The organism is Micromonospora sp. NPDC085948 (genome assembly GCF_040686315.1).
In the GTDB taxonomy this organism is placed as follows: domain Bacteria; phylum Actinomycetota; class Actinomycetes; order Mycobacteriales; family Micromonosporaceae; genus Micromonospora.
Genome location: NZ_JBFBJW010000005.1, coordinates 54,441 through 111,074, shown reverse-complemented (window position 1 = coordinate 111,074; position 56,634 = coordinate 54,441). Strand labels below are relative to the sequence as shown.

Here is a 56,634-nt window from a genome sequence, read left to right as displayed (position 1 = left end):
CTGATCAGGTTGGCGCCCCGGTCGTCCTCCATCACGATGAGGTCGGGTTGGAGGGCGACGATCGAGTCGACGCTGGGCTCACCGCGAGTGCCGACGTCCTTGACGCTCGGGTCGAGCTTCGCGGCGGTGACCCAGGTGCCGTACCCCTTCGGGTCGGCGACGCCGACGGGCATGACGCCGAGGCTGACCAGCATCTCGACCTCGCCCCACTCCAGCCCGACGACCTTGGTCGCCGGGGCCTTGAGGGTGATCTCCTTGCCGCGGCTGTCGGTGAGGGTGACCGGGCCGCCGGCCGCCGAGGAGGAGGTCTCGGGGGCCGCGGCCTTCTCGGTGGTGCCGCAGGCGCCGAGCGTCAGCGCGGCCACGACGGCGAGGAGGGCGGTGAAACGGGTACGGGTCATGACGGTCTTTCTCTGCTGAGGATGAGGGGTGTTCAGACCAGGGCGCGGATCGGGTGCCGCCCGACCGGGCGGGTGGTGACCAGTCCGCTGACCGGATCGGTGGTCACCTCGATGCGGATCCCGTAGGTCTCGGTGAGGGCGTCCTCGGTGAAGACCGTGGCCGGGGTGCCGGTGGCGCGCACCCGGCCCTGGTGCAACAGGACGATCTCGTCCGCCACGGCGGCTGCCTGGTTGAGGTCGTGCAGCACGACGCCGACGGCGACGTCGTGGTCGTTCGCGAGGTCCCGGACCAGGTCGAGGATCTCCACCTGGTAACGCAGGTCGAGGAACGTGGTGGGCTCGTCGAGAAGCAGCACCGGGGTGTCCTGGGCCAGGCAGGTGGCCAGCCACACGCGCTGCAACTCGCCTCCGGAGAGTTCGTCCACGGGGCGATCGGCCATCGTCGCGACGCCGGTGACGTCCATGGCGCGGGCGATCGCGGCGGGACCGTGCGGGTCCTCCGCCCGCCAGCGCCCCCGGTAGGGGTGGCGGCCGTACCCGACGACGTCGCGGACGGTGACACCGCTGGGCACCGGCCTGCTCTGGGCCAGCAGGGTGACCCGACGAGCGAACTCGCGGGCCGGGAGGCTGGCGGCCGTGACGCCGTCGGCGAGGTGCACGGTTCCGGCCTCGATCGGGTGTAGCCGGGCCAGCGCCCGCAGCAGCGTGGACTTCCCGCTGCCGTTGGGCCCCACCAGTGCGGTCACGGCGCCCGCGCGGAGGTTGATCACGGCACCGTGCACCACCGGCACACCGTGGTAGCCCAGACGGAGGTCGACGCCGGACAGGCTGCGACCCCCGTTGGCCGACGCCAACTCGTTCTGCATGAGGTTAGGCTAACCTAACCTCGTTGTGGCCTGTCAAGCCGGTCACGCTCCCGTCGACAGCCGGGCGGACCGGTGGTCGTCGGTCCCGTGGGCGCGTGAGGGATGCTGGGTCCGTGCACATCGCGACCCTCGGCCCACTCGCCGTCGACGGCCGGCCCGTTCGGGGTGAACGGCTCGTGGCGGTGCTCCGCGCGCTCGTCGACGCGCGTGGGCGAGCGGTCTCCGTGAACCTGCTCGTGGACGCCGTCTGGGACGGCACGCCACCCGACGACGCGACAGGCGCCGTCCAGGCGCTCGTGTCCCGGGTTCGTCGTCTCGGGCTGCCCGTGGTCGCGGTGCCGGGCGGATACCGGCTGCCCGCCGAGGAGGTCACCGTCGACGCGGTCGAGGCGCGCGCGCTCGTCGACCGTGCGCGGACCGTGTTCCACTGCGGCGACGTCCGGTCCGCCCGCGGCCTGGCCGATCAGGCGCGTGCCCTGTTCCCCGAGGTCCCGGAGCTGGTCACCAGCGAGGACACGCGCCTCTTCGCGGATGTCACGGCGCTGCGCGCCCAGGCGGCACTCGCCGGTGTGGGTTCGTTCGACGAGGTCGACCTGGGCCGGCTCGTCGCGCGTACGCCCCCGGACGAGCCGTCGGCAGCCCTGCTCGTCCGGGGGCTCGCCGCCCAGGGGCGGGAGGCGGAGGCGCTGGAGGTGGTCGAGCGGCTGCGCGCCGAGCTGGCCGACCGGTACGGCACCGACCCGTCGCCCGTGATCACGAGCGTCCACCTGGCGTTGCTGCGCGGTGAACTCACCGCAGCGCCCGTCGCGGCGCCGCCCCGGCAACCGGCGCGGATCACGCTGCCCACCGCGTGGCGCCGTCCCATGGCCCCTCTGGTCGGGCGGGAGCGGGACCTGAGGGCCGTCACCGACGCGCTCGCCGAGACACCTGTCGTGACGATCGTGGCGACCGGCGGGGCGGGCAAGACCCGGCTCGCCGCCGAGGTGGCGAGACGCGCCGCCGCGGCCGGGCGCTCGGTGCGCGTCATCGAACTCGCTGGCCTGCGCTCGCCCGACGAGGTGCTGCCCACGGTGCTCGCCGCGCTCGGCGGTGCGGACACCACGGCGACCGGCGGCAATCTGGGTCTGGAGCGGCGGGTGCTCAACCCCGAGGAGCGGCTGCGCGCGGTGGCGCCGGACCTGGACGGGCTGGTGGTGCTGGACAACTGCGAGCACGTGCTCGACGCGGTGGCGGCCGTCGTCGCGGACCTCGTCGCGGTGACGTCCCCCGAGGTCGCGGTGCTCGCGACGAGCCGCGCCCCACTGGGCCTGGTCGGCGAGGTGGTGCACCGGCTGACCGCGTTGCCGGACAGCGACGCGCTCGCGCTCGTCGAGTCCCGGGCCCGGGCTGGTGGCGCCGTGCCGACCTGGGACGCCGAGCGGGTGCTGGCCCTGTGTCACCGCCTCGACAACCTGCCGCTGGCACTCGAGTTGGCCGCCGCGCGACTGCGGCACATGCCGATCGACGACGTGCTCGCCGGCCTGTCCGACCGGTTCGCGCTGCTCGACGACGCCCTGCGCGGCCTGCCGGAGCGGCACGCGAGCCTGTGGGCGTTGGTCGACTGGAGCAGGGAACTGCTCGCCGCGGACGACCGCCACCTGCTCCAGCGGGTCGCGGTCATCCCCGCGCCGTTCACCGCGGACCTCGCCGCCGCCGTCGCGCAGACCCCGGACGTCCGTCGCGGCCTGGCGACCCTCGTCGAACAGTCCCTGCTGACCCTGGTCGAGGGGGACGGTCCGCCGCGCTACCGGATGCTCGAAACGGTCCGTGAGTACGGCGAGGCCCGGCTGGACGCGGCAGGTGACCGGGACCAGGCGATGGCCGGCCTGGTCAGCTGGGCACGGGAGCAGGCCGTCGCACTGGCCGGCCACTTCATCGGCCCCGGCCAGGTCGAGGCACTGCACCGGTGCGCCGCCGAGCAGGACAACCTGGTCGCGGGCCTGCGGTGGGCGATGGGAGCGGACGACGAGCCCGCCGCCGTCGACGTCGCCACCGCGCTGTTCCACCTCTGGTCGGTGCGGGGCCTGCACCTGGAGGTGCTGGCCTGGGCGCGCGGGCTGCTGCACATCGACGACCCGCAGCGACGGACGCGCTCGGCGATCCTGCGCGGCACGGCCAGCGGCCGGCCACTGCCCAACGCCGAGCGGCTGGCCTGGATGTGCGTGGTGATCAGCGTCAACGCCGGCGTCAGCGCCGACCTGCGGCCCGCCGTGCTCGCCCGCCGGGCGCTGCGGACGCTGCTGGCCGAACGTCCCGCCGAGGTGTCGTCGCGACTGACCGCCCTCGCGTCGGCGCTGCCCGGCTTCGACGCGTCCGATGTGGAGCAGAGCCTGAAGAGCGCGACCGAGATGGTCGCGCACCCGGACCCGTACGTGCAGGGGCTCGGGCTGTTCGCGCGCGCGGCGGTACGGGAGAACGGCGGCCTGCCGGAGGCGTCGATCGGCGACGCCGAGCAGGCGTACCACCGCTTCGAGGCCGCCGGCGACCACTGGGGCATGGCGATGGCGGCCGGTGCCGTCGGGCAGTTCCTCGTCCCGAGCGGGGATGCCCGTTCGGCCGAGTGGCTGACCCGCAGCGTGCACCACATGGAGTTGGTCGGCGCCACGCAGGACGCGCGGTCGATCCGGGTCCGGCTGGACGTGCAGCTGGCCCTGACCGGCGACGCGGACGCGGAGCGGCGACTGGGCGAGACGGCCGCGCTGGGTCAGGCCGAGCAGATCGACGCCGCGCAGGCGTTGCTCGGCCTGGCGCATCTCGCCTGGCAACGCCAGCGTTACGACGAGACGCTCGCCCACGCCGACGAGGTGATGCGCGTCCTCGCCGGCTGGGTCGGGCCGCACCCGCAGCCGCGCGTGATGCTCCGGGCCACGGCGGCGATCATCTACCTGCGGGTGGCCCAGGCCGGGCGGGTGTCGGGCACCGACGTCACCGTCCAGGCGGCCGCGATGCTGTCGCTCGCCCGCGACGACGCGCTGACCTCGCGGGACCTGCCGGTGATCGGGGCGTGGGCGTCGGGCGGCGCGGAACTCGCGGCGTACCGGGGTGACGCCGACACCGCCCGCGAACTGGCCGTGCTCGCGAAGCGGATCGGCACCCAGATCGAGATGTTCTTCCCCTTTGAGAACGGCGAACGGCTCAACGCCATCCTCGGGAACGAGGAGCAGCGTGAGCCGTTGCTGGCCGCGTGGCGCGAGCGGCCACCCGTCGCGGCCGTCAACCGGATCCGCGAGCTGATGGACGACCTGCTCGCGTAGGTCAGATCTTCTTGCGGTACGCGCGCAGCGCCAGCGGCATGAACACCGCCACGAAGCCGGCGCACCAGGCGAGCGTCCACCAGACGTGGTTGCCGAGTGGGGTGCCGAGGAACAGTCCGCGTACCGATGCCACCAGGTGGGTCATCGGGTTGACGTCCACGAACGCCTGCATCCAGCCGGGCAGGGTGTCCGCGCCGACGAACACGTTCGACGCGAAGCTCAGCGGCATGATCAGCGCGAACATCACGCCCTGCACGGCACCCGCGGTCCGCACCTTCATCGACACCAGCACCGGCAGCCAGCTCAGGCAGAGCGCGAACAGCACCGCGAGCAGGCACCCGGCGACCGCCCGGAACAGGTCGGTCTCGATCCGGAAACCCATCACGTAACCGATCGCGAGAGTCGACACCGTGACGATGACGTACCGGACGACATCGCCGAGAACCGCCCCGACGAGTGGTGCGGAGCGGGGGATCGGCAACGACCGGAACCTGTCGAAGATGCCCTTGGCGATGTCGGTGTTCAGGTTGACGCCGATCGCGATGGCGCCGGTGGCGATGGTCTGCGCCAGGATGCCGGGCAGCAGGAACTGCAGGTAGTCGTGGGTCGATCCGGCGACCGCGCCACCGAAGACGTACACGAAGATGATGAGGAACAGCACCGGTTGCAGGGTGACGTCGATGAGCGCTTCGGGCGTACGCCAGGTCTTGATCAGGCTGCGTTTGGCGAGCGCCAACGAGTGCCGGACCAGCCGGAACGGCCGCGGGTTCGGGGCCGTCGTCGACAGTGCGCGGCTCTTCGTGGGTGCCGTGTCGATCAGAGTGCTCATGCCGCGACCTCCGTGGGGCGGGTGGTGTCGTCGTCGGATGCCGTACGCCCGGTGAGGGTGAAGAACACCTCGTCGAGGCTCGGCAGGTGCAGGGAGAGTTCGGTGACCGCGATGCCGGCGGCGGCGAACCGCGCGACGCTCTCGGTCAGGGCCGCGTCGTCGCTGACCGGCACCGCGAGCACGCCCTTCCGGATCTCGTCGGCGGTCGCGCCGGAGCCGACCTGGGTCAGGATCTCCGCAGTACGGGGCAGGTGCGCCGCGTCGGTCGGCCGGACCTCGAGGGTCTGCCCGCCGACCACCCGCTTGAGCCCGTCCGGCGTGTCGTGGGCGATGACCCGGCCGTGGTCGATCACCGTGATCGCGTCGGCGAGCGCGTCGGCCTCCTCCAGGTACTGCGTGGTGAGCAGCACCGTCGAGCCGTTGCCGACAAGCGAGCGGACCACGTTCCACATGTCCTCGCGCTTGGCCGGGTCGAGTCCGGTGGTCGGCTCGTCCAGGAAGATCACGTCGGGGGAGCCGACGAGGCTGGCGGCCAGGTCCAGTCGTCTCCGCATGCCGCCGGAGTAGGTCTTCGCCGGGCGGTTCGCGGCGTCGGTCAGGTCGAACCAGTCGAGCAGTTCGGCGGCCCGCCGCCGGGCACCGGTGCGCCCCAGTTCCAGCAGGGTGCCGAACAGCTCCAGGTTCTGCCGCCCGGTCAGGTCCTCGTCGACCGAGGCGTACTGGCCGGTGAGGCCGATGCTCTGCCGAACGCGCTCGGCGTCCCGTACCACGTCGAAACCGCCGATCCGGGCGGTTCCGCCGTCCGGGGCCAGCAGGGTGGAGAGGATGCGTACGGCGGTGGTCTTACCGGCGCCGTTGGGGCCGAGCACCCCGAGCACCGTCCCGCGAGGAACCGCGAGGTCCACGCCCTGTAGCGCCCTCGTCTTCCCGAACGTCTTCACGAGGCCCTCGGCCTCGATCACCAGGTCAGCTGTCATGCGCCCAGCCTGCACGGCGCGGCTGACACCGCCCCGACACGCCACCGACACCGGCTGACACCGGCTGACACCGGCGGTTCCGGCCCCGGCGCGGTGATCGACTCGACTTCCCGAAAGACGCGGTATCCACCCGCCCGCGACACCGCGACTTTAAGAAGACCGAGTCGATCAAGCCGCGTGCGCACGTACCAGGTCAGATCGCCGGACCGTCCGTGTTCCGGATCATCTGCCGGAGCACCTTCAGGGCCGTCACGTAGTCGGCGTCGGCGATCCCCTGGTGGATGCGGGCACGGATCGCCGGAGCGTGCTGCTTGAGGTCGAGGCGAGCCGCCTCGCCCGCGTCGGTGATCCAGAGTCGCTGCTGGTCGTCGCGCGTGAGCCAACCCCGATCCAGCAGAACGCCGGCCTCGGCCTCCAGATCGTCCTCGGACCTCAGGTAGGTGCTCATCGCCATCTCGAGTTCCGGAATGGTCATGCCGTGACCGTCCGGCGAGATGTCGTTGCCGGACAGGTTGCGAAGCAACCAGAACTGGGGCTGGGTGAAACCGAACTCGGCGTGCCGGGCCCGCGTGAAGGCGATGAGTGCCTCGTAGGCCACGCCGGTCCAGTACGCGGCGGGCTGGGTCGCGAGTTCGACGTCGGACAGGGGCTGGGTTGCCACGGGTGGCCTCCTGGGAGTGCTCGACTGAACGCGACCCTAGAACCTCAAGTCAGGACGAGGTCAATGCGGCGACCCGGCCGTTCCCGTACACGAGCGCTACGGCGTAGGTTGCGGAAGTGACAAGAAGTGAGCGAATCGCGGACCAGTTGGACCGGCACTGGCAGAAGAACCTGCGGCCCCGGCTGGACGGTCTTGCCGACGAGGAGTACTTCTGGGAGCCGGTGCGCGGCTGCTGGAGCATCCGTCCACGTGGCACGTCGTCCGCGCCGATGTCGACAGGTCCAGGGGAGTGGACGATGGACTCCGCGTCCCCCGACCCGGTGCCCGCGCCGGTGACCACCATTGCCTGGCGGCTGGCGCACATCATCGTCTCCTGCCTGGCCTACCGGGTCGAATGGCACTTCGACGGCCAGGAGGCCGACTCGCTCGCCTACGCGGGGACCGCCGACGAGGCGCTGAAACAGCTCGACGAGATGTACGGAAGATGGGACGCGGGGGTCCGCGAGCTCTCGGACGGTGACCTGGAGAACCCGCCCACCGCGGGTCCCGAACGGTTCCCCATGGAGGGCATCGTCCTGCACGTCAACAGGGAGCTGATCCATCACGGCGCCGAGATTTCCCTGCTACGCGACCTCTACCGCTGGCAGGACGGAGCGTGACGCTCCGCTGGGCGATTGTCTACGGGTAAAGGAGGGCCCGATGGGCCGCACGGTGTTGAGCATGAGCGTGTCGTTGGACGGCTTCGCCGCCGGCCCTGACGTCACCCGCGAACAACCGATGGGCAGGGGCGGCGAGCGGCTGCACGAGTGGCTGTTCCAGGCTGACGGGGATCGTGCTGTGGCCGCAGACGGCGTCACCCCGGTCGGGGTCGACGCCGCGCAGGTACGAGAGCGTCATGCCACGACCGGCGCCGTGGTGATCGGCAAACGGACGTTCGACGTCGGTGTGGACCTGTGGGAGGACACCCCGTTCCCGGTGCCGTGCTTCGTGGTCACTCGCGAGTCACGCGACCCGTTGCGGATGAAGAGCGACGTCTTCACGTTCGTCGACGACGGACTCCACAGCACGCTGCGCCAGGCGCGACAGGCAGCGGGCGACCGGAACGTCCTCATCATGGGTGGACCCACCACCGGACGAGAGTTCGTCAAGGCCGGGCTGGTGGACGAGATCCACCTCCAACTCGTACCGGTGTTGCTCGGTGCCGGCACACGCCTGTTCGACCACCTCGGCACCGACCACATCGAACTCCTACGCACCGCGGTGATCGAATCGCCACACGTCACGCACCTGCGTTTCCACGTCCCGAGGTGACCGCTCGGCGTCGGCCGGCCGCAGGGTGGACTCGACGTCCGCCGTGCAGACCGGCCGGCGCTCGGACGGCCGCGCCGATTGTCGAAGTCGGGATATGCTGGCGGCGGCAGAGCGCCTGCCCGTGCCCGATGTGGTGGCCCACGCCCGACCGCATGCTTGGGGCCAAGAGTCTCCGACTCCGCGCCGCTGTGTCGACTCCCGGCGTGCCAGTCACGCCGCCTGCTCGGTGGAGTGCGTGGGGCTGCACCGGAGGCATCATGTCCGATCACCAACCACGGCGGACCCCAACCCCGGGCCGTGCCCGCAAGCGCGCCATCCGGGAACACGCCGCCCAGGCCGGTGTCGCCTACTCGGTGGCTGCCCGTCACCTTGCGTCGGTGGGTCTGCGCCCCGGCGAAACCCTCGCCACGTACGGGCGGACGATCTATCCGATCGGGTTCGACCCGCATCGCCAACTGCTCGTCGAACGCCGTGAGCGGCGGTCGTTGGAAGAGCGGGTGTCGGACACCCGGCTGGGCGCCACCCTGCCGCATGGTCGCGCGCAGCACCTCGCCGAGCGCTTCCCGCCCAGCCGTGGGCGGACGGGCAGTGGGGTGGGATCGCTCTACCACGGCGAGGGCCGGGTGGAACTGCTCGCGATGCTGTACATCGTGATCGCGGCCGAGTCGCCGGGGCTGCTGCCCGAGGTGGGGGACCTCGCCTGGATCGCGGAGCTGGGCGAGGACACCGCGCTCGACACGGCCTGCGCCGAAGTGGATCGCGAGGCCCGCCGGCTACTCGATCGGGAGCCCCTGGCGCTCTGGCCGATCATCGAGGCGGCGCTGACCGTCTGCGAACACAGCACGGACTGGCAGGTCCGCCAGGAGGCGATCCGGCAGGGCGCGCTCCTCCGCACGATGATGACGCCGCGGGTCGGGTACGCCGGTGAGCCGTACGTGCCGGGGCTGCCCGTCGCCGGTGTCCGGCAGGTCCTCGACGCGCTGCTCATCGTCGCCGACGACGGACACGCGCCGGGCACCCGGGTACGCCTGCGCAGGTCGCCGGACGGCGCGGGGTTGGCCACGATCATCGGGGCCACGTGGGGGTCGTCGGGTCCGCCGGTGGGTTATCTCGTGTGGCCCGACGCGGCGACGGCACCGCTGGCGGCCCGCGCCGACGACCTGATCGTCCTGCCCGACCAGGAGTCGACGCCTCGCTGAGCCTGGGCCGGCTCGGTGGTGGGCCGGGTGGTGAGGGTCGACGCGGCGTTCCAACGGTCGTCCTCATCGTCCCCTGCGGGACGGTTCGCACCTGTCCGCGCGGGTGCCTGTCCACACGTCGTTGCCTGGGCCGCCCTTGGGTGATCAGGTCACGGTCAGGCGAAAGCCCTGCCGGGAACCGCCCTGCGGACCGGGACCGACGACTTCGGCGGGGGCGGAACGAAGGCGTTCGTAGAAGGCGCGCCGCGAACAGCACCCCACCGATTGGGAGGCAGCATTATTCGGTCTATGCGCTCCCTAATGCGGCGGGTCTCGCTGATCGGTCCGGGACCGGTGCGGGGGCATGCTCCACGCTGAGTTCAGGACCTGTGAAAAGCTCTCAGTATGAGTGAGTCGGCGTGGCCCGAGGTGGTCGCAGCGGTGGCAGTGGCGCCTTATCCCGTCGAGGTGTTGCCTACGAACCCGGGCAAGGCTGAGCGCTGCTTGACAGCGCTTGGGATGTCGGCGCGCTCATGGCTAGGTGCCGTCACGGAGCATTCAGGCGGCTTGTTGGTTGACCACGGCTGGCTGCGGGTGTTGGGAAGTGGTAGCGGCCGCTTGCCGGATATTGTCGCCGAGGCGGATCCCGCTGCCGGTGTACTGGTCGTGGGTTATGACGTTCTGGGCGGGCAATTTGCTTGGTTTCAGTCCCAGCCAGGGGAGCCGCCAACCGTCCACTACTTCGGACCAGATGATCTCGGATGGCAGGATCTGGAGCAGGGGTATGCCGACTGGCTACACGCCGTGCTCTCCGGATCGCTGACCCGGTTCTATGAGACTTTGCGCTGGCCTGGCTGGGAGGGCGAGGTCTCGGGAGTGGCCCTTGATGAGGGCATTCACACGTGGCCGCCGCCCTGGGCCGTCGAGGGCAAGGACCTGAGCGTCGTGTCGCGAAAGGCGATTCCGATTGCGGAGTTGGTGTCCTTTCACCACAAGACTGCGCGGCAGTTGAGCGAGCCAGGTCTGGCATGATGCGTTCGTCTGGCCGTGTGGCGCGATCGGTGGATGAAGGTCCAACGGACGGACGGCGTCATCAGGCGCGCGTCAGCGGCTGGCCGCCGGGACGCATTCCTCCGCTCCTCCGCGGGTCGACTATCTGAGATCGATCAGGTAGTCCAGTTCAACTCGGTCAGCACGCATCACGATGTGCGCCACCTCGGCTACCCAATCGTCCACGTAGGTTTGCCTGGTGATGACGATCACGGGCACTCCACCAGGGATGCGCAGCGCCTCGGTCTCGTCCGGGGTCGGCAACCTCCAGGCAGGACGTTCGCGAATGCTGGTGACCGTGTGCCCGAGGCTGTAGAGCTGCGACGTGTTGCCACCGGGCCAAGGCTCGTTCGCAGGGTCGGCTACCGGGGTGCCAGCGACCGTGTCCAGCAGTAGGCGTGAGACGGACATCTGTTGCGGAACACCATGGGTACGGAAGAGGAAGTGACGTTCGAGGAGCATCGTTCCCGGCTCCAGGTTGAACAGTTCGGCCACCGCCGCACTGGCTGGCACTTCCCGGAAGTCCGCATCCACGCTGTAGGCCGACCACGTCACCTGCTGGTCAACAGTGAACGACGTGCCGAGTTCTCCGCTTCGGACCTGTTCCAGCTCTTTGCGGTACCGCTCTGAGGCCACCCGGCGCACCGGCACGATCGGGCGCGCGTATGTGCCCCGTCCCACCTCCGTCAGCACCAGGCCTTCAGAACGCAGCAATGCCAGAGCCTCACGAACGGTTCCGCGTGCGACTGAGAAGTCAACCATCAATGCCGACTCACTGGGTAGCAATGAGCCAGGCGGGATGAGGCCATCCTCGATGCGGCGGCGTAGCTCGTCGGCCACCTGACGGTATCGACGGGGCTGCTGGTGCGGGGTAGGCACGTTGGTCACCGTACTCCCGATCTTCCTGAGTCTGCCTTCATGCCACGACACGCGATCAACCTGTATAGACAGGCTGCACAGACAGGTCATAATGTGGCATCAGGCCGGCACGGAGAGTGACCTAGGGGTAGGCGCCCGTGCCGGTCTCTCAGAAGCGAGGGAAGGCCCACCGTGCGCCGATGGAAATGGTTCCAGAGACCTGATGAGCCGATCGATGTGGTCGTCCGCTCCGCTGACCAGGTCGTGGCGTGCGGTACTCCTGCGCCGCCCCTGGAAACCGGAGATGGCGACCACCCGGATGCGGTTAGCGGTCGGCATGATGCTTGAGCAGCCTCGCCCGGAACCCCCGTTCACCGTGATCATGGCCGGCTTTGTCGTCGACCTCCACAATCGCGGTACGTGCCCGCGCTGCCAGCCCGATGGCTGTCCGAAGCTGAGGGCTGCCGGGCGGGCGCTGAAGGTGTGGCGCGCAAGGAAGCCGCATGAAGACAGGTGACATGCTGCGGCTGGACCGAGCTGTCAGCGTTCAGTTCCTGCACCCCATCACCGTACGAGTCATCAGGGTCCTTGATTGGATCACCTACGACGGATGGGCCTGGATCGACTGCTACCAGCTCGGCCCGAGCGGTGACGCCGTCGCGCGACGCTCGCTGTTCATCCAGCCGGCGCGAGTGCAGTACGTACCGTCTGCGCTGTTCCAGGGATGCCGGGCACGGACGCAGACCGGCCGGGCTCCTGGGGAGGGAGCCCGGCCGGTGCGGTCGGTGCCTCCGTAGCGCTGTCCGCTGCGCAGCGGGGGGAGGTGCTGCGGCGGAACAGCTACGGACGGCGCGACCGCTCTCCGCGCGGTGTCCGCCTGCTCAGCTCGGCAGGCGACCCCGCGTGGAGACGAAGTGGTACGACATGGCGGCGAACCCGGGGTCGCGCAGCAGCCGCCGGAAGGCGTTCAGTTGCTGGGGCGACAGCCCCGCCGCCAGCAGATCCGGCTCCAGTTGGCGGGAGTTGGTCTCGTAGAGCGACGTGCCGGTCGACCCGCCGGCCCAGCTCTGCGAGTGGGTGATGGTGTCCACGTCGGTCAGCCCGGCGAGGGCCATCTCGGTGTGCACGTCCTGCGCCCAGCCCAGGTCGGCGCCGTGGTCCTCCAGGACACCCATCATGGCGTCCATCACCTGCGCGAAGAGCTTCGCGGCGTCGTCACTGGGCGCGGTCAGCACCCGTTGTGGCGCGGTGCAGTCGAACTCCTCGACCACCAGCCACCCGCCGGGCGCGAGCGCGCCGGTGAGCGTGCGCAGGACCCGTCGTCGATCGGGGAGGTGCAGCAGCACCAGCCGCGCGTGGATCAGGTCGAACGCGTCCCCGGGCGGCGGTTCGGTGCGTACGTCGTGCCGGCGTACGTGCAGGTTGCCCTCCGCCGTGAGGTGCGTGGGGTCGATGTCGGTGGCCAGCACGTGGCCCTGGTCGCCGGTCGCGCGGGCGATCCGCCGGGCCATCGAGCCGCCACCCGCCCCGACCTCCCAGCAGGTCGCGCCCGGTCGCAGCACCGGGCTGGCCAGTCGACGTGTCGTGATCGGGTCCAGGAAGGACTCCAGCGCGTGCATCTGGGGAACGGCGTCGGGTGCGCCGTTGTCGAACGTGTACGCGCCATCGCTCGTCGCGGTTGTCATGGGTGTCTACCTCTCCGAGAAGGGTGACTACGGGGTGTCGGCCCAGAGCCGAGGGGCCGCTCGGTTGGGTGGGGGTGCCGGGGCGGCGGCGACGCTCAACATCGCCGTGAGCGGCGCCGGGTCGGCGCGAGCCTCGGCCGTCGGCCGGTCGTAGACCACCCGGCCGTACTCCAGCACCGCCACCCGGTCGGCGAGCTCTATCGCGTACTGGAGTTGCTGCTCCACGAGCAGCACGGTCAGACCGTCGGCGGCGAGACCGTTGACGAGCTCGCGGACCCGCGCCGCCAGATCGGGCGAGAGACCCTCACACGGTTCGTCGAGCAGCAGCACCCGTGGTTGTCCGAGGAGAGCCCGGGCTATCGCCAGCATCTGCTGCTCGCCGCCGGAGAGTTCGCAGCCACGGTGTCGCAGCCGCACCGCCAACCTCGGCAACAGTTCGAGGGTCCGGGCCACCGTCCAGCCCTCGCCACCGGGGGCAGCGGCCCGCCACGGCGCGGCCGCCAGGTGCAGGTGCTCGGCCACGGTCAACCGGGAGAAGACCCGTCGGCCCTGCGGGACGAGGCCGACGCCGGACTGGGCGATGCGATGCGGTTGTCGGCCGGCGACGTGCACGCCGCCGATCTCGACGCGACCGCTGGAGGCACGTACCAGTCCGGCGATGGTGTGCACGAGCGTGCTCTTGCCCGCACCATTGCGGCCCACCACGGCCTGGATGCTGCCCGGGCGTACCCGCAGGCTGACCTCGTGCAGCACCATCCCTCCGGCGTAGCCGGCACACAGCCGATCCACCGACAACATCAGGCCACCCCGTCGGCGTAGGCCTGCCGCACCAGCGGCGAGGTACGGATCTCGTCCGGCGTCCCGGCGGCCAACGTGCGACCGTCGCGCAGCACGGTCACCGTGTCCGACAGGGCGTACACCAGGTCGAGTCGATGTTCGACGAGTAACACGGCGACCGCGCGGGGCAGTGCCTGGAGCAGCTCGACGAGCCGGCCGACCTCGACGGCGGACAGCCCGGCCGCCGGTTCGTCCAGCAACAGCAGGCGGGGGCGACCGGCAAGGGCCATCGCGATCTCCAACTGGCGTCGTTGCCCGTGGGCGAGGTGCCCGGCGGGCACCGCCGCGACATCGGCGAGGCCCATCTGGTCCAGCAGTGGACCGGCCCGGTGTTGAGCGTCGCGCCGGCGTCCGCCCGGCCACCACCTGCGCTGAGGGATGACCCGCGGCAGCGCGGCCACCACCACGTTCTCCGTCGCGGTGAGCGTCGCGAAGACCGCGGGGCGTTGGTGGATGCGGTTGATGCCCCGCCGCGCCCGGGTCGCCGGGCCGAGCCGGCCGATGTCCCGCCCGTCGAACCGCACCGTGCCGCGCTGCGGTTTCGTGGACCCGCCGATCACGTTGAGCAGGGTCGTCTTACCGGCTCCGTTCGGGCCGATCAGCGCGTGTCGCTGGCCGTCGTGCACGCACAGGTCCACGCCGTCGAGCGCGGCGAGCGAGCCGTACCGCACGCTGACCTCCTGGGCGTCGAGCAGGTTGGTCATCGGCGCAGCTCCCCGACGGTGGCCTGTTCCTGGGCGACGGACGGGTCCGGCTGGGGTGCCGGGGCGTCCGTCGGGCGCAGCCTGCCCCGGGCCCGGTTGACGCCGCTGGGCAGCAGGTAGACCGTTGCCACGAACAGCACCCCCAGCACCAGTGGCGCGTGGCCGGGCAGCACCCCGAACAACCAGTCCCGGGCCGCGATGACCAGCGCCGCGCCGACCAGGGCGCCACCGACCGAGGCGGTGCCACCGATGACGACACCGAGCAGCAGCAGCGCGGACGTGTCGAAGCCGAAGTCGGCGGGGGAGATGTACTGCTGGGCGACGACCAGGAGCGAGCCGGCCGCACCGGCGATCGCCCCGGCGGCGACGTGCGCGCCGGACACGTAGAGCGGCACCCGGTGCCCGCTGGCCCGCAGCCGCGTCTCGTCGTCCCGCGCGGCGCGCAGCAGCAACCCGGCGCGGGTCCGCAGCAGCACCAGCACCGCGCCGACAAGCGTGGAGACGACGACCAGCGCGTACAGGTAACGCGCCTGGTCGCTGGCGAGCGGCGGGAGCCCCCAGAACGGGCGGACCGCCGCGATGCCGGCCAGCCCGTCCGTGCCACCGGTCACCGACCGCCACCGGCCGAGGACGGTGACGGCGAGTTCACCGATGGCGAGCGTGATCATCAGGACGATCACCCCCCGGGCGTGCACGACGAGGGGCACGGTGAGCGCGGCCAGCACCGCCCCGGCGGCGGCCGCGACGGCGACCTGCACGACGCCGACGTCGGAGATCCGGCTGCCCACCACGGCGCAGGCGTAGGCGCCCGCCGCGTACGGCGCGGTCTGGCCGAGGGTGGGCATGCCGGCGACGCCGGTGAGCAGGGCCACGCTCACCCCGACCAGGGCCAACGCCAGCGTCCGGGCGAGGATCGCCGTGGTGTAGTCGTCGACCACCCAGGGCGCCACGACCAGGCCGACCAGGACGAGCGCCGCGACGGCGCCGCGCGCCCGCCGAACCACCGCGTCCCTCATGCCGCCCTCCAGTTCACGGCCAGGCCTCGGGCCCGCACCGCCAGCACCGCCGCCATGGCCGTGAACAGCAGGAACGGCGCGGCGGACGGCAGCAGCGCCACTCCCAGCGTCTGGATCTCGCCGATCGCGAGCGCCGCCAGCAGGGTGCCCCCCATCGACCCGAGACCACCGAGGACGACGACCACCAGGGACAGCAGCAGCACGGTGTCGGCGGTGTCCGTGCCGGGGCCGATGATCGGCGCGCCCAGGACCCCGGCCGCGCCGGCCAGCGCGCCGGCGGCGGCGAGCACACCGGTGCGGATCCGCGCGGGACTCACGCCCAGGCAGGCGACCATCTCCGGGTCGTCGACGGCCGCGCGGACCAGCATCCCGGCCCGGGTGCGCCGGACCACCAGGTAGAGCGCGGCGGCGAGCACCGCCGCGACGACGATGAAGACCAGCCGGTACGCGGCGTAGCGGTGCCCGGCGAGCACCACCGACCCCTCCAGGACGGCCGGCACCTGGACCCGCGGATCGTCGGGGCCGAAGCCGGCGACGAGCAGGCTGCCGCCGGCCAGTGCCACCCCGAACGTCAGCAGCGCCTGACCCAGGTGGTTGCCGGTGGCGACCGGGGTGAGCAGCCCGGCCACCAGCGCACCCGCCGCGGTGGCGGCCAGCACACCGACCACCAACGCCAACGCCAGGCTGGCCCAGCCACCGTCGAGCAGCGCCGCGGCGGTGTAGCCGCCGATCGCGTAGAGCAGGCCGTGCGCCAGGTTGAGGATGTTGGCGACGCCGAAGCAGAAGACCAGACCCGACGCGGCGACGAACACGAGCAGCCCGTAGGCGACCCCGTCCAGCGCCGGGATCAGGTACGGGTCGATCCGGTTCAGGCCGGCCGCCACCGCGGTCACCGGCCGACGGTCGCGAGGTCACCCACGACGGTGTTGGACAGCGCCCGGCCGTCCTGGCGGACCTGCCGCAGGTACCACTTCTGCACCGGGGAGTGCGTGGCGGTGGAGAACTGCCAGGTGCCACGCGGGCTGGCGATCTGGCCGAGCTGGCCGATGGCCGTGTTGATGGCCTCCGGGGTCGGGTTGCTCCCGGCGGCGCCGATCGCCCGGTCCAGCACCGCCGCCGCGTCGTACGAGGCGAGCGCGTAGGTGGTCGGTGAGCCGTCGTGCTTGGCCTTCCACGCCGCCACGAAGGCGCGGTTCTCCGCGTTGTCCAGGTCGGGCGAGTAGTTGAGCACCGAGAAGACGTCCCGCGCGGCCTCGCCCTGCGCGTTGAGCACGCCGCCCTCGGTGAGGAACCCGGCCGCGTACAACGGGACGTCCTTGATCTCGGACTGCGCGTACTGCTTGACGAAGTCGACGGCGGCGCTGCCGGCGTAGAACGTGTAGACGGCCGCGGCACCGGAGGCCTTGATGCGGGCGAAGTACGGGGTGAAGTTGGTGGTGGCCGGGAAAGGGGTGAAGGTGGTCTTGCCGTCGTCGTTGGCGAGCTTCCCGCCGATCTTTCCGAACGCGTCGGTGAACCCGCGCAGCTCGTCCCAGCCGCCCTGGTAGTCCGGGCCGATCGCGTACACCGAGCCCTGCACGTTGTCGCGGACGTGCTGGGCGATCGCCGCCCCGGGCTCGTCGGAGAGGTACGAGGTGTGCCAGACCCGGGAGACGTCCTTGAGTTCCGGTCGCCCGTTGGAGCCGACAAGCGGCACCTTGGTCTCGTCGAGCAGCGGGGTGACTCCGGCGACCGAGCCGCCACCGACGATGCCGGTGAGCGCGGACACCCGGTCCTGCTTGAGCAGCTTCGTCGCTGCCGGCACCGCGGTCTGGGCGCCGTTGCCCTCGTCGGCGACGACGAGGTCGACCCGTCGACCGCCGAGTTTGCCGTCGTGGGTGTCCAGGTAGAGCTGGAAGCCGTCGCGGATCTCCGTACCGACCGCCTGGTACGTCCCGGACAGCGACGCGAGCAGGCCGATCTTTATCGAGCCGCTGGCGCTCGTGCCCGGCGCGTCGTCGCCGCAGGCCGTGTTGGCGGTCAGGACGACCGCGAGCAGCGTCGCGGCCAGGGCATGGCTGCGCCGAAAGGTGGTGTGAGGCATGTCTTCTCCAGGGGAAGTGGGTCTCCGGCGTGGGGGCGCCGGGGCGGTCAGCGGCTGCGGGCGAGTGCGGCCCGGGCCGCGGGGGTCAGGGCGTCCCCGATCCGGTTGGCCAGCTCGGTCATCTCGTAGGAGACCTTGCCGACGTCGCACTCGGGTGCGGCGAGCACCAGCAGCGAGGCGCCGTCATTGAAGGCCATCGAGAACATGAACCCGCCTTCGAGCTGCGTGACGTTGGAGATCACCGCGCCGGCGTCGAAGAAGGCCGCCGCCCCCCGCAGCAGGCTGACCAGTCCGCTGCCCGTCGCGGCCAACTGGTCGGCGCGGTCCGGGGGCAGGTCACGGGTGGAGGCCACCATCAGGCCGTCGCTGGAGATGGCGATCGCATGGCTGACCTCGGTCGCCCGCGCGGCGAAGCTGTCCAGCAGCCAGCCGAGATCCTGTTGGTCGCTCACGTGCTCTCCTGTCGCGTCATGAGTTGCCGAGGTTGATCGGGGTGCGCCTCCGGTTCGCCACACCCCGCGCGTACGCGGCCATCGCCGTGGCCACCTGGGCCGGATCGCGGTACTCGGATCGTTGCTGCTGCTGCTGCTGCTGGGGCACGGTCACCGCGCCGGGCACGAGGTGCCGTTGCGGCTCCCGTTTGGGCAGGCCGGCCGTGGTGGTCGTGGCGACCTCGGGGGTGTGTGCCTGGGCGGCGGTGTGCCAGGCGTCGTCGGCGGGACTGGACCACTCTCGGCCGTCGGCGGCATCCGTCTGGAACCAGTGATTGACCTGTTCGAAGATGAGCAACTCCTCGGTGGGCGCGTCACCCCGGTCCGGGGGAGGGGGAGGCCGTCGGAACACCGGCGCCGCCGGCAGGGACCGCTCGGCCGGTGGGCGTCCGGCGGTGGGCTCGGGACGCGGCTGGTACGGCGGCGGCGGGTTGGTCGTGCGCGCCGCCCGCCGCGAGAGGCGGCCGGGCGCGAGCAGGTACTCCTCCGGTGGCAGCGACCGGATGATCGCCGCGGGCAGCGTCGCCTCGGCGAGGGTGCCGCGTCGGGGGCCGCGTCGCAGTTGGACGGTGGCGCCGAGCCGGGACGCGAGCTGGCCCACGACGACCAGTCCCATCGCCCGTACGGCCGCCACGTCGATGGCCGGCGGGCTGGCCAGGAGTTCGTTGAGCTGCTGCATCCGCTGCCCGGACAAGCCCATGCCCTCGTCGCTGATCTGGACGATGACGCGGTCACCCAGGCTTCGACCGCTCACCCAGGTCTCGCTGCCGGGCGGCGAGTACGTCGTGGCGTTGTCCATGAGTTCGGCGAGCAGGTGCACGACCTCGTCGACGCTCTTCGCCGCCACGGCGACGTCTCCGTCGATCATGCCGAGCCGGATCCGCGCGTAGTGCTCGATCTGGGACAGCGCCGCCTGGAGCACCTGTTGCAGCGGGATGTCGCGCTGGCGTACGCGACCGACACCGACGCCGCCGAGCACGAGCAGGCTGGCGTTGATCCGTCCCATCCGGGTCGCCAGGTTGTCCAACGTGTAGAGCTGGTGGAGCCGGTCGGGATCGGTCTCGTCCCGTTCCACCAGGTCGACCTGGGCCAGTACGGCGTCGACGAGTCGCTGTTCGCGGCGGCTGAGGTGGATGAAGATGTCGGCGGTGTTGGCGCGCATGACGGCCTGCTCGGCGGCGGTCCGCACGGCGGCCTGGTGCACCGCGCTGAACGCCTGGCCCAGCTCGCCGATCTCGTCGTCGCTGGACGGCTCGAGGGCTTCGGAGGCCTGTTGGCGGGCGAGCCTGTGCGGGTCGACGGCGGCGCTGCCCGGTTGCTGGAGCTGGGCCACCACGGCGGGGAGCTGTTCGAACGCCACGGCGTTCGCCGCGTCCCGTAGTCGCCGCAGCCGCCGGGTGATCTGCCGGGCGACGGCCCAGGTCACCAGGGCGGTGAGGACCAGTGCCAGCAGGACACCGACCGCCTCGGCCACGGCCCGGCGGCGCTGGTCGCCGTGCGCGGCCCGAACGTCGGCGCCGACCGCGGTGTCGACCCGTGCGCGCAGGTCGGCCAGGCGAGCGGCACGCGCCTGGGTGGTGGACACCCAGCCGGCGGTCTCCAGTTGCAGTCGTGACCCCGGCTGCGCCCGCGACACCTCGTCCTGCATCCGTTGCAGGGCGAGCGCCTCCTTGCCGGTCCCGGCCTGCTCCCACCAGACGCTCCACTCGGGCGGGGCCAGGGCCAGGAAGGACAGGCTCGACTCGGTGTAGCTGGTCCGGGCCGCGGTGATGTCCTGCTGCATGGCGGGGGTGAGGTCGCCGCCCACCGCCGCGCGCAGCACGGCAACCTGCTGTTGACCGATCGCCTCGGCCGTCTTCGACAGGGCTGCCGAGGCGCGGATCCCGTCGGCGAGGGTGGCGTCGACCACGCCGTGCGAGATGTTCTCCCGGAAGCTGATCAGGTCGGCGATCGCGATCCGGTAGCTGAAGGTCATCGCGGACACCGAGGCGTGCGCCGCGGTGCGTACCTGGGTGCGCAGCGGGGCGAGACTGTCCAGGGCCGCGTCGACGCGGCGCAGGAGGGCGCGGTTGGCACCGACGTCGGCGGGCAGCCGGTCGCGCTGTGCGCGGTAGCGGGCGACGGCGTCGTCGGTGGCGGCCAACTCCACGCCGAAGGTGTCCTGCTGCTCCGGCGTGGGGTAGGTGAGCAGGGCGGCGGCGGCGATGCGTTCGCGTTGCAGCCGGTAGGCCAGGTCACCGGCCCCCGCGCCGACCTGTGCCAGGATCCGCAGGTCGCTGGCGCGCATGGTCTGGCGTGCGCTCTCGGTCAGCGCGAGACCGGCGAAGCCGATCACGGCGACGAGTGGTGCCGCGACGATGAGGCGCATCCGCCCGGCGATCTTCCAGCCGCGACGGCGGGTCGGGTAGGGTCTGGCCGCGTGGGACCGGGTGCTCGACGCCAAGATTGACTCCCACGACTCGTCGATGACGGTCTATCCGCACGTTGCCGAATGCAAGTCCCATTCGGCCGGACGTCGCGCTCGTAGACCAGACCTGGCCGTGGTACAAACTGCCCGTACCAGCATCTGTACCCAATGTCAGCGGCCGATGACACCGCGAGACCGATCCGGACGGTGCGGTCAGCGCTGGTCGTCGAGGGGGTCCACCCGTTGCTGTCGCCGCTGCGCGTCGTCCGGCTCGGGTGGGCCGTTGAGTACCTGACCGATCAGTTCACGCAGCTCGTCGATCGCGTCCACCACGGCGCCCGGGTCGCGCGCGTCGCGTCGAGCCCGCTGGCGCGGCACCGGCGGATCCCGCCGAAGTGGTTGCGGGGCGCGGGGGCCGCGGCGGCCGTCGGCCGCCAACTGCTCGGCAGCCACCTGTGGCCACAGCGCCGCGAGCCGGCCGCCGGTGCCGAGCACGTCGTCGCAGCGCAGCGCGAACTCGTGACTGCCGAACCGGCGACCCGACTCGACAGCTGCCACCGTCTCCCGGCTGAACCGCACCCGATCCGCCAGGGCCCGTTGGGTCAGGCCCCGCCGAACGCGGCAGTTGCGCAGCTCCCAGCGGAACCGCTCGCTGGCCGCAGAGGGAGCAGCGCTCGACGGGGACGTGTGCTCCATGCGCTCACCTTCGTGGCTACGGGGAATCAGCAGCGGACACCAGATCGAGATTCGCCGATGAGCTGAACATTCATAGGTGGCAATTCTTAACCCAGGATGCGATGGGTGTGAAGACGTTCACCGTCCTGAATCGTCGGGCATAGCGGAAAAGGTGCGTGGCGGGGCCGAGCTGCGCCGGGTGCGGTGGGCGACGCCGCCCGGCCCGCACTCACCCAGGGCGCCGGCGAGCCTGCCGGCGCACACCCACGTCACGCGGCGGCCGCTTCCGGGGTCGCCGCACCGCGCGTCGCCGGAACGTCGGCGGGTGCCACGATATCGATTACCGCGAGCAGCGTGTGGTGGGCGCGAAACGCGACATTGGGCTTGTACGAGCGCTGTTGCGCGGTCGCCAGGCGGAGTCCGGGAATGGCTTCGGTGAGTCTGGTGATGGCGATCTGGGCCTCCAGCCGCGCCAATCCCGCGCCAATGCAGAAATGCGGGCCGTGGCCGAACGACAGGTGATTGCCCACGTCCGCCCGGTCCGGAGCGAACTGGTCCGGGTGGGCGAAAACCGCGGGGTCACGATTCGCCGCCCCGATCAGCAGCAGACAGCGTGCCCCGGCGGGAATCGTCACCGTCCCCACGGTGACGTCGCGGCTTGTCACCCGCAGCCAGCCGTCGATGGCGGGCGCGAACCGCAGGGTCTCGGCCACGAACGCGGGAACAGCCCTCGGGTCGGCGGTGAGGTCCGACCAGTGCCGAGGACTCGACAGGGCCTGGTCGAGGGCGTGCGCGAGCAGGCCGGCGGTGGTCTCGTGGCCGGCGACCAGGAGGTTGAAGGCCAGGCTCGCCACCTCCGGCACGGTCAGCACGGCGTCGTCGCCGTCCCGGTAGGCCAGAGCCCGGCCAATGAAGTCGTCACCCGGGTGCCCACCGTCGACGCGCTGGCGGACCAGCTCCTCGCAGTAGTGCCAGAAGTCCAGCAGGCCCTGCGCCAGGCGTACCTGCTCGGCCGGGTCCGGTTGCCCCCAGACGAGAGCGATCTGACCGTCCGCCCAGCTCCGGATCCGTGCGACGTCCCCGTCGGGCACCCCGAGGATGTCCAGGACCACCAGCAGCGGTAGCTCGGTGGCGAGCTCCGGGATCAGGTCGACCCGCTCGCCCTGGCGGGCGGCGAGCCGGGAGACCAGCTGGTCGACCCTCCGTCGGACGATCGCGCCGTACTCGGCCTCGACCCGCTCGGCGGTGTTCGCGAAGGTCGCCCGCAGGGCCCGGCGGGTGCGGGGGTGCACCGGTGGGTCCGCGGCGGCCGTGGTGGGTGGCGCGCCGAGCTGCATGAGCACGCTCGTCGCCTCGGGGCACACCTGGTAGACCGGGGCGAGGGTGAGGGCGTTGGTGAACGTCGTGGTGTCGGCGAGGGCGCGTCGGACGTCGGCGTGCCTGCTGATCAACCACAGGCCGAGGTCCTCGGCGTGGTGCACCTCGCCGGGGTCGTCGAGGATCCGCCGCCACGTGCTTGCCGGATCGGTGAGATAAACTCCGGCGAACGGATTCAGCCGCATGGAACGCCTCCTGGTGAACGCGGCGATAAAACCGGCAGCGCCTCCATGTGGTGATCCGCGTCAGTCGGGCCGATAATGGCGCGCATCTGCCTCTGGCTCTTTACGGTGCGCTGAGTGACGGCGCAAGTCAAGATTGGCAGACATCTATTTATTGTCGGTCTGATTGCGTATTGCAATGGACCGCTGAGGTCGGCCGGATGCAAGTTGCGGCCCGGTCCTTGCCGCCGCTTTGCCGTTCTCCCTCCTGACCGGGGAAACGACCTCGGGGACGGCAGGTGACGCTCGCGTCCGGTCGCTGCCCGCGCGGGAAGGCCCGGACCCGCCACAGCGGCCCGAGCGTCGCGGGAGGCTCTCGGCCGTACCGGAGCCTCCCGCGACGTCCTACCGCGACATGGTGGCCGCGGGCGCGGTCAGGGTGCCCACGGGGTGGCGATGGCCCAGGTGCTGTCGGCGGCCCACCACGTCGGTGTGTTGTACGCGTCGCCGCCGGTGCCGTTGCTGAGCCAGATCTCCGAGTCGTAGTGCCGCAGGTACCTGCCCCGGAAGTTGTACGACTCCAGCGACACGCCCGTGCCGGTCAGTCCGACGCGTGCGCACCAGGTGGCGTCGGCCCGCAGGAGCGCCGAGCCGTCGTCGGGTGAGTTGCGGACCCGGGAGTTCTGGTGGCGCAGGTACTGTCCGGGGAAGTTGACCGACTCGAACGAGTAGCAACCGGTGCCGGCCAGGCCGGCCCGGATGGTGTACGTGGCGTCGGCCTTCAGAAGGCTGGAGCTCGCGGCGTCGACCACCTCGGTGTAGGCCAGACTGTCCCGGTGCCGCAGGTAGCGGTTGGTGAAGCCGGGCGTGGTCACCTGCAACGACCACCGGACGTTGACCGGCAGGGCGACCGGCGCCGAGCTGCCGACGGTCTTCGAGGCGTTGATCAGGGCGGTGTTGGCGGCGCGCACCCGCGCCTGATCCATCTTGATCACCTGCCGGTCGTAGGTGAGGAACCCGTTCAGCTCGCCCTCCAGATCGGTGATCTCGGTGTAGATCGACGCGCTGAGCCCCTTGCCGAGCATCAGGTTCTGACTGCCCTGCACCAGCCCCACGTACCGGTCGGTGAGGGCGCTCGAACTGGTCTGCCACTCGTAGGCGAAGAAGCCGCCGCTCGGGCTGTACTCGTGGCCCGGGGTGTGCAGGCCCAGGCCGCCGAACTCACCGAGCACGGCGATCCGGCTGCTCGACGGTACGGGGGAGTCCGGCCCGAGGTAGACGTGCCAGTCGTCGATGTCGCCGTTGGCGGGGTCGCCGAGGGACTGACAGCAGTTGTGGCCGCTGTGCGGGTTGACCAGCCGGGTCGGGTCCTGGTTCTTGATGTTCTGCGCGACCCGCCGGGTGTCGCCGAGGGATCGCTCGCCCCAGCCCTCGTTGTAGGGCGTGTACGCGATCACGGCGGGCGAGCTGCGGTGCTCGTCGACGATCTCGCGTGCCTCGGCCTCGAACTGCGCCTGCTGGACGTCGGTCGGGTCGATGTCCTGCGCGGTCAGCGACGGGATGTCCTGCCAGACCAGCAGGCCGAGGCGGTCCGCGTGGTAGAACCAGCGTTGCGGTTCGACCTTGATGTGCTTGCGCACCATGTTGAAGCCCAGGTCCTTGTGCTTCTGCAGGTCGAAGGCGAGGGCGGCGTCGGTCGGCGCCGTGTAGAGGCCGTCCGGCCAGAAGCCCTGGTCGAGGGTGCCGACCTGGAACACGAACTGGCCGTTGAGCTTGGGGCGTAGCACCCCGTTGACCAGGCCGGTGGTGATCTCCCTCATGCCGAAGTAGTGCACCGTCCGGTCCACTGTGGCGTTTGCGGCGTTCCGCAGGCTGACTCGAAGGTGGTAGAGGAACGGGTCGTCGGGTGACCAGCGGCGCGCGTTCGGCACCGGGACGCTGAACTCGGTGAAGCCGCCGGTGGCCGTACCGACAACTGTGCTTCCGTTCAGCGCCTCGGCGAGCACGCGGTGGCCGCTCACGTCGCCCCGGGTGAAGACCCGGACCCGCAGGGTGTTGGTGGCGAGGTTCGGGTAGACGTCCACGCTGCTGATGGACGCGGTGGGCACCGGCTCCAGCCACACCGTCTGCCAGATGCCGGAGCTGGGGGTGTAGAAGATCCCGCTTGGCGTCTTGGTCTGCTTGCCGATGGCCGGCAGGCTGCCGTTCTGTCGGGTGTCGGTGGGATCCCAGACCTTGACGACGATCTCGTTCGTCCCGGCGGTGAGCTGGGGGGTGACGTCGAAGGTGAACGCGTCGTAGCCGCCGGTGTGCGCGCCGACCCGGACGCCGTTGACCCAGACGGTGCTCTGCCAGTCGACGGCGCCGAAGTGCAGCAGGGTCCGCCGACCCGACCAGTTCGCCGGGATGGTGACGGTGCGCCGGTAGAACAGGTAGTTGCGGTTGTCGTTGGCGGCTCGCTGGATGCCGGAGAGGGCACTCTCCACCGGGAAGGGCACGTTGACCCGCTCGGGCAGGTTGACACCGAACTGCGGGGCGTCGTCGGTGGCCGACTGGCGCAGCTGCCACTCGCCGTTGAGATTGAGCCAGTCCGGCCGGGTCATCTGGGGGCGCGGGTACTCGGGCAGTGGTGTGCCGACCAGGGCCTGGCTGGTCCAGGGTGTGGTCAGTGGCGGCGTCTTCGCCGGTGCGGCGTGCGCCGGCCGGCTCGGCGCGGCAAGTACGCCGACGACCAGGGCGAGGATGAGCAGCAGCGGCAGGGCGGGGCGGATGGGGACCTGACGAGTCATGCCGTCTCCGGAGGGCGAGTCGCCGCGGGCGGTGCAGCCGGGCCCGAAGCGCGTGGGTGGTGGGCATCGGGTGGTCATTGACGAGGACGGGCGCCATCGACGGATGCCGGTGGGATCTCCATGCGCCGCCGCCGACGTGCGCATCGACATCCGCCATTGCGTCTGCCACGTTACAGGGCCGCGATGGGTCCGCCGTCAACGCTTTTGCGCCGATCCGAGATCCATAGCCTCCGTGGTACGACCCAGAGAGGATGACCCCCTAGATCCATAGTTCTCAATATGATGACCGCTATCGCGAATAGGGTGCGCTCACGAGGCGTGCCATCCTGATGCGGAGGACTGCATGGTTCGCTGGCGTACCCTCACTGGCCTGTTGGCCACCGCGTTGGCCGCGGTGACCGCGGCCAGCCTCACTCTCACCGCGCCGGCCGCGGCGGCCGACAACCCCATGACGCCGAACGTCGTCGGCGGCACCCGCGCCGCTCAGGGTGAGTTCCCGTTCATGGTGCGGCTCTCGATGGGTTGCGGCGGGGCGCTGTACAGCCCCCGGCTGGTGCTCACCGCGGCGCACTGCGTGGGGTCGACCGGCACCAACACCAGCATCACCGCGACGCTCGGGACGGTCGACCTCCAGTCGTCCAGCCGGATCACCGTCCGGTCCAACTACGTCTACCGCGCTCCCGGCTACAACGGCGCCGGCCGCGACTGGGCGCTGATCCGGCTGGCCACCCCGGTCACCGGGCTGAGCACGCTGCCGATCGCCAGCACGACCGCCTACGACAGCGGCACCTTCACCGTCGCCGGGTGGGGCGCCGCACGGGAGGGCGGTGGCCAGCAGCGGTACCTGCTGAAGGCGAACGTGCCATTTGTCAGCGACTCCACCTGCAACGCCAACTACGGCGGCGACCTCATCCCCGCCCAGGAGATCTGCGCCGGGTACGCCGGCGGCGGCACGGACACCTGCCAGGGTGACTCGGGCGGCCCGATGTTCCGCCGTGACGCCTCCAACGCCTGGATCCAGGTCGGCATCGTGAGCTGGGGCAACGGCTGCGCCCGACCCAACTACCCGGGCGTCTACACCCAGGTGAGCTACTTCGCCTCGACGATCGCCTCCGCCGCGGCGAGCCTCGGCGGCTGACCGTACGACCGCTCGGGCGACCCGGACGACGATGTCCGGGTCGCCCGTCCTGCCGTCGGGGTGGGCGGCGAGTGGGCCACCCGACAGATTCGGCGGGCCGTGTGTGCGACACCGGCCGCGACGGCGATGATGGGCCGGTGAAGATCCTGTCCATCCAGTCGTCGGTCGCCTACGGTCACGTCGGCAACTCCGCTGCGGCCTTCCCCCTGCAACGCCTCGGGCACGAGGTCTGGCCGGTCCTGACCGTGCACTTCTCCAACCACACCGGGTACGGCGCGTGGCGTGGGCCGATGCTGCCGGCGGCAGATGTCGCCGAGGTGATCGCGGGCATCGCGGATCGCGGTGTGCTCGGCAGCGCCGACGCGGTGCTCTCCGGCTACCAGGGCGACCCGGCCATGGGCGCGGTGATCCTGGACGCGGTCGAGAAGGTCAAGGCCGCCAACCCGGCCGCGGTGTACTGCTGCGACCCGGTCATGGGCGACGTCGGACGGGGAATGTTCGTCCGTCCGGGCATCCCGGAGTACCTGCGGGACACCGTCGTACCGCGCGCGGACATCATCACCCCGAACCAGTTCGAGTTGGACTTCCTCGCCGGCCGGACGACGACCTCGCTGGCCGAGGTGCTCGACGCGGTCGACGTCGTGCGCGCGACCGGCCCCCGCCACGTCCTGGTGACCAGCGTGTTGCACAGCGACCTGCCGCCGGGCTCGCTGGAGGTGGTGGCCGTCTCGGACGAGGGCGCCTGGGCGGTGACCACCCCGCTGCTGCCGATCAACCCGAACGGCGGGGGCGACGTCACCGCGGCGTTGTACCTCGCGCACCTGTGCACGACCGGCTCGCCGGCGACGGCGCTGGAACGCACCATCGCCTCCGTCTACGCCGTGCTGGAGGCGACCCTCGCGGCGGGCACCCGGGAGATCCAGCTGATCGCCGCGCAGCACGTGATCGCCGATCCGCCGGCCCGGTTCACCGCCCGCCGGCTGCGCTGAGGCGGCGGGTCGGGAGACGCCAGCGGCGGCCCCGGACCGCGACGATGGTCAGCGGGCCGGGACCGCGTCCCGAGCGACGTTCAGCGGCCCTCGGGTACGGCCATCTCGCCGAGCAGCGACCAGTCCTCCTGCGCCACGGTGGCGTTGACGATGCGCGGCGTCTCGGCCAGGTGCGGCGGCAGGGTCTCCTGCGCCGCGCGGAAGTGGGCGGACTGCACGTGGGCGGCGCCGGCCTGGTCATCGCGGAATGCCTCGACCAGCACGTACTCGGTCGGGTCGTCCACGCTGCGGGACCAGTCGAACCGCAGACAGCCCGGCTCGGCGCGCGTCGCCTCGGTGAACTCGGCGGCGATCTGCGGCCACCGGTCGGCGTGCTCGGCCAGGACCCGGAACTTGGCGGTAATGAAGATCATGGGCTCAGGCTACCCAGCCGGATGGGCGCGGGCGACGACCTCCTCGGGAGTCAACGGCGCCTTCGGATGGTGGGTCAGGCACAGCGGGGTACGGACCTTGACGAACGAGAATCCCTCCCCGGCGGCGTAGAACTCGCCGCTGTTCAGCAGGCCGATGTCCGGAAGCCGCCCGCCCTTGGCCTCGGCGAGCTGCCGGGCCGCGTCGATCTGCGCGGGCGCGTTGAGCAGCCCGAAGAACTGCGTCGTCGCGTTTCCGGAGATCTGGTTGTGCAGACCCTTGGGCGCCTGGGTGGCGAAGACCAACCCGAGCCCGTACTTGCGGGCCTGCGAGGCCAGCGCGATCGTGCTGGCGGTGCAGGCCGTGGTGCCCGTCGACGGGGCGAGCGTCTGCGCCTCGTCCATCACGAACAGCCCACCCAACGGTCGGTCCCCGGCGGGATGCCGTTTGATCCACGCGAAGAGCGCCATCTGCAACTGGTTGACGAAGCTCTGCCGCTGGTGGTCGGAGGTGAGGCCGACGAAGCTGATCACCGACACCCGGGCCCGCCGCCCCGGCGACGGCGTCAGCAACAGCCCCGGATCTGCCGGTGCGCCGACCCCACCGAAGAGCGGATCGGTCACCATCGCCGCCTTGAGCGCCTCGGCCAACTCCTCGGCGAGCTTTCCGGCGCGGGCCAGCCGACTGACCCCCTCGGGCAGGTCGGTGAGGAACTCGGTGAAGCCGGGCAGACCGACCAACCCGCTTCGCGCGTACGCCTGGAGGGCCTCGGTGAGGACGGCCTTGCCCTGCTGGGCGAGCCTGCTCGACCGATCGACGCCGGCGCGGGGCGCGAGCGCCTCCACGGCGGAGCGGACCGCCTGGTCGAACTCGTCGGGCCAGTCCCGCAGTGAGGTGAAGTCGGGCAGTGGTTGGAAGCTCAGCGGCCGACCGGCGGTGACGCGGGGCGTCCACACCACCACCTCGGTGTGTGCCAGGTAGTCGGTGGCGCGTTCGGCGTCGCCGGTGCCCCAGCCGCTCGGCGGTGTGGGCCAGGCGTCTCCGAGCCGGGCGAGGTCGTTGTTGGGGTCGAGCACGATCGCGGAGACCCCCTCGCGGGCGCACTCCTCGACCAGGCGACGGATGAGCACCGTCTTGCCCGAACCGGACCCGGCGAACACGACGGTGTGTCGGCGCAACGATTCCAGGGACACCGTGAACGGACGGCCGCCGTCGACCGTCCGCCCGAGCCCGATGGTCGCACCGTTGGCGTCGACCACGAGGTCGCCGGAGTCAGCGGGTCCGGCCGCGGCGGTCGGGCCGGTCGACCACCCACCGGTCCCGTCGCCGACCGGCGCGCTGGTCGGGCCGGCCTCGCCGCCCGCCGGAAGCCCGGTGCCACCCGCCGGAAACGCGTCACCAGCCGTCCGAGGCTCGGCACCAGCCGACGGAGGCTCGGCACCTGCCGACGGAGGCTCGGCACCTCGCGGCGGCGGCGGCCCGTCGTCGGGGGCTGCCGGCGACGCGTCCTCGCGGGGCTGCTCGGGGCCGGGCAGGACCGCCCGGAACAAATCGGTGCCGCTGGCCGGACGACGCGACACCAGCCACTCCTGCAGGGCCGTGGACGGCTCGTTCGCCAGCACCCGCAGCGCCGCGAAGACCCGCAGGTCCGCCTCCGGCACCCCGCGCCGCACGCCGCCGGCCGCGTCGAAGCCGGTCAACACCTCGGTGGTACGCCTGCCCGTCGGCCACCCGCCGTTGCGCAGCAGGATCAGTCGCCGTTGGGGCAGGTCCCGGTCCAGTCCGGCGAGCGTGCAGGCGGCCTTGACCCGGGCGGTCACCGCGATGGCGTTCGGGTGCGCGACGGCGCGGAAGCACCAGTGCGCCTCGTTCTCGGTGGCCTCGTCGAGCACCTCGATCAGCCGACCGTGCAGAGCGGGCTTGCGCCCCGGCGGCGGGTCGTACTTGTAGGTGGCACCGGTCGGCGCCTGCTCGGCGATCCAGGCGGCCAGGCCGGCGGCGAGCAGCGGCGGCATGTGCTCGTCCTCGCCGGCCGGGTCGACGGCGGCCGACACATCCGCGGCCTCGACCAGTTCGGCGAACCGTTCGTCCAACTCGCGCAGGCGGCGTTCGACGGTCGTTGGATCCGCCGTCGCACCGCGCCCGGTGCTCGCCGTCGGCGTCGAGTCGGTGCCGTCGATGAGGCGGTCGAGTTCGACCATCTCGTCGTGGTCGCGGCACCAGGCCACATGCCGGTCCACCCGGCGCAGCAGGGCGCGTGGCGTCAGGGTGGGCGCGTCGGCGAAGGCGGCGGGGGCGATCGGCCAGGTGGGATGGGGTGGCACGAAACGCGGACCCCCGAACGCGGCGGCGAGGCGCTTCGCCACGATGGCCTGCCCGATCTCCGGGGTGGGGATCCGGTCGGGCAGGGTCGCCGTCCGGAACCGGTCACCGACCGGAGTGGGCACCGTACGCGTCATCAGCACCCAGGTGTCCGGCAGACACGAGACGACGACAAGCGTACGACGGGTGATGTCGCGGAGCTTGAGGAGGCCGTCGGCGATCGGACCGAGCACCCTGGCCTGCCCGTCCTCCAGCCCCTGATGGTGGTTGAGCAGTGAGGTGCTGGTTTGCGCGAACAGCGTGTCGAGCTGATCCACGGCGATCACCGTAGGGTCCAGGGTCAGGGCCATCAGCCGGGAGATGTCCTGCACGATCTGCTGCGGGGGGCGGATGGCGCCGCTCAACCCCCACGCCGCCCGCGCGGCCGGGTCGCCGGGTTCGGAGATCAGGTGGGCGTACCCCACGTCCTGTGCCTCGAAGTCGATGGCACCGTGCAGGACGAGCGCCCGAGCGGTGTCCTGGGCGTCCCGCCCGACCTCCCGGTCCCGGGCGCGCAGTGCCCGGATGAAGGCGTCGAGCTGCGCGCGGGTCACCGGTCGGGCACCGGCGACCGCGTCGCGGACCTCCACCGGCAGGCCGAGCTGTGGGGTGAGTCGGCGCAGGAACGTCTTCAGCTGGGTGCCCCAGCCGACGTGGGCGCGACCCATGCCCTCCACCAGGGCCAGGGCGACGCTTTCCCAGAACGTCTTGCCGCTGACCATGTCGACGAGGAAGAAGTAGCCGCCGTCACGCTGGATCCGCTCGCGCACCGCCCCGAGCAGGTGCGTCTTTCCCGCGCCCGCGCGGCCCTGTATGGCCACGCCGAGCGGCATGCTCGTGTCGTCGGTGCGGGCCCGCGCCACCCCGCGCAGGATCTCCGCGGCCACCTTCTCGTGCAGCTCCGGCACGTTGTGCGGGCTGGGTCGCCAGACGTCGTCCGGGGTGACCGCCGGGTTGAGACTCACCGCTTCCAGCGCGGCCCGCTGGTCGTCGGAGATCATGCCGGGCCGATCGCCAGGGCGTGGTTGTCCTCGTTCCCGATGCGAACGGCCGCGGCCCGGTCCCGTGCGGTCAGTGACTTGGTGTTCGCCACGGGGATGATGCGGACGTCGTCCCGGCCGACCATCGCCCGCAACGCCGCGTCCAGGGCGGCCCGGTCGGTGTCGGGGAGCCGGTCGCGGACGTCGGCGAGGCCGACCCAGTCGCCCGGCGCGGTGGCGAGATCCCGGTACGCCGAGCGAACCAGCGCCTCCACCTCCGCCGCTGCGGGTGCTGCCGCCGTCGCCACCGTCGTTGCCGCCGTGGGTGCCGTCGTCGCTGCCTTCGCCGGTGCTTCGGATCGCGGCTCGCTGGCCGCCGGGGCCGTTGCCTCGGTGTGCTTGAAGAAGTCGCCGTGGCTGACCCGGAGCCGGTCCAGCGAGCGGTGCAGGTTGGACAGCACGACGAACAGCGACCGGGTCGTCGAACCACCCTGCTTCGGCGGCGCGGCGGTGTGCAGCTGACGTGCCACCCGCCAGCCCTCGTCGGTCAGCTCGTGCGCGAACGGCCGGTGCGTCCGATCGGTCTCCACCAACCCCAGGTCAATGAGCTTCTTGTTGTCCTGGCCGGTCAGCGTGAAACCGGCCAGCTCCTTCAGCTCGACATTGGTGACTCGGCGCGCCTCGACCATCAGCACCACGAGGGCGTTGATCTGGTTCGGCGTCAGGTGCGGGACGTCCGCCGGGCTGGTCATGATCTCTCATCTCCATCGGTGTGCGTGCCGTCCGCGCGTCGCCGGGCCAGCAGCTGACGGATCCCGTCGACCACCGCCGGCGCGTCGGTGAGCACCTGCTCGTTGGTGAAGCGGAGCACGTCCAGCCCGAGGAGTTGCAGCTGCACGTCTCTCCGCCGATCGTTGGCGAAAGCGATTCGCCCACGATGCTCCGGGCCGTCCACCTCGACCGCAAGACCCTCGACGGGCCAAAAGAGATCCAGTCGGTACGACACACCCAGCACGTGCCACTCGTAGGTGTGGTTCCACCGCCGGCCCCGCGCCCACTCGTGCGGTGCGAGCGCGCGTTCCAGTGCCTGCTCGGCCGCGCTGTCGCCCCGCGGGACGCCGGCGATCGGCGGCCAGGCCAGCACCGTCGGGCCCAATCGTGCCGACGTGGCCGGCGGCCGGTCGGTCGAACTGGCCAGCTCGGCGAACCGTCTGGGCACCCGCACCGGCACCGACCGCACCCGGTCGGCATGGCGCAGGAACCCGCCGGCCAACCACACGGTGAAGCCGCCGTGCCGCACGAGCCACTCGGCGGCGGCCACGAGCGTCCGCTCGGCATCCGCGCCCAGGTCAGGCAGGGCGATGACAAGGAGACAGCCCTCCCTGTCGTACGCCTCGGCGAGCACGCGGGCGAGACCGGCGGCGCGTACCCCCGGGGCGAAGCGGGACCGGCCGGCGGGGCGGCGCGGACCGCGCAGCCCACGCTCGGCGAGGTCGGCGAGAAACGGGCCGAAGTGCCGGGACCGGGCTGCGGCACGGGAGGCGAGGGCGCGTACCGCCGCCACGCCGAGTGTGCCGTCGCTGTCGAAACGGTCCGCGCCGGCCAGCCAACTGGGGAACATGGCGAGCGCCGCGGTGTCCAACTGGTCGAGGAGGTCGTCCACCAGGTCGCCGAGCGGACCCACCACCGTGGGCCGGTAGTGCACGACTGCCGGCGCCTCCGGCGGCAACGGGTCGAGTGCCACCCGCAGCACCTCGGGGTCGACGGCCGGCAGGTGACTCACCCGCCGCATGGGCGGGGCCGCCCACCAGACCCCGTTGGCCCCGCCGCCGGCCCGGACGGGTTCCACCATGCCGGCACCCTACGACACCGGCGGGGCCGATCGGTGTCCCGTCGATGTGCCGGCCCGGGTGCCGCGACCGCAATCAGCGCAGTCGGCGGATGTCGCCGAACGCCCGGTAGAACCCGCCGCGGCTGGACTCGCGGACCTCGGTCACCAGGTAGCGGGCGCCCGGCTCGCGGATCCCCTTGGGGAACTGCACCGACCAGTCACGCCGGTAGCCGTCGGACAGCACCTGGACCCGTAGCCGCCCCCGATCGTCGAGGCACTGCACGATCACGCCTCCGCCCGCGTCGCTCGTCACCTCGACGATCGTCGGCTCGACGGGCCGTGGCGCCTGGCGGGGGGCCTTGACGTCGCGTACCTCGGGCACGTCCCCGGCCTGGGCCGCCCGGATCGCCGGTTCGCTCGCGTCGATGCAGGCGAGGTGGCCGCCGGTGGTGACGACGTAGAGCCGGTCGTCGTGATACTGCATCGAATACGCCGAGCCGCAGCCGGTGCCGAGCTTCCACAGCCGCGTGCCGGCGGCGTCGAAGCAGTAGATCGAGGACTGGCTGTCACCGGCGAAGACGTAGCGGCCGCCCTCGGCCGTGGCGCAGGAGAAGACGGGAGCATCGCACAGATAGGTGCGTTCGTGGCGACCCGCCTTGGACAGCCGCACCACCTCGCGGCTGCTGGTGCCGGCGAACACACTGCCGTGCTCCTGCCAGCCGAAGAGCACCGAACCGGTCCTGGTGTGCCACAGTTCGCTGCCGGTCCGCCACTCGTAGCCGGTCACGCCCTGCGAGTGGCCGTGGTAGATGGCGTCGTCGTCGCACCGCACCATCCAGGCCGAGCGCCCCCGCCCGGGGCGACGCCACAGGAACTCGTCCTCGTGGTCGACGGCGGTGATCCCGCCGTCGGCGTCGGAGACGCCGAGGACGCCGTCGTGGATGTCCAGCCAGTAGATGTCGATCTCCGGGGCGATCGCGTACGCCACCCGGGGGACCTTGCCGGAGAGGTCGTAGACGTTGCCGTCGTCGCAGCCGGCGTAGACCCAGGCGTCGTCGGCGACGATGCACTTCACCCCGTCGGGGAGGCGGACCTGGCCGCGCACCTGGGCGTCGTGGTCGAGCGTGGTGATCACACCGTGCTCGTTGCCGACCATGCAGTGCTGCCCGTCGACGAAGATGCCGAAGGCGGGAGCGCCGGAGTCGTAGCGCCAGAGCACCGGAGCGGTGTGGGCGGTGGAGCGGGTGCTGACGATCTGCCGCCGGGAGACGGTGCGCTTCTGTCGGACGCCGGGGACCGCCGGAGAGTAGCCCTTGCGGACCTTCTCCCCGATCTTCTTCGCCGCGGCCGCTCGGGCCCGGGCGTTGTCCGGGTAGGCGCTGGCCTTGACCTGCCCCTGGTCGCCGATCCGACCGTACCGCACGGTCAGCGTGGCGTCGTCGACGATGACCTCGTAGAACTTGTGCGCACCGTCCACTTCGGACAGTTCGAGGTAGGTCGTCTCCTGGGACATGGGGGCCTCCGAGGGGTCAGCGATCGGCCTGAGCGGCCGGCGCGGCGACAGTGCCCACACGCTAACGGCTGCCCCTGACAGAATCGGCGCCCGGCCACCTCAGTGCGTCGTCCCGGAGCACCGCGTGCGCACCGACGGTCTGGTTGACGATCTGCGTCACCCGTACGTCGACAGCGACGCTGGCCAGCGCCACGGCATCCGGGCGGCTGAGCCCGTGCAACCGCCGCATGAGGGTCAGCATCGAGTCCAGGGCCATGAACGTGGCGTCGTCGAGGGACGCGCCGACACCCAGGGTCAGCCAGGCGTCCGCGATCCGGGCCACCGGCCCGGTGACCGGGAAGTCGTGGCGGACGTCGAAGGTCAGCGTCACCTCGTCCATCGGACATTCGATCGCGGTGCCGCCCACCTCGCCGTCGCCCTGTGCGGCGTGTCCGTCCCCGACGGAGAACAGCGCGCCGTCGACCGGGATCGGCAGCAGCAGGGTGCTGCCGGCGGTGAGGTCCTTGCAGTCCAGGTTGCCACCACAGGCGCGCGGCGGGATCGTCGAATGACGCCCGGACTCGGCGGGTGGCATGCCCAGCACACCCAGGAAGGGTCGGAGCCTGACGGTGTGGCCGTGCTGGTTGCGGCCGGTCATCGTCACCGGGTCCAGGTCCCAGGAATGCACCACACCTTCCTGCTCGACGCCGTACCGCCGGTTGAAGCCGCTGGGCCAGCCGCCGGCCACGGTGGTGCCCCAGGTGGCCGGGACGACCGCGTCGATGCGTACCGCAAGGGTCTGACCGGCGCGGGCGCCGCGGACGGCGACCGGACCGATCAGCGCGTGCCCGTGGTCGGCTCGGTGCTGCGGCGCCCGGGGCCGGTCCCGGTTGTTCCCGCCGGGATACGGGCCGGCCGACCACCAGCAGTCCAGGGTGCGGTAGGTGACGGTGTCGCCGGGGTCGATGGTGAGCACGGGGGCGAAATCGGGGGAGAAGTGGCCGTGCAGGGTGTCGTCCCCGGGCGTGAGGGTGTGTCGCATCAATGCAGGCTAGTGACACCTGACCCGCGCTGCGGGGTGCGCCTGTGCGGCGGGTGCCGCGGCACCCGCCGCACGGCGAGGCGGTCCGGGTGGGGTCAGCCCGCGGTGCAGGAGCGGATCTGCGGACGGGCGCTGCTGTTGCCGTTGGTCATCGTGGTGAAGCCGAAGGTGTTGCCGCTGCCGTTGGACCGCATGGTCATGACGGTGCCGCTGCTGTCCCAGGTGGCGGTGCCGTTCCAGATGGTGGAGACGCGCTGCGGTGCGGTGATGGCCACCACCACGGTCCACGTGCTGGCGCCGCTGACCGTCACCGACGTGTTGTACCGGTCGCCCCAGACATTGGGGGTCGTCGCCGTCGCGGTGCAGCTGCCGTTGCCGGGCGGTGGGGTCCCCGTGCCGGGCGGCGGGGTGCCGGTGCTCGGCGGCGGGGTCGTGCCGTCGGGCGCGACCGCCCGACCGGTGGACGGCGAGATCATGCCGGGGCACAGGTTGCGGCTGGTCAGATTGGCCATGATCTGGGGAATCGCGTCGCGGGTGTTCTGGATCCCGTCGTGCATGAGGATGACCTGACCCGCCTGGAGGCGGCTCGCGTTCGACACGATCTGGCTGACGCTCGCGCCGTTCCAGTCCTGTGAGTCCACGTCCCAGATCACCTGGCGCATGCCGAGCGACGACGCGACCGACTGGAGGGTCGAGTTGGTCTCCCCGTACGGAGGCCGGAACAACTGCGGGCGGACGCCGGTGGCCGACTGGATCGCCGAGCTGGTCTGGGACAGGTCGGACTGCATCTGGGACTGGCTCATCGAGGTCATGTGGGCGTGGTTCCAGCTGTGGTTGGCGACCCACATGCCGGCGGACACCTGCGCCTGCGCCGCCGACCGGTTGTTCTGGACGTTCTGCCCGACGTTGAACATGGTGGCCCGTACGCCGTTGCTGCGCAGCACGTTGAGCAGCGCGCCGGTGCTGCCGGTCGGTCCGTCGTCGAAGGTGAGGCCGACGTAGCCGTTGCAGGTGGCGGCACTCGACGGGGCCGAGGTGGCGGCGAGGACGACGCCGCACATCGCGGCGGCGGTGGTGAGGGCGGCCAGTGCCGCGCGCAACCGTCTCGACCGCGGGGCCGTGCTGGGGGAGACCTTGCTCATCTGATGCCCCTTCTCGCCGGCCGGACGCGCCCGGAACGCGGACGGCACGGTCCGGTCAGGTGTGGGTGGGTGGGGAGGCCAAGCCGCATTCGTCGTGAAGCCGATTGCATTGACCTCGATGGATCGGAGTATTACAGCGGGATTTCCGATGCGTCAACAAGTTCCGGAAATGCTCCGGAACCGGTCAACGACAGCGTTCGGGATCGATCCCATGTTCACCGGGCAGGAGCGGCCGGGGCGCATCGTGCGTAGCCACAATGGATCATTTCGGCGGACGCGTTGCCACCCGGAATGATCCGGAACGGAGGCCGGAAGTATCGGTGGTCCCTGATCGGTCTCGCCCCGCCGTGATCGACTCGGCTTTCTGACCATCGGTGTGTCGCGCCAACCCGGACACCGCGACTTTCTGAAGACCGAGTTGATCACAGCGCTCCACGGCGCACGGCGCGGCACGGCGCACGGCGCGGCACGGCGCGCGGCGCGGCCGTCGGCGTTCGGACATTGATCGGCTCGGTGTGACGGGAGTCGGGGCATCGAGACACCGTGGATGCCCCGACTTCCGCTGACGCGAGTGGGTCATGCCGGGGAGTGGGCGCGCGGCGCGCCCAGTCGGAGCTGCCAGCGTGCCCCCCGACCGGTGAGCCGGACGATCGCCAGCGGCTCCACGTCCACCTGCCGGTAGGTCGCCAACGGCAGGTCGAGGGCGTGCACGACCGCGACCCGGATCACCAGCGGGTGGGTGATCGCGGTGATCCGCCGACCGATGCTCCGTTGCCCGTCCAGCCAGTGACCGACCCGGTCCCGTACCGCGGCGACGGACTCGCCGCCGTGCGGCGCGCAGTCCGGTGCGGCCAGCCACTCGTGCAGTGCCTGCGGCTGCTCGACGGCGATCTCCTCGAATGCCCGCCCGGTCCAGTCGCCGTAGTCACAGTCGGCCAACGCCGGTTCGATGGTGGGGTGCAGGCCGAGGGCGTCGGCGGTCTGGGTGGCCGCCGCCGCCGGACTCGACAGGCAGGCGTCGCCGGCACTCAGGTGCCCGCGCCGGTCCTGGCCGGCGTCGGCCAGGGCGCGGACGGCACGCAGGCCGCCCTCGTCCAGGCCGTCGTCGGGCCCACCGAAGCGGGCCCGACGCAGGGCGACGGTGTGACCGTGGGCGACCAGCCGGAGGCTGGTGGCGGTCACCTGCTCGGCAGCGCCGTGGCGGTCCGGCGACGCAGCTCGTGGTGCATCAGGGCCGCGAACACCAGGCCGATCCCGGTCCACAGCACCACCTGCGTGCCGAGCGAGGCCAGCCGGAAGTCCCACAGCAGGGCCGCCGGGAAGTCCGCCGGGACCTCCTGGAAGGAGGGCATCACCACGTAGGACACCACGGCGACCAGCAGGAACCCGCCAGCGGCCGCGGCCGCGCGCTGCCACAGCGGCGCCGTGCTGCCGACCGCGCGATAACCGAGGGAGCCGGCCCACACCGCCACCAGACCGAGCACCACCATCAGCAGGTAGGTGACGGTGCGCTGGTTGATGGTGGCCGGGTCGCCGACGGCCGGCGGATTCGCCGGATATTTCACGAACGGCACGATCACCGCGCCGAGCAGCGCCGCGCCGGCCAGCAGCAGTCCGGAGCGGCCGTCGTCGTAGGTCCGTCGCCGGCGGGACAGCAGGACGTACGCGGTGGCCAGCAGGCCGCCCATCGCGGCGCCGAACAGGCCGGTGGCCAGGAACAGGCCTCCGCGCTGACCGGTGCGGCTGACCAGGGCGTCCTCGTGGTCGTGCCCGCCGGCCGCGGGTTCGGCGTGCGTCGCCGCCTCCTCGATCGCGATGGCCGCCTCGACGCGCGGTTCGCCGGCGACGTAGGCGAACGCCCCGGCGATCAGGCCGGCGATCAGGCCGGCGAGCAGGCCGCGGACGAGGACGGTGACGAACGGAGGAGCGGTGGTGGACGTCAGTGGCACGGGACACCCAGCAGGTGCCGGCCGTCGTGCATCAGCTCGTGCAGGTACATCCCGCTGCGCGAGACTGCTCCCTGATCGAAGGCGACGAGGTAGGCCAGCAGGCTGAGCATCACGACGGTGGCCAGCACCGTCCACAACAGACGGGAATCGCCAGCGGGACGGACCAACGGCTGGCTGGACGTGGAAGTAGACATAAGATCACGAACCTCCCCAGGGATGACGCGTCCCCATCGCAAGGCTGCGGACGACCGAGCGTCCTGGCTCGCGGCCCCGTTGAGGCGGGACCGCTTACAGTGGCGCGACCGCGCCGGAATCACACCGGCTTCCCTCGCGTCTCCGCAGATAGTGGGTCGACGGTATCGGTGTCGCCGCAGGCGGTCAACCCGGGACCTGGGCGGCCCAGTAACCCGCAACGAGCAGCGGTATCGACAAGCGTAAATTCTAAAGATATGATGCTTGGTTGCGCCAAAGCATCCGCTCGGCGACCCCGTCAGCGTGCTGTTACCGCTAACATGGTCAAACTGCCGGATCGGTTCCGTAACAACGAGTCGAGCCGGACGTCAGACCAATGACTGGGCGGGGTGGGGGAGAGCACGTGAGCACGCCAGGACATGTCCGATGACGAGCACCGAGGCCGCGTCGGGCCAGGGCATCGTCGACGCGCACCACCATCTGTGGGTCCGGGCCCGGCACCCGCAGCCCTGGATCGATCCGCACACCATGGCCGCGATCGACCACGACTTCACCCCGCTCGATCTCGCTCCGGTGGCCCGAGCCGCCGGAGTCACCCAGACCGTCGTGGTGCAGTCCATCGCGGTCCGGACGGAGACGCCCGAGCTGCTGGGCATCGCGGCTGACGATCCCCTCATCGCCGGGGTCGTCGGCTGGGTCGACCTCGCCGCCGACAACGTCGGCGATCGCCTCGACCGGCTCCGGGCGGCGCGCGGCGGAGAGCGACTGGTGAGTATTCGCGACCTCGTCCAGTCCGAGCCCGACCCGGCGTACCTCGACCGCCCGGACATCCGGCGGGGCATCGCCGCGGTGGGCGCCGCCGGCCTGGCCTTCGATCTGCTGGTACGCGACCACCAGTTGCCGGCGGCCACCCGGCTCGTCCGCGACCTGCCCGAGATGCGGTTCGTCCTGGACCACCTCGGCAAGCCCTCGCTCGGGCACGCCGGCCTCGGCGACTGGCCGCGCGACCTGCGGGCGCTCGCCGCCGAGCCCAACACGACGGCGAAGCTCTCCGGTCTGGTGACCGAGGTGGATGGTCCCTCGTGGACGACGGCCGACCTCCGGCCTGCCGTCGAGCACGCGCTCGACGCATTCGGCCCGGACCGGCTGATGTTCGGCTCGGACTGGCCGGTGTGCCTGCTCGCCTCCTCGTACGCGCGCTGGGTCGAGGCCCTCACCGAACTGCTGGACCCGCTGGGCGACGACGAGCGGGCGGCGATCTGGGGGCGGACGGCCCGTCGGGCGTACCGGCTGGACCCGGCGTGACGCCGCCGCGGCTCGCCGACTGACGGGCCGCACCTCGGGCCGGGCCTGTCGCTGAGCCGCAGGTTGTGCCAGTTTGATCAGACGTATGCCGGGCCTGTGCCGGGTCACCCCGACAACATGCCCGTAAGACCTTGGCAACATGAGTCAATGCGTGGCAAGGTAACGCCTGATCGAGGGAAACATCCGACCTATCTCGACGGGTGTGCGGGCACGAGCCCGCGCACCCCGCCGAGGAGGCGCGGTGGCTCAGAGGTTGCCGGCTCGCCGGGGAATCCCCCGTCGCGCGCCGACGCCACGCTTGGGGAGGTCAGATCCGACGATGAGTACCGTCGAGGCATCCGTCGGCACGCGGCGCGGCGAACTCAGCGACTGGTTCCGCGAACGGATCTCCCACGCCGTCTCCGAGCTGACCGCCGCGACCGCGCTCGTCGTCCTGTTCGTCGCGCTGACCGTCGCCAGTCCCTACTTCCTCACCGCGGACAACCTCTTCAACATCGGAGCGCAGACCGCGGTGATCGCCATCATCGCCACGGCGCAGACGATGGTCATCATCACGAAGGGCATCGACCTGTCCGTCGGATCGGTCGCCGCGCTCGCCGGCGTCGTGGGAGCGATGGTCGTCCGCGACCTCGGCTTCTCGCTCTGGGCGGCGACGGTGGTCGCGATCGGCGTCGGCGCGCTGGCCGGCCTGCTGAACGGGCTGCTGGTGACCGTGGCCCGGATCCCGCCGTTCATCGCGACGCTGGGCACGATGTCCGTGGGCCGCGGCCTCGTCTTCATCATCACCGGTGCGGTCGGCGTCTACGGCCTGCCCCGATCCTTCCAGCTGCTCGGTAACGGGGAGATCCTCGGCATTCCGTTCGCCGTGGTGATCACCGTCCTGGTCGCGGTGGGGGTCGCCTTCCTGCTCTCCCAGACCCGCTTCGGCCAGTACACCTACGCGATGGGCTCCAATCTGGAGGCGGCCCGCCGCTCGGGCATCCGGGTGGGGCGTCACCTGACCGGCGTGTACGTGCTGGCGGGCGTCCTGGTCGGGCTGGGCGGCATGATCGCCGCGTCCCGGGTCAACTCCGGCCAGCCGAACTACGGGATCTCCCTGGAGCTCGACGTCATCGCCGCCGCGGTCATCGGCGGCGCCAGCCTGTTCGGTGGCCAGGGCCGGATCGTCGGGACCATCATCGGCGCGTTCCTCATCGCGCTGGTGCGCAACGGCGCTGTCCTGCTCGACATCAGCATCCACTACCAGCAGGTGATCGTCGGCCTGATCATCTGGGCCGCCGTCTACTTCGACCAGTACCGCCGCCGGCGGCTGGAATCACGGGGTTGACATGCCATTCCGAGGCTCCGAACGAGGAAGGACACACACCATGGCGCACACCACCACCAGCCGGCGGACGCGACGGTCGATCCTGGGTGTACGAGCGGTTCTGGCCGCGGCCGCGGCGACCGCTCTGCTCAGCGCCTGCGGCGGGGTCGAGGTTCGCGACGGCGGCGACGGCGCGACGAAGGACGCGAGCGGGCCGTTGAAGCTCGCCGTCGTGCCGAAGGCCGTCGGTGCCGACTACTGGAACACCGTGAAGGCGGGCGCGGAGTGCGCCGCGCAGCGCGCGGGGGACGTCACCGTCCAGTGGGACGGGGTGACCGCCGAGACCGACGTCGAGGGCCAGGTCAACCTGATCCAGAACTTCGTCACCAAGAAGGTCGACGGCATCGTGTACGCGGCGACGGACTCCAGCGCGCTGGCGCCCGCGACCGACAAGGCGCTCGCCGCGAACATCCCGGTCGCGATGATCGACTCTGGCACCAGCCCGCAGCCGTCGAACGTGCCGCTGTTCGCCACCGACAACCGCGCGTCGGCCACCGAGGCGGCGAAGCTGCTCGCCACCGAACTCGGCCCCGGCAACCACCAGGTGGCGCTCGTCGAGTTCCAGCCGGGATCGCAGACCAACACCGAGCGGGTGGACGGCTTCAAGGCCGGCCTCGCCCAGTATCCCAACCTCAAGCTGGTCGGCCAGCAGCCCAGCCGCAGCGACGTCAACGAGGCACGACGCGTCACCGAGAACATTCTCACCGCCAACCCCAACCTCGCCGGCATCTTCGCGGCCAACGAGCCGAGCGTGCTCGGTGCCGCGCAGGCCATCCAGGCGGCCGGCAAGTCCGGCAAGGTGGTCATCATCGGCTGGGACGCCGCCCCGGACGAGATCGCCGGGGTGCGCAGCGGCCAGATCTCGGCGTTGGTCGTGCAGAACCCGTTCAAGATGGGCTACTTCGGCGTCGACAAGATGGTCAAGCACCTGCGGGACAAGGCGCCGCTGGCGTCGGCCGACACCGGCGTCACGTTCGTCACCAAGGAGAACATCGACTCCGCGGAGATCAAGGCGGTGCTCGAGCCCAGCTGCGCCAACCCGCCGGTGCAGTGATGGGCGCGACCCCGACGGCTACCGCCGCCAGCGACACGCAACCGACCGCCGAGCAGCCACCGGTCCTCGAAGCCCGTGGCATCGTCAAGCGGTTCGGGCACGTCGAGGCGTTGCGCGGCGCCGACTTCACGGTCCACCGGGGTGAGGTCGTCGCGCTGATCGGCGACAACGGCGCCGGAAAGAGCACGCTGATCAAGACACTGTCCGGTGTGCACCCGCCCGACGAGGGCGAGATCCGGGTGGATGGCCGTCCCGTCCAGTTCTCCACGCCCGTCGACGCCCGACGTGCGGGGGTGGAGACCGTCTACCAGGACCTGGCCGTCGCCGACGATCTCAGCGTGGCCGCCAACCTGTACCTCGGTCGGGAGATCCTGCGCTCCGGACCGCTCGGCCGGCTGGGGCTGCTCGACAAGCGCGCCATGCGGCAGGGCGCTGCCGCGGCCCTCGACGAACTGGGCGTGCGGATCCCCCGGGTCACCACCCCGATCGCGATGTTGTCCGGTGGGCAGCGACAGTGCGTCGCGGTGGCGCGCGCGATCATCTGGGCGACGAACGTGGTCATCCTCGACGAGCCGACCGCGGCGCTCGGTGTCGTCCAGACCGGGCGGGTGCTCGACGTCGTCCGGCGGGCTCGGGACGCCGGCATGTCGGTGGTGTTGGTGAGCCACAACATGCCGCAGGTGCTCGAGATCGCCGACCGGGTCGAGGTGCTGCGGCTCGGCCGGCGGGCGGCCCGGCTGCGCGCGGACGAGGTCACCACCGACGACCTGGTCGCGGCGATGACCGGAAGCACCGGCGGAGAGCGGGACGACCGCTGACCTCGTCGGCCGGGGCGCGCGCGATCACATGATCGAGGGCGCGCCCCGGAGCCGCCGGGCCCCGGGCGGGTGCGCGGCGCGCCGTCGTACGCCGAGGTGGTTGCTCAGAACCGCGCCGGCTCGACGTTGGCGTCACCGTCGGCGGGTTGCCCGTACAGCGATTCCTCCACCCCGATCAGGTGGTTGGCCATCCGGATCCGGGCACGCTCCGGGTCCCGGGCCACCAGGGCCTTCAGGATCGCGACGTGCTCGTCGTGGGTACGCCGGTCCGCGCCCTCCTCGTGCAGGCTCCGCCAGAGCCGCCCGCGCAGGGTACGCCCGGCGAACGCCTCGATGAGACCGACGAGCACCGGATTGTCGGCGTGCACCGCGATGATCCGGTGGAACGCGATGTCGATCTCCATGATCCGTTCGTGCTCCTGCGGCGACCGACCGGCGATCCGCGCCGCCTCGTCGAGCAGTTCGCCCGCCTGGGCGAGGGCCTCGTCGGTGATCCTGGTCGCCGCCAGGCGGGCGGCCTCGCACTCCAACAGCCGCCGGACGATGTGCACGTGCCGTGGGTCGCCCTGGCCCTGGAAGTCGACCACGAAGCCCATCGGGGCCAACAGCTGCGGCGCGTCGAGGTTGGTGACGTAGGTGCCGTCACCCTGGCGGATGTTGACGATGCCGAGGATCGACAGAGCCGACATCCCCTCGCGCAGCGAGCCCCGCGAGACGCCGAGCGACTCGGCGAGGTCCTTCTCGATGGGCAGCCGGTCCCCGGGCTTGAAACGCCCTTCGAGGATCATCCGTTTGATGCCGTTCACCACCTCGTCGGTGCGCGACATGACATCCCCCTAGCGGCCGGCGGGGGTGGCCGTCCCACCCGCGATCACGTACGGCTCCGAAGATGACACCGTAGTCGGGTCCGTCGCCGCCCAGTAGCCGCCGTCGGGGAACCGGTAGAGCTCGACCGACTCCTGGCGCATCCGGGTGGAGTAACCGGGCTGGCTGGGCAGGACGTAACCGCTGCCCGAGCCGGTGTCCTGGATGATGCACGGGTCGGTGAAGTGCTCGTGCAGGTGGTCGACGAACTCGGTGACCCGGTTGGTGAGATCTCCCGAGATCGCGACGTAGTCGAGCACCGACACGTGCTGGACCATCTCGCACAGCCCGACACCGCCGGCGTGGGGGCACACGGGGATGTCGAACTTCGCGGCGAGCAGCAGCACGGCGACGATCTCGTTGATGCTGGCCAACCTGCCGGTGTCCAGTTGACAGAAGTCGATGGCCTCGGCCTGGAACAACTGCTTGAACATCACCCGGTTGTGGCAGTGCTCGCCGGTGGCGACTCCGATCGGAGCGACGGCGCGGCGCACGGCGGCGTGGCCCAGAATGTCGTCGGGGCTGGTCGGCTCCTCGATCCACAGTGGCTCGAACTGCGCCAGGGCCTTGACCCACTCGATGGCCTGACCGACGTCCCACACCTGGTTGGCGTCGATCATCAGGTTGCGGTCCGGACCGAGGATCTCCCGGGCGATGCCGCACCGGCGGATGTCGTCGTCGAGGTTGGCGCCCACCTTCAGCTTGACGTAGCCGTAGCCGGTGTCCACCGCCTCCTGGCACAGCCGGCGCAGCTTGTCGTCGCCGTAGCCGAGCCAGCCTGCCGAGGTGGTGTAGGCGGGGTAGCCGGTCCGGTCGAGCTCGGCGAGACGGGCCGCCTTCGTGCTCTCCTTGGCCCGCAGGATGGCCAGCGCCTCGTCCCGGGTCAGCGCGTCGGACAGGTAGCGCAGGTCCGCGATGTCGACGAGCTGCTCGGGGGACATGTCGACGAGCAGCCGCCACAGCGGCTTGTCGGCGACCCGGGCGACCAGATCCCACGACGCGTTGAGGACGGCGGCCAGCGACAGGTGCACGACACCCTTCTCCGGGCCGAGCCAGCGTAGTTGCGAGTCGGAGGTGAGCAGACGGTAGACCGCGCCCATGTCCGCCGCCATCGTCGCGACGTCCACGCCGACGAGGCGCTGTGCCTGATGGACGGCCGCCGCGACGACGATGTCGTTGCCCCGGCCGATGGTGAAGGTCAGGCCGTGGCCCGCGAGTGGCGCACCGCTGCTGTCGACGCCGTCGGTGTGCAGGACGACGTAGGCCGCCGAGTAGTCGCCGTCCTTGTTCATGGCGTCGGAGCCGTCAGCGGTCAGGGAGGTGGGGAAGCGGACGTCCTCGACAGTGACGGCGGTGATCTGCGGCATGCGCTCCTCGCCCGGTTAGGCTAAAGATCAGATGATCTCTGGGAGTATACGGAGGGTCGATCCGACGCGTCAACGACGTCGATCCGTCGGGTATCGAAGACATCCAATGTTTCTTCGTGCTGGAGATTCGTCGGTGCGCGGTCCCCGTGATCGCCGTACCCGATCCGCGAGCCCTGAATGCGGTGGTACCAACATTCGCCGCGCTGGTAGGCACCTTCGACGGGCGGCACCTCGTCGTCGGCCCGGGCACTGCTGCGGCACCGCCGGCCCGATGGGGACGGTGGTGCGAGATATGAGGAGTGGTTCAGAAGATTAGATGTCCACTCCGGATAACTACATTGACGCCTAAGTATAGGTAGGGATCCTTACATCTAAAGACTTAATACATCACACCTTTCCGAATGTCGACACCTGCTCGTGTACCGCGCGCCGCGCGGGTGTCGGTCCACCGCGCCCCGGCGCGACTCGGCCTGGTCGGCGTGGCCGGTGATGACCGTCACGGAGGTCGCCGTCGACACGCCCGAGACCGACATGTGGGGTGTGACAACCGCAGCGTCCCTATATATGGTGTCGAACGCAGCTGGTTCGGCCGCTCATCCGGAGTGGTCGAGGCAAGAGGGAACCCGGTGGAAATCCGGGACTGTCCCGCAGCGGTGAGTGGGAACGACAGCCGTCAGAAGCACTGGGCCACGAAGCGGTCTGGGAAGCGACGGCCAGTAGGAGACCGGCCAACCCGGTCGTGCCCACGAGTCCGAAGACCTGCCAGCGCGCCGCGTACCCGCACCCGGGTGGGCGGCGGTCCGAGGCCGCGTGGGACGGCCGACGCCACCTGACCCACGCCGTGCCGGCGTGGCGTCCGTTGGTGTCCGTCTCCACGCGTTCGAGGGGCCATCAGGTCTCGAACTCGCGAGGAGTGAGTGGTGACAGTCACCGAGGCAGTCCCGGTCAGCGGCGACGCGGCCGTCCGGCGCACGCCGATGCAGGTGCGCAAGCGCAACGGCACCACCGAGTCCGTGGACGTCAACAAGATCGTCCGTGCGGTCGAGCGGTGGGCCGACGACCTGGCCGACGTCGACCCGATGCGGGTCGCCACCCGCACGATCAGCGGCCTGTACGACGGCGCGACGACGGCCGAGCTGGACCGGCTCTCCATCCAGACCGCCGCCGAGATGATCGGTGAGGAACCGCAGTACTCGCGCCTCGCCGCCCGGCTGCTGTCCGGCTACGTCGACAAGGAGGTGCGTCGACAGGGCGTCACCTCGTTCAGCGCGGCGATCCGGATCGGCCACGCCGAGGGCCTGGTCGCCGACGACACCGCCGCGTTCGTCGCCGCCCACGCCCCGATGCTCGACCACGCTGTCGATCCCGACGGCGACCGACGATTCGAGTACTTCGGCCTGCGCACGGTGTACGACAGGTACCTGCTGCGTCACCCCACCAGCCGGCTGGTGCTGGAGACCCCGCAGTACTGGCTGCTCCGGGTGGCCTGCGGGCTGTCCCAGACGCCGGACGAGGCGGTCGGCTTCTACCGGCTGATGTCCAGCCTGGCCTATCTGCCCAGCTCGCCGACACTGTTCAACTCCGGCACCCGACACACCCAGATGTCCTCCTGCTATCTGGTCGACTCTCCGCGCGACGAGTTGGACTCCATCTACCAGCGGTACGCCCAGGTCGCCAACCTGTCCAAGTTCGCCGGCGGCATCGGCATCGCGTACTCCCGGGTCCGGTCCAGGGGTGCACTGATCCGCGGCACCAACGGGCAGTCCAACGGGATCGTGCCGTGGCTGCGCACACTGGACGCGAGCGTCGCCGCGGTCAACCAGGGCGGCCGGCGCAAGGGCGCGGCCTGCGTCTATCTGGAACCGTGGCACCCGGACATCGAGGAGTTCCTGCAACTGCGGGACAACACCGGCGAGGACGCCCGCCGCACCCACAACCTCAACCTGGCCAACTGGATCCCGGACGAGTTCATGCGCCGGGTCGAGGCCGACGAGATGTGGTCACTGTTCGACCCGCACGAGGTACCCGAGCTGCCCGACCTGTGGGGGGAGCGGTTCGACGCCGCGTACCGGCAGGCCGAGACGCAGGGCCGCCACGTGCGGCAGGTCCCGGCGCGGGAGCTGTACGGCAAGATGATGCGCACCCTCGCCCAGACCGGCAACGGGTGGATGACCTTCAAGGACGCCGCGAACCGACTGTGCAACCAGACCGCCGAGGACGGCAACGTGGTGCACCTGTCCAACCTGTGCACCGAGATCATCGAGGTGTCCAGCGACGCCGAGACCGCCGTGTGCAACCTCGGCTCGGTGAACCTCGCCGCGCACCTCAGCGACGGCGGCATCGACTGGGAGCGGCTGCGCGCCACCGTCCGTACCGCCGTGACCTTCCTGGACCGGGTCATCGACATCAACTACTACCCGACCGAGCAGGCGGCGGCGAGCAACCCCCGCTGGCGGCCGGTGGGGCTCGGGCTGATGGGCCTTCAGGACGTCTTCTTCGCGCTGCGGCTGCCGTTCGACTCACCGGCCGCGCGGGAGCTGTCCACCCGGATCAGCGAGGAGTTGTACCTGACCGCGCTGGAGACCTCCGCCGACCTGGCGCGTCGCTTCGGCGCGCACCCGGCGTACCCGCAGACCCGGGCCGCGCGGGGCCAGCTCCAACCGGACCTGTGGGGTGTCGAGGGTACGCAGACCGCGCGCTGGGACGCGCTGCGCCAGCGGGTTGCGACGGACGGGCTGCGCAACTCGCTGCTCGTGGCGGTCGCGCCGACCGCGACCATCGCCTCGATCGCCGGGTGCTACGAGTGCATCGAGCCGCAGGTGTCCAACCTGTTCAAGCGCGAGACCCTGTCGGGGGAGTTCCTCCAGGTCAACACCGCTCTGGTCCGCGAGTTGAAGGCCCGCGGTCTGTGGACCGAGCGGATCCGCTCGGCGATCAAGCGCGCGGAGGGGTCGGTGCAGGACATCGCCGAGCTGCCGGCCGGCGTCCGGGAGTTGTTCCGCACCGCCTGGGAACTGCCGCAGCGGGCGCTTATCGACCTGGCCGCCGCCCGTGCCCCGTTCATCGACCAGTCCCAGTCGCTGAACCTGTTCCTGGCCGCGCCGACCATCGGCAAGCTCTCCTCGATGTACCTGTACGCCTGGAAGGCCGGGCTGAAGTCCACGTACTACCTGCGCTCGCGGCCCGCCACCCGGATCCAACAGGCCACCGTCAGTGCTGTCGCACCCGTCGCCGTCGCCGTCGCCGTCGCCGTCGACGCGGAGGCGCTGGCCTGCTCGCTGGAGAACCCCGAGTCGTGCGAGGCCTGCCAGTGACCGCCCGCACCGCCGACGCCAACACCACCGACACGAGGACCACGCACATGCTGCTCGACCCCGGGATGGACCTCACCCTCCGCCCGATGCGTTACCCGCACTTCTTCGACAGGTTCCGCGACGCCATCCGCAACACCTGGACGGTCGAGGAGGTCGACCTGCACGCCGACCTCGCCGACCTGGACAAGCTGTCGCCGGCCGAGCGGCACCTGGTCAGCCGACTGGTGGCGTTCTTCGCCACCGGCGACACGATCGTCGCCAACAACCTGGTGCTCAACCTCTACCAGCACGTCAACAGCCCCGAGGGTCGCCTCTACCTGTCCCGGCAGCTGTTCGAGGAGGCCGTGCACGTCCAGTTCTACCTCAACCTGCTCGACACGTACGTGCCCGACGAGACCGAGCGCTTCGAGGCCTTCGCCGCCATCGAGAACATCCCCTCGATCCGTCGCAAGGCCGAGTTCTGCTTCCGCTGGATCGACTCCCTGAACGACCTGCGGGAGCTGCGGACCCGGGACGACCGCCGGACGTTCCTGCTCAACCTGATCTGCTTCGCCGCGTGCATCGAGGGGCTGTTCTTCTACGGCGCCTTCGCGTACGTCTACTTCCTGCGCTCCCGTGGCCTGCTGCACGGTCTGGCCTCCGGCACCAACTGGGTGTTCCGCGACGAGTCGATGCACATGGCGTTCGCGTTCGACGTCGTCGACACCGTCCGCGCCGAGGAACCCGACCTGTTCGACGACGACCTCGCCGACCAGGTGCGGCAGATGCTCGTCGAGGCCGTCGAGTGCGAGGTGCAGTTCGCCGAGGACCTGGTGGGCCACGGCGTGCCCGGCCTGACGTTGGCCGACATGCGGGAGTATCTCCAGCACGTCGCCGACCGCCGCCTGGCCCAGCTCGGCATCGCCCCGCACTACGGGTCGAGCAACCCGTTCGGCTTCATGGAGTTGCAGGACGTGCAGGAGCTGTCCAACTTCTTCGAGCGGCGGGTGTCGGCGTACCAGGTCGGGGTGGAAGGCACCGTCGACTTCGACGACGACTTCTAGGCGGCGACCGACCCACGGCCGCGGTCTCGCCGATCATGGAGTTGTGGTGCCTGATTTGGTGTCGTGCATGCACTTTGTCACCCACCACAACTCCATGATCGACGAGGCAGTGCGGGGTGGATGACAGTCACTCCGTCTAAACTCGCGGTCTTTGAGGATCGTCATGACCCGGTTGATGCGTGATGCGGACGCTTGATGCCCACTGGACTCGGGCACGTGACCAGCCGTGGCGTTCAGGCGGCTGCCTCGAGTGCACGAGTCAGAGCGAATGCGGTCAGCTCGATTGGTCGTTGGGTGTTGTGGCGGACGCCGCATCGATCATGTTGCAGAAGTAACGATGGACGCCGAGCAGTGCGGCTAGTTCGACGACGACTTCTAGGCGGCGACCGCGCCAGGGGCCTGGCGTCGCTTGGTGAGCCACCGCATCACGTGCAGCGGGTGCGACGCCGGGTCCGGAATCGGGTGGAAGACGTGTTCGACCTCGCCGTCGGCGATGATCAGCGTCAACCGCTCGTAGAGCGTCATGTCCCCGGCGGTGCGGGTGGGCAGCCGCAGCGCGTCGGCAAGCGTCAGCCGCGGGTCGGGGATCAGCGGGTAGGGCAGCCGCAGCCGGTGGGCGAGTTCCCGCTGGTACCCGGTCGACTGCGCGGACAGGCCGTACACCCGGGCCGCGCCGGCGGCGCGGAGCTCCGCGTGGTGGTCGCGGAACCAGGCGGCCTGCTCGGTGCTGCCCCGGGCGCCATGGACCTCCAGCAGCCCGTTGGGCAGGTCGACACCCGGCCGCCCGGTCAGGGGGTACACGAAGATGACGGTGCGCCCGGCGCCGAGCGCGCCGAGGTCGACCGGGCGGCCGTCGGTCCCGTAGAAGGACAGGGGCGGCAGGCGGGTGCCGACCAGCGCGGCGGGGTCGGTGCCGACCGCCGCGCTGCCGGGCACGACCTGGGTCGCGGCCGCGTCGAGGCGGGCGTCCAGCGCGTCCCGCTGGGCGGTCAGTTTGCCGATCCGCTCCTGCAGGCCGGTGATGGTGCTGCGGTACGTCGCCACCGCCGCCGCGCAGACGTCGGCGTCGTCGGCGCCACTGGCGATCGACTCGACGAACGGTCGGGTCTCCTCGACGGTGAGGCCGAGCGCCATCAACTCGCGGATCTGGGCCACCAGCCGCACCGCGATCGGGTCGTACTCCCGGTAGCCGTTGCCCAGCCGCCGGGGCACGACCAACCCTGCCGACTCGTAGTACCGCAAGGCCCGGACCGTGGTCCCGGTCCGTCGTGCCAGCTCACCCACCCGCATCCCGCGACCCTAAACCCGCACCCCGGGGTACGGGTCAACGTGTCGATCGTCGCGGTGCCAGGGCCGCCGTTTCCTGCCAGTCTGGCGGCGAAAAGGCAGCTTGAACAGGGAGTGTGTGATGACGGCAATCAGTCGGGTGTGGGCTCGGCAGATCCTCGACAGCAGGGGCAACCCGACCGTGGAGGCCGACGTGGTCCTCGCCGACGGGTCGACCGGCCGGGCGGCCGTGCCCTCCGGTGCGTCGACGGGAGCGAACGAGGCGGTCGAGCTGCGCGACGGGGACGACACGCGCTTTCACGGCAAGGGCGTCACGACGGCCGTCGCCGCGGTGAACGGCGAGATCGCCGACGCGGTGCTCGGACTCGACGCGGAGGACCAGGCGCTGATCGACGAGACGATGATCGCTCTCGACGGGTCGAAGGACAAGGGTCGGCTGGGTGCCAACGCGATCCTGGCGGTCTCCCTGGCGACCGCGAAGGCGGCGGCGTCGGCACACCGGCAGCCGCTGTACCGCTACGTGGGTGGCGTCGGCGCCCGTCTGCTGCCGGTGCCGATGATGAACATCATCAACGGCGGCGCGCACGCCGACAACCCGCTCGACTTCCAGGAGTTCATGATCGCCCCGGTCGGCGCGCGGACGTTCGCCGAGGCGGTCCGGATGGGCGCGGAGGTCTTCCACACCCTCCGGAGGTCCCTCGCGGCGGCCGGGCACAGCACCAACGTCGGTGACGAGGGCGGCTTCGCGCCGAACGTCACGGACGCCGAGGAGGCGCTGCGTTTCGTGCTGCGCGCCATCGAGGGCGCCGGGTACGAGCCTGGCACCGACCTGACGATCTGTCTCGATCCGGCCAGTTCGGAGTTCTTCCGCGACGGCGTCTACGACTACGTCGGTGAGGGGCGCCAGCGCACCGTCGAGGAGCACATCGACTACCTGGTGGACCTGCTCGCCCGGTACCCGATCAGTTCGATCGAGGACCCGATGGCCGAGGACGACTTCGCCGGGTGGAAGCGGCTGACCGCAGTGGCGGGGGAGCGGGTGCAGTTGGTCGGCGACGACGTCTTCTGCACCGACGTCGACCGGCTGCGCGACGGGATCGAGGGCGGCTACGCCAACGCGATCCTGGTCAAGGTCAACCAGATCGGCACGCTCACCGAGACCCTCGCGACGGTGGACGCCGCCCACAAGGCGGGCTACCGGGTGGTGCTGTCACACCGCTCCGGAGAGACCGAGGACACCACGATCGCCGACCTGGCGGTGGGCGTCGGCTGCGGGCAGATCAAGACCGGCTCGCTGTCGCGCTCGGACCGCACAGCCAAGTACAACCAGCTCATCCGCATCGAGGAGGAGTTGGGCGATCGCGCCGTCTACGCGGGGAGTCGCTGAGAGTACGACCTCGACATCCTCGTTACTCTGCGTCGATTGCACGGCAACGCCCCGGCCTCTATAACTGGAGGTTCGCTTCCGTCGATTCGACGGGCTTCCAACGGGGGTTCCATGAAGAGAACGTCAATTCTCGCTGCCAGTGTGCTCGGCGCGGCGCTGGTCGTCAGCGCCGCGCCGGCACCTGCCCAGGCCGCCGACCTCCTGCGGGTCAACAGCGCCTACGGGTCCTCGGAGGGTGTTCGGGGCAGATTGTTCGTCTCCATCACCTCGACGCAGCCGATCGCCGAGATTCGCGCGGAGATCGTCAGCGAGGCGCACGTGCCAGTCGCCCAGACCTCGGACTTCGTCGTCGACTCGGAGACGCCGGACGCCACCATCTGGGCGACGCCGGCGCCGTTGATCCTCGATGAGCTCGGCGACCACCGGGTCCACGTCGAGGTCACCGACACCGCGGGCAACCACGTACGAGAGGACTTCGCCGGTTGGCTCAACTACCGGGTCGCCACCTTCCTGGAGGATGTCACCATCGACCGCAGCACCATCGACTACGACCACCGTGAGGTGACCGCGCGAGGTGTGCTCAAGGGACGCTGGCCGGGCACCGGCGAGATCCGGCCGCTCGCCGACGTCCCTGTCGACATCAACGCGGGCGTCGGCTCTCCGCCGGTGCGTACGGGGGCCGACGGTTCGTTCACCGGGACCGTCACCCTGTACGCCTACAACTCGGAAGTGATGGTGCAGTACGCGGGTTCCTACGGCGAACTCGGCTTCGAGCAGTCTGAACCGGTCAACTTCCAGTTGCCGATCGTGCCCCGCAAGACGCGCGTCACCGCGACGGTGGACCGCACCCGCATCGTCGCCGGCGAGACCGTCCGGGCCAGCGGCCGGCTGTCCTGGCTCACCCCGTCCGGTTGGGCACCGCTCCCCAACCAGGCCTTCGCGATCCTGTTCGTGCTGTGCGACGACAACGGCTGCTACAACCAGTACGGGTTTGTGAACACCAATGCCAAGGGGCGGTTCGCACTCGACCTGGCGCCCTCCCAGACGGGATACCTGCACACCAGCTTCTGGTCGAGCGACCCCTTCATCGGCGAGAGCTCGACCCGGACGCAGGTTGTCACGGTGGTGCCCGCGAAGGCGCGGCGGTAGCGCGGCGAGGGCTTCGTCGGCAGGTGCGGTGATCGGCGGGCCGTCGAGGTCTGGCTCCCCGATCACCGCTGGCGCGGTCAGGCGGTGGGGCGCAGTTCGGCGAGGAGCTTCTCCACCCGGCCCCGGATCTCGTCGCGGATTCCGCGGACGGCCTCGACGTCCTTGCCGGCGGGGTCCTCCAGCTTCCAGTCCTCGTAGCGCGTGCCGGGGAAGACCGGGCAGGTGTCGCCGCAGCCCATCGTCACGATGACGTCGGAGGACTGCGCGGTCGCGTACTCCAGAAGTTTCGGGGTCTGGTCGGTGATGTCGATGCCGGCCTCGCGCATGGCCTGCACGGCGGCGGGGTTGATCGTCTCGGCCGGCGCGGAGCCGGCCGAGCGGACCTCGACGGTGTCACCGGCGAGGTGGCGCAGCCAGCCGGCGGCCATCTGGGACCGGCCGGCGTTGTGGACGCAGACGAACAGGACGCTGGGCTTGTCACTCACGGCGGGTGCCTTCCGGGTTACGGGGTTGCGGAGGTGGTGGGGGTGAAGAAGCGACGCGCCCACAGCGAGACATAGACGAGCCCGACCAGGACCGGCACCTCGATCAGGGGGCCGACGACTCCGGCGAGGGCCTGGCCGGAGGTGACGCCGAAGGTGCCGATCGCGACGGCGATGGCCAGTTCGAAGTTGTTGCCGGCGGCGGTGAACGCGAGGGTGGTGGTGCGCTCGTAGCCGAGACCGATGGCCCGGCCGAGGGCGTAGGAGCCGGCCCACATCAGGGCGAAGTACACCAGTAGGGGCAGGGCGATGCGGATGACGTCCAGGGGTCGGCTGGTGATCGCGTCTCCCTGGAGGGCGAACAGGATCACGATCGTGAACAGCAGCCCGTAGAGGGCCGCCGGGCCGATCCTGGGCAGGAAGCGTGCCTCGTACCAGGTGCGGCCCCTGGTGCGCTCGCCGAGACGGCGGGTGAGGTAGCCGGCGAGCAGCGGGATGCCGAGGAAGATGAGCACGTTGCGGGCGATGTCCCAGGCGGAGATCGTCAACTCGGCGCCGGACAAACCCAGCCACTGCGGGAGCACGGACAGGTAGAACCAGCCGAGCAGGCCGAAGGCGACGACCTGGAAGACGGAGTTGAGCGCGACCAGGACGGCGGCGGCCTCCCGATCACCGCAGGCGAGGTCGTTCCAGATGATGACCATGGCGATGCACCGAGCCAGACCGACGATGATCAGCCCGGTGCGGTACGCCGGCTGGTCGGCCAGGAAGATCCAGGCCAGGGCGAACATCACGGCGGGGCCGACGACCCAGTTGAGGACCAGCGAGGAGATCAGCAGCCGGCGGTCGCCGGTGACGGTGTCGAGCCGGTCGTAGCGGACCTTCGCGAGCACCGGGTACATCATGATCAGCAAGCCGATCGCGATCGGTAGCGAGATTCCGCCGACTGTCACCGCTTCCAGCGCGCTGTCCAGGCCGGGGATCAGGCGACCGAGGAGCAGGCCAGCAACCATCGCCAGCCCGATCCAGACGGGAAGGAACTGGTCGAGTCGGGAGAGCCGGCCACCGACGGCGCTCTCGGCGGGGTCGTTCCGAATTGTCGCTGTCATGTCGCCGGTGCCACGGTGAGCAGCGCGGCGAGTTGGCGCAGGAGGGCCGGCCGGGCGCGGTAGTAGACCCAGGTGCCTCGGCGTTCGGCGTCGACCAGCCCCGCCTCGCGCAGCGTCCTGAGGTGGTGCGAGATGGTCGGGCCGGTCAGGTCGAACGCGGGGGTCAGATCGCAGACGCAGATCTCCCCGCTGTCGGCGGAGGCGATCATCGACAGCAGTTGCAGCCGCACCGGGTCGCCGAGGGCCTTGAACGCGGGCGCGAGCACCGCGGCGGCCTCGGCGGGTACGCGCCGCTCGGTCAGCGAGGGGCAGCATTCCGGCGCTGCTTGATTCGACATTGCTCTAGGTTGACACTTCTCTAATCAGTGTGCAACTGTCTGATTCGACGAACGTCAAGACAGTCGTCTGATCTCCTCGGAAGGGAATCTGCCGATGGTCGACATCACCGTGCGACCCATGACCGACACCGATGCCGACCGGGTCCTGGCGATCTACCAGGCCGGTCTGGACGCCGGCAACGCCAGCTTCGAAATCACGGCGCCGACCTGGGCGGCCTTCGACGCGGCACGGTTGGCCGAGCACCGCTTCGTGGCCCTCGACCACGACGGCGGCATCGTCGGCTGGATCGCCGTCTCGCCGACCTCGACCCGCGCGGTCTACGCCGGCGTGGTCGAACACTCCGTCTACGTGGACCCGGCCGCCCAGGGCCGTGGCGTCGCCCGCCTGCTGCTGGACGCCCTGATCACCTCCACCGAGGCCGCCGGCATCTGGACCATCCAGTCCGGGATCTTCCCGGAGAACGTCGCCAGCCTCACGCTGCACCAGCGCGCGGGGTTCCGTGTCATCGGCGTACGCGAGCGGGTCGGCCGCCACCACGACCGATGGCGTGACGTCGTCCTCCTCGAACGCCGCA

General features: G+C 70.9%; 50 protein-coding genes and 2 riboswitches (2 of these 52 running past the window's edge). Of the genes, 17 read left to right on the top strand and 33 right to left on the bottom strand.

Translation table 11 applies throughout. The features are described 5' to 3' along the window. Positions 1-401: the beginning of an iron-siderophore ABC transporter substrate-binding protein gene (locus tag AB0O48_RS15735; protein ID WP_365066110.1), read on the bottom strand. Its footprint begins 583 nt before the window's first position; only the first 401 of its 984 coding nucleotides appear in the window; its start codon is at positions 399-401; its stop codon lies off the left edge, out of view. Between the two features lie 32 nt (positions 402-433). Beyond that, complete coding sequence (locus AB0O48_RS15730) at positions 434-1,267, bottom strand: ABC transporter ATP-binding protein (protein WP_357239756.1); 834 nt, start codon at positions 1,265-1,267, stop codon at positions 434-436. Between the two features lie 113 nt (positions 1,268-1,380). On the opposite strand from AB0O48_RS15730, the gene AB0O48_RS15725 reads away from it, so the two are divergent. Next, a complete protein-coding gene (locus tag AB0O48_RS15725) occupies positions 1,381-4,560 on the top strand; it encodes a BTAD domain-containing putative transcriptional regulator (protein ID WP_365066106.1) in 3,180 nt (1,059 codons plus the stop codon). 1 nt (position 4,561) lies between these two features. On the opposite strand, the gene AB0O48_RS15720 is transcribed toward AB0O48_RS15725, so the two are convergent. The 3 genes from AB0O48_RS15720 to AB0O48_RS15710 all read right to left on the bottom strand — a co-directional run bounded on the left by AB0O48_RS15720 (position 4,562) and on the right by AB0O48_RS15710 (position 7,027). After that, entirely contained in the window at positions 4,562-5,389 is an 828-nt protein-coding gene (locus tag AB0O48_RS15720) for an ABC transporter permease (protein ID WP_357239750.1), read from the bottom strand. Beyond that, positions 5,386-6,366 (bottom strand): ATP-binding cassette domain-containing protein, encoded by a 981-nt coding sequence (locus AB0O48_RS15715; protein ID WP_357239746.1) that lies wholly within the window; start codon positions 6,364-6,366, stop codon positions 5,386-5,388. The genes AB0O48_RS15720 and AB0O48_RS15715 overlap by 4 nt, the downstream gene beginning before the upstream one ends. 193 nt (positions 6,367-6,559) lie before the next feature. Continuing rightward, entirely contained in the window at positions 6,560-7,027 is a 468-nt protein-coding gene (locus AB0O48_RS15710) for a MarR family winged helix-turn-helix transcriptional regulator (RefSeq protein ID WP_357570321.1), read from the bottom strand. Between the two features lie 116 nt (positions 7,028-7,143). Between AB0O48_RS15710 and AB0O48_RS15705 the strand changes: the two genes are divergently transcribed. The 4 genes from AB0O48_RS15705 to AB0O48_RS15690 all read left to right on the top strand — a co-directional run bounded on the left by AB0O48_RS15705 (position 7,144) and on the right by AB0O48_RS15690 (position 10,548). Then, complete coding sequence (locus tag AB0O48_RS15705; protein WP_357239740.1) at positions 7,144-7,686, top strand: DinB family protein; 543 nt, start codon at positions 7,144-7,146, stop codon at positions 7,684-7,686. A gap of 40 nt (positions 7,687-7,726) precedes the next feature. Then, positions 7,727-8,338, top strand: coding sequence for a dihydrofolate reductase family protein (locus AB0O48_RS15700; protein WP_357239737.1), 612 nt, complete (start codon positions 7,727-7,729; stop codon positions 8,336-8,338). A 257-nt stretch (positions 8,339-8,595) separates the two neighbouring features. Next, on the top strand, positions 8,596-9,537 hold the full coding sequence (locus AB0O48_RS15695) for a hypothetical protein (protein WP_365066100.1): 942 nt from the start codon (positions 8,596-8,598) through the stop codon (positions 9,535-9,537). Between the two features lie 384 nt (positions 9,538-9,921). Next, positions 9,922-10,548 carry a DUF2625 family protein gene (locus AB0O48_RS15690; protein ID WP_365066097.1) on the top strand — a complete coding sequence of 209 codons (627 nt, stop codon included), beginning with the start codon at positions 9,922-9,924 and terminating at the stop codon, positions 10,546-10,548. 120 nt (positions 10,549-10,668) lie between these two features. On the opposite strand, the gene AB0O48_RS15685 is transcribed toward AB0O48_RS15690, so the two are convergent. Next, positions 10,669-11,454, bottom strand: coding sequence for a GntR family transcriptional regulator (locus tag AB0O48_RS15685; protein WP_365066094.1), 786 nt, complete (start codon positions 11,452-11,454; stop codon positions 10,669-10,671). A 473-nt stretch (positions 11,455-11,927) separates the two neighbouring features. Between AB0O48_RS15685 and AB0O48_RS15680 the strand changes: the two genes are divergently transcribed. Continuing rightward, positions 11,928-12,221: a hypothetical protein gene (locus AB0O48_RS15680; protein WP_357570314.1), complete on the top strand. Its 294-nt coding sequence runs from the start codon at positions 11,928-11,930 to the stop codon at positions 12,219-12,221. Between the two features lie 84 nt (positions 12,222-12,305). On the opposite strand, the gene AB0O48_RS15675 is transcribed toward AB0O48_RS15680, so the two are convergent. The 11 genes from AB0O48_RS15675 to AB0O48_RS15625 form a co-directional block, all read right to left on the bottom strand. Next, positions 12,306-13,109 (bottom strand): methyltransferase domain-containing protein, encoded by an 804-nt coding sequence (locus tag AB0O48_RS15675; protein WP_357239732.1) that lies wholly within the window; start codon positions 13,107-13,109, stop codon positions 12,306-12,308. Positions 13,110-13,136: 27 nt separating this feature from the next. Next, entirely contained in the window at positions 13,137-13,907 is a 771-nt protein-coding gene (locus AB0O48_RS15670; protein ID WP_365066090.1) for an ABC transporter ATP-binding protein, read from the bottom strand. After that, positions 13,907-14,650, bottom strand: coding sequence for an ABC transporter ATP-binding protein (locus AB0O48_RS15665; protein WP_357239726.1), 744 nt, complete (start codon positions 14,648-14,650; stop codon positions 13,907-13,909). The genes AB0O48_RS15670 and AB0O48_RS15665 overlap by 1 nt, the downstream gene beginning before the upstream one ends. Continuing rightward, positions 14,647-15,666 (bottom strand): branched-chain amino acid ABC transporter permease, encoded by a 1,020-nt coding sequence (locus AB0O48_RS15660; protein WP_365066085.1) that lies wholly within the window; start codon positions 15,664-15,666, stop codon positions 14,647-14,649. Before AB0O48_RS15660 ends, AB0O48_RS15665 begins: the two co-directional genes overlap by 4 nt. Continuing rightward, positions 15,663-16,559, bottom strand: coding sequence for a branched-chain amino acid ABC transporter permease (locus AB0O48_RS15655; RefSeq protein WP_365066083.1), 897 nt, complete (start codon positions 16,557-16,559; stop codon positions 15,663-15,665). The genes AB0O48_RS15660 and AB0O48_RS15655 overlap by 4 nt, the downstream gene beginning before the upstream one ends. Further along, on the bottom strand, positions 16,556-17,749 hold the full coding sequence (locus tag AB0O48_RS15650) for an ABC transporter substrate-binding protein (protein WP_365066080.1): 1,194 nt from the start codon (positions 17,747-17,749) through the stop codon (positions 16,556-16,558). Before AB0O48_RS15650 ends, AB0O48_RS15655 begins: the two co-directional genes overlap by 4 nt. A 47-nt stretch (positions 17,750-17,796) precedes the next feature. Next, positions 17,797-18,201: a roadblock/LC7 domain-containing protein gene (locus tag AB0O48_RS15645; protein ID WP_357239714.1), complete on the bottom strand. Its 405-nt coding sequence runs from the start codon at positions 18,199-18,201 to the stop codon at positions 17,797-17,799. A gap of 16 nt (positions 18,202-18,217) precedes the next feature. Next, entirely contained in the window at positions 18,218-20,683 is a 2,466-nt protein-coding gene (locus AB0O48_RS15640; protein WP_365066076.1) for a nitrate- and nitrite sensing domain-containing protein, read from the bottom strand. A 177-nt stretch (positions 20,684-20,860) separates the two neighbouring features. Beyond that, on the bottom strand, positions 20,861-21,343 hold the full coding sequence (locus AB0O48_RS15635) for a helix-turn-helix transcriptional regulator (protein WP_357239708.1): 483 nt from the start codon (positions 21,341-21,343) through the stop codon (positions 20,861-20,863). A gap of 248 nt (positions 21,344-21,591) precedes the next feature. Continuing rightward, complete coding sequence (locus AB0O48_RS15630; protein WP_357570309.1) at positions 21,592-22,884, bottom strand: cytochrome P450; 1,293 nt, start codon at positions 22,882-22,884, stop codon at positions 21,592-21,594. Positions 22,885-23,294: 410 nt separating this feature from the next. Further along, on the bottom strand, positions 23,295-25,649 hold the full coding sequence (locus AB0O48_RS15625; protein WP_365066071.1) for an AbfB domain-containing protein: 2,355 nt from the start codon (positions 25,647-25,649) through the stop codon (positions 23,295-23,297). 343 nt (positions 25,650-25,992) lie between these two features. Here AB0O48_RS15625 and AB0O48_RS15620 point away from each other — a divergent pair, with 343 nt between their 5' ends. Further along, positions 25,993-26,787 (top strand): serine protease, encoded by a 795-nt coding sequence (locus AB0O48_RS15620; RefSeq protein ID WP_357239699.1) that lies wholly within the window; start codon positions 25,993-25,995, stop codon positions 26,785-26,787. Positions 26,788-26,924: 137 nt separating this feature from the next. Further along, positions 26,925-27,776 carry a pyridoxal kinase PdxY gene (gene pdxY / locus AB0O48_RS15615; RefSeq protein WP_357239696.1) on the top strand — a complete coding sequence of 284 codons (852 nt, stop codon included), beginning with the start codon at positions 26,925-26,927 and terminating at the stop codon, positions 27,774-27,776. Between the two features lie 80 nt (positions 27,777-27,856). Here the strand turns inward: pdxY and AB0O48_RS15610 are convergent, their stop codons facing one another. From AB0O48_RS15610 to AB0O48_RS15565, 10 genes are all read right to left on the bottom strand, one after another. Continuing rightward, positions 27,857-28,189, bottom strand: a complete 333-nt coding sequence (locus AB0O48_RS15610) for a putative quinol monooxygenase (protein WP_365066066.1) — start codon at positions 28,187-28,189, stop codon at positions 27,857-27,859. Between the two features lie 9 nt (positions 28,190-28,198). Continuing rightward, positions 28,199-31,549 (bottom strand): DUF87 domain-containing protein, encoded by a 3,351-nt coding sequence (locus AB0O48_RS15605; RefSeq protein ID WP_365066063.1) that lies wholly within the window; start codon positions 31,547-31,549, stop codon positions 28,199-28,201. Further along, positions 31,546-32,280 (bottom strand): hypothetical protein, encoded by a 735-nt coding sequence (locus AB0O48_RS15600; protein WP_357570305.1) that lies wholly within the window; start codon positions 32,278-32,280, stop codon positions 31,546-31,548. Before AB0O48_RS15600 ends, AB0O48_RS15605 begins: the two co-directional genes overlap by 4 nt. Beyond that, positions 32,277-33,380 carry a DUF559 domain-containing protein gene (locus tag AB0O48_RS15595; RefSeq protein WP_365066059.1) on the bottom strand — a complete coding sequence of 368 codons (1,104 nt, stop codon included), beginning with the start codon at positions 33,378-33,380 and terminating at the stop codon, positions 32,277-32,279. Before AB0O48_RS15595 ends, AB0O48_RS15600 begins: the two co-directional genes overlap by 4 nt. Before the next feature lie 73 nt (positions 33,381-33,453). Further along, on the bottom strand, positions 33,454-34,872 hold the full coding sequence (locus AB0O48_RS15590) for a PQQ-binding-like beta-propeller repeat protein (protein ID WP_357239681.1): 1,419 nt from the start codon (positions 34,870-34,872) through the stop codon (positions 33,454-33,456). A 61-nt stretch (positions 34,873-34,933) separates the two neighbouring features. After that, a complete protein-coding gene (locus AB0O48_RS15585; protein ID WP_365066056.1) occupies positions 34,934-35,893 on the bottom strand; it encodes an acetamidase/formamidase family protein in 960 nt (319 codons plus the stop codon). A gap of 95 nt (positions 35,894-35,988) precedes the next feature. Then, positions 35,989-37,035, bottom strand: coding sequence for a polysaccharide deacetylase family protein (locus AB0O48_RS15580; protein WP_365066053.1), 1,047 nt, complete (start codon positions 37,033-37,035; stop codon positions 35,989-35,991). A 576-nt stretch (positions 37,036-37,611) separates the two neighbouring features. Continuing rightward, positions 37,612-38,217, bottom strand: coding sequence for a histidine phosphatase family protein (locus AB0O48_RS15575; RefSeq protein ID WP_357570301.1), 606 nt, complete (start codon positions 38,215-38,217; stop codon positions 37,612-37,614). Beyond that, a complete protein-coding gene (locus AB0O48_RS15570; RefSeq protein WP_365066049.1) occupies positions 38,214-38,984 on the bottom strand; it encodes a CbtA family protein in 771 nt (256 codons plus the stop codon). Before AB0O48_RS15570 ends, AB0O48_RS15575 begins: the two co-directional genes overlap by 4 nt. Further along, positions 38,975-39,178: a CbtB domain-containing protein gene (locus AB0O48_RS15565; RefSeq protein ID WP_357239669.1), complete on the bottom strand. Its 204-nt coding sequence runs from the start codon at positions 39,176-39,178 to the stop codon at positions 38,975-38,977. Before AB0O48_RS15565 ends, AB0O48_RS15570 begins: the two co-directional genes overlap by 10 nt. Before the next feature lie 58 nt (positions 39,179-39,236). Next, a riboswitch (cobalamin riboswitch) is annotated at positions 39,237-39,311 on the bottom strand. Positions 39,312-39,602: 291 nt separating this feature from the next. Here AB0O48_RS15565 and AB0O48_RS15560 point away from each other — a divergent pair. The 4 genes from AB0O48_RS15560 to AB0O48_RS15545 all read left to right on the top strand — a co-directional run bounded on the left by AB0O48_RS15560 (position 39,603) and on the right by AB0O48_RS15545 (position 43,719). Continuing rightward, positions 39,603-40,481: an amidohydrolase family protein gene (locus AB0O48_RS15560; protein ID WP_365066046.1), complete on the top strand. Its 879-nt coding sequence runs from the start codon at positions 39,603-39,605 to the stop codon at positions 40,479-40,481. A 319-nt stretch (positions 40,482-40,800) separates the two neighbouring features. Then, positions 40,801-41,808, top strand: a complete 1,008-nt coding sequence (locus AB0O48_RS15555) for an ABC transporter permease (RefSeq protein ID WP_357239663.1) — start codon at positions 40,801-40,803, stop codon at positions 41,806-41,808. 40 nt (positions 41,809-41,848) lie between these two features. Continuing rightward, a complete protein-coding gene (locus tag AB0O48_RS15550) occupies positions 41,849-42,901 on the top strand; it encodes an ABC transporter substrate-binding protein (RefSeq protein ID WP_357239660.1) in 1,053 nt (350 codons plus the stop codon). Then, complete coding sequence (locus AB0O48_RS15545) at positions 42,901-43,719, top strand: ATP-binding cassette domain-containing protein (RefSeq protein WP_357239658.1); 819 nt, start codon at positions 42,901-42,903, stop codon at positions 43,717-43,719. Before AB0O48_RS15550 ends, AB0O48_RS15545 begins: the two co-directional genes overlap by 1 nt. A 104-nt stretch (positions 43,720-43,823) precedes the next feature. Here AB0O48_RS15545 and AB0O48_RS15540 read toward each other — a convergent pair whose 3' ends face one another. Both AB0O48_RS15540 and AB0O48_RS15535 read right to left on the bottom strand, forming a co-directional pair. Further along, on the bottom strand, positions 43,824-44,546 hold the full coding sequence (locus tag AB0O48_RS15540) for a FadR/GntR family transcriptional regulator (RefSeq protein ID WP_357239655.1): 723 nt from the start codon (positions 44,544-44,546) through the stop codon (positions 43,824-43,826). A 9-nt stretch (positions 44,547-44,555) separates the two neighbouring features. Further along, entirely contained in the window at positions 44,556-45,950 is a 1,395-nt protein-coding gene (locus tag AB0O48_RS15535) for an L-fuconate dehydratase (protein ID WP_357239652.1), read from the bottom strand. Positions 45,951-46,514: 564 nt separating this feature from the next. Continuing rightward, positions 46,515-46,732, top strand: a riboswitch (cobalamin riboswitch). Positions 46,733-46,927: 195 nt separating this feature from the next. On the opposite strand from AB0O48_RS15535, the gene AB0O48_RS15530 reads away from it, so the two are divergent. Together AB0O48_RS15530 and AB0O48_RS15525 are read left to right on the top strand one after the other, a co-directional pair. Beyond that, the gene (locus AB0O48_RS15530; protein WP_365066685.1) at positions 46,928-49,264 is read left to right on the top strand and encodes a ribonucleoside-diphosphate reductase subunit alpha; all 2,337 of its coding nucleotides are present in this window, start codon (positions 46,928-46,930) and stop codon (positions 49,262-49,264) included. A gap of 47 nt (positions 49,265-49,311) precedes the next feature. Next, positions 49,312-50,307: a ribonucleotide-diphosphate reductase subunit beta gene (locus AB0O48_RS15525; protein ID WP_365066682.1), complete on the top strand. Its 996-nt coding sequence runs from the start codon at positions 49,312-49,314 to the stop codon at positions 50,305-50,307. A gap of 375 nt (positions 50,308-50,682) precedes the next feature. Here AB0O48_RS15525 and AB0O48_RS15520 read toward each other — a convergent pair whose 3' ends face one another. Continuing rightward, entirely contained in the window at positions 50,683-51,597 is a 915-nt protein-coding gene (locus AB0O48_RS15520; protein ID WP_357570297.1) for a MerR family transcriptional regulator, read from the bottom strand. Between the two features lie 118 nt (positions 51,598-51,715). On the opposite strand from AB0O48_RS15520, the gene eno reads away from it, so the two are divergent. Further along, the gene (eno, locus tag AB0O48_RS15515) at positions 51,716-52,981 is read left to right on the top strand and encodes a phosphopyruvate hydratase (protein WP_357570295.1); all 1,266 of its coding nucleotides are present in this window, start codon (positions 51,716-51,718) and stop codon (positions 52,979-52,981) included. Between the two features lie 111 nt (positions 52,982-53,092). Beyond that, complete coding sequence (locus AB0O48_RS15510) at positions 53,093-54,130, top strand: hypothetical protein (RefSeq protein ID WP_357239645.1); 1,038 nt, start codon at positions 53,093-53,095, stop codon at positions 54,128-54,130. Positions 54,131-54,207: 77 nt separating this feature from the next. On the opposite strand, the gene AB0O48_RS15505 is transcribed toward AB0O48_RS15510, so the two are convergent. From AB0O48_RS15505 to AB0O48_RS15495, 3 genes are read right to left on the bottom strand one after another with little or no spacing between them, the layout of a single operon-like run. Beyond that, on the bottom strand, positions 54,208-54,615 hold the full coding sequence (locus tag AB0O48_RS15505) for an arsenate reductase ArsC (RefSeq protein ID WP_365066038.1): 408 nt from the start codon (positions 54,613-54,615) through the stop codon (positions 54,208-54,210). A gap of 17 nt (positions 54,616-54,632) precedes the next feature. Next, the gene (gene arsB, locus AB0O48_RS15500) at positions 54,633-55,721 is read right to left on the bottom strand and encodes an ACR3 family arsenite efflux transporter (RefSeq protein ID WP_365066035.1); all 1,089 of its coding nucleotides are present in this window, start codon (positions 55,719-55,721) and stop codon (positions 54,633-54,635) included. Then, the gene (locus AB0O48_RS15495; RefSeq protein WP_357239636.1) at positions 55,718-56,059 is read right to left on the bottom strand and encodes a metalloregulator ArsR/SmtB family transcription factor; all 342 of its coding nucleotides are present in this window, start codon (positions 56,057-56,059) and stop codon (positions 55,718-55,720) included. Before AB0O48_RS15495 ends, arsB begins: the two co-directional genes overlap by 4 nt. A gap of 94 nt (positions 56,060-56,153) precedes the next feature. Between AB0O48_RS15495 and AB0O48_RS15490 the strand changes: the two genes are divergently transcribed. Beyond that, positions 56,154-56,634 carry the 5' portion of an N-acetyltransferase family protein gene (locus AB0O48_RS15490; RefSeq protein WP_357239633.1) on the top strand. Its footprint extends 17 nt past the window's final position, so the window shows 481 of its 498 coding nt (coding positions 1-481); its start codon is at positions 56,154-56,156; its stop codon lies off the right edge, out of view.

Excerpts from the sequence above, each read along its gene's own strand:
- AB0O48_RS15555 (WP_357239663.1), top strand. The coding sequence starts at position 40,801 with ATGAGTACCGTCGAGGCATCCGTCGGCACGCGGCGCGGCGAACTCAGC.
- AB0O48_RS15585 (WP_365066056.1), bottom strand. The coding sequence starts at position 35,893 with ATGCGACACACCCTCACGCCCGGGGACGACACCCTGCACGGCCACTTC.
- AB0O48_RS15660 (WP_365066085.1), bottom strand. The coding sequence starts at position 15,666 with ATGAGGGACGCGGTGGTTCGGCGGGCGCGCGGCGCCGTCGCGGCGCTC.
- AB0O48_RS15580 (WP_365066053.1), bottom strand. The coding sequence starts at position 37,035 with ATGAGCAAGGTCTCCCCCAGCACGGCCCCGCGGTCGAGACGGTTGCGC.
- AB0O48_RS15730 (WP_357239756.1), bottom strand. The coding sequence starts at position 1,267 with ATGCAGAACGAGTTGGCGTCGGCCAACGGGGGTCGCAGCCTGTCCGGC.
- AB0O48_RS15720 (WP_357239750.1), bottom strand. The coding sequence starts at position 5,389 with ATGAGCACTCTGATCGACACGGCACCCACGAAGAGCCGCGCACTGTCG.
- arsB (WP_365066035.1), bottom strand. The coding sequence starts at position 55,721 with ATGACAGCGACAATTCGGAACGACCCCGCCGAGAGCGCCGTCGGTGGC.
- AB0O48_RS15525 (WP_365066682.1), top strand. The coding sequence starts at position 49,312 with ATGCTGCTCGACCCCGGGATGGACCTCACCCTCCGCCCGATGCGTTAC.
- AB0O48_RS15535 (WP_357239652.1), bottom strand. The coding sequence starts at position 45,950 with ATGCCGCAGATCACCGCCGTCACTGTCGAGGACGTCCGCTTCCCCACC.
- AB0O48_RS15690 (WP_365066097.1), top strand. The coding sequence starts at position 9,922 with ATGAGTGAGTCGGCGTGGCCCGAGGTGGTCGCAGCGGTGGCAGTGGCG.
- AB0O48_RS15510 (WP_357239645.1), top strand. The coding sequence starts at position 53,093 with ATGAAGAGAACGTCAATTCTCGCTGCCAGTGTGCTCGGCGCGGCGCTG.
- AB0O48_RS15560 (WP_365066046.1), top strand. The coding sequence starts at position 39,603 with ATGACGAGCACCGAGGCCGCGTCGGGCCAGGGCATCGTCGACGCGCAC.
- AB0O48_RS15605 (WP_365066063.1), bottom strand. The coding sequence starts at position 31,549 with ATGATCTCCGACGACCAGCGGGCCGCGCTGGAAGCGGTGAGTCTCAAC.
- AB0O48_RS15650 (WP_365066080.1), bottom strand. The coding sequence starts at position 17,749 with ATGCCTCACACCACCTTTCGGCGCAGCCATGCCCTGGCCGCGACGCTG.
- AB0O48_RS15620 (WP_357239699.1), top strand. The coding sequence starts at position 25,993 with ATGGTTCGCTGGCGTACCCTCACTGGCCTGTTGGCCACCGCGTTGGCC.
- AB0O48_RS15545 (WP_357239658.1), top strand. The coding sequence starts at position 42,901 with ATGGGCGCGACCCCGACGGCTACCGCCGCCAGCGACACGCAACCGACC.
- AB0O48_RS15630 (WP_357570309.1), bottom strand. The coding sequence starts at position 22,884 with ATGCGGCTGAATCCGTTCGCCGGAGTTTATCTCACCGATCCGGCAAGC.
- AB0O48_RS15700 (WP_357239737.1), top strand. The coding sequence starts at position 7,727 with ATGGGCCGCACGGTGTTGAGCATGAGCGTGTCGTTGGACGGCTTCGCC.
- AB0O48_RS15670 (WP_365066090.1), bottom strand. The coding sequence starts at position 13,907 with ATGTTGTCGGTGGATCGGCTGTGTGCCGGCTACGCCGGAGGGATGGTG.
- AB0O48_RS15595 (WP_365066059.1), bottom strand. The coding sequence starts at position 33,380 with ATGGTGGAACCCGTCCGGGCCGGCGGCGGGGCCAACGGGGTCTGGTGG.
- AB0O48_RS15495 (WP_357239636.1), bottom strand. The coding sequence starts at position 56,059 with ATGTCGAATCAAGCAGCGCCGGAATGCTGCCCCTCGCTGACCGAGCGG.
- AB0O48_RS15590 (WP_357239681.1), bottom strand. The coding sequence starts at position 34,872 with ATGTCCCAGGAGACGACCTACCTCGAACTGTCCGAAGTGGACGGTGCG.
- AB0O48_RS15565 (WP_357239669.1), bottom strand. The coding sequence starts at position 39,178 with ATGTCTACTTCCACGTCCAGCCAGCCGTTGGTCCGTCCCGCTGGCGAT.
- AB0O48_RS15550 (WP_357239660.1), top strand. The coding sequence starts at position 41,849 with ATGGCGCACACCACCACCAGCCGGCGGACGCGACGGTCGATCCTGGGT.
- AB0O48_RS15600 (WP_357570305.1), bottom strand. The coding sequence starts at position 32,280 with ATGACCAGCCCGGCGGACGTCCCGCACCTGACGCCGAACCAGATCAAC.
- AB0O48_RS15675 (WP_357239732.1), bottom strand. The coding sequence starts at position 13,109 with ATGACAACCGCGACGAGCGATGGCGCGTACACGTTCGACAACGGCGCA.
- AB0O48_RS15530 (WP_365066685.1), top strand. The coding sequence starts at position 46,928 with ATGCAGGTGCGCAAGCGCAACGGCACCACCGAGTCCGTGGACGTCAAC.
- AB0O48_RS15625 (WP_365066071.1), bottom strand. The coding sequence starts at position 25,649 with ATGACTCGTCAGGTCCCCATCCGCCCCGCCCTGCCGCTGCTGCTCATC.
- AB0O48_RS15610 (WP_365066066.1), bottom strand. The coding sequence starts at position 28,189 with ATGATCTTCATTACCGCCAAGTTCCGGGTCCTGGCCGAGCACGCCGAC.
- eno (WP_357570295.1), top strand. The coding sequence starts at position 51,716 with ATGACGGCAATCAGTCGGGTGTGGGCTCGGCAGATCCTCGACAGCAGG.
- AB0O48_RS15715 (WP_357239746.1), bottom strand. The coding sequence starts at position 6,366 with ATGACAGCTGACCTGGTGATCGAGGCCGAGGGCCTCGTGAAGACGTTC.
- AB0O48_RS15540 (WP_357239655.1), bottom strand. The coding sequence starts at position 44,546 with ATGTCGCGCACCGACGAGGTGGTGAACGGCATCAAACGGATGATCCTC.
- AB0O48_RS15695 (WP_365066100.1), top strand. The coding sequence starts at position 8,596 with ATGTCCGATCACCAACCACGGCGGACCCCAACCCCGGGCCGTGCCCGC.
- AB0O48_RS15665 (WP_357239726.1), bottom strand. The coding sequence starts at position 14,650 with ATGACCAACCTGCTCGACGCCCAGGAGGTCAGCGTGCGGTACGGCTCG.
- AB0O48_RS15520 (WP_357570297.1), bottom strand. The coding sequence starts at position 51,597 with ATGCGGGTGGGTGAGCTGGCACGACGGACCGGGACCACGGTCCGGGCC.
- AB0O48_RS15680 (WP_357570314.1), top strand. The coding sequence starts at position 11,928 with ATGAAGACAGGTGACATGCTGCGGCTGGACCGAGCTGTCAGCGTTCAG.
- AB0O48_RS15635 (WP_357239708.1), bottom strand. The coding sequence starts at position 21,343 with ATGGAGCACACGTCCCCGTCGAGCGCTGCTCCCTCTGCGGCCAGCGAG.